Genomic DNA, 57,671 nt, shown 5'->3' on the forward strand with positions numbered 1-57,671 from the left:
CAAATTTCCCATGGCTTTATAATGTTTTTTTTCAGCAGCTTGGCGATACAGTGAAGCAATACGCGCAAAATCTTTGGGGCCTTTTTGTATTTGCAGTTTTCTTGCTTGCTGAAACCAGATATCAGCTTCTGGGTCGAGTGGCGGCAACAGGCTACTTTCGTGAACACAGCTAAATTGAAATTGTTTTAAGGTGTCATTCATTTTATTTTCTTCCTTTTGTTCACATCCAGCCAATAGAGAAAAAAAGACGGCCATTAAACACACAATTATTTTTTTTAATTTCATTATTAATCCATATTTTTCCATGTTTTATTTCCATCAAAAAATTCAATTAATGACGCAACTGGAGTGGTTGGAATATCACTGTCTTGCAGTCTTTTATTTTCATCAATTATATCTGACCAATTTTTGAATTCTTTATCAAAATTATCCCCCGCCTGTTTGGTATGCATATTCCATAAATGTTGGCGAATGGGCGGAATAATATTGGTCATATCGGTATCTTGAATGGCAATATTAAATTCACTATCAAATAACATGCTGCGTAAATTCACATTGCTAGAACCTAATGTCATAAAAGTATCATCAATCATCATTACTTTACTGTGGACATACACCGATCGCCACGGGGTGGTTGAATCAGGAGATATCAATGTACAGATGTGCGACTTGATCCCCGGTATTGCACCCGCTACAACGGCATCATCCTCACCTAGCTTATGTTCTTTTCGATGATAATTAGGCACCATATCAGGGCGTTGTAATGCTTCGAGCATCTTATAAGTTTGATAGCTGCCGGCATGAATAGCGGCATCACTAGAACTGTTTGTCACAACAAAAAGGTAAAGAGGATTTTGTTCAATATCATATCCTTCCTTTACTCGCTCATTGATAGCGTCTTGCAATAGGGCAACAAAAGGTGGATAGCGAAAATATTGATTTTCAATATAAATATATTTTCTTGCTCTAACTAACGTATGTTTATAAAGCCGCAAAACATCAAATTCATTATATTGAGGCTGTGTACGGCAAATTTGAGCCATAACTTTTTTTAACGGGATCATTCCATCCACAGTGACCGCATTAATTAATCGATTGTTGATTTTTTCCATACGGTGTTCAGTGAACTTATGGTCACTTTCAGTTAATGACATTCGTTGGCTCAGTTCTGCATCGTTCCCGACGTTTTTTTCCCAAGCCTCGACAAAATTATGGTTAATGTGGGCTAAGATAGCACCACAAACACAGGATGAATTATCTTGCCATGCAGTATTACCATCTCGTCCAAGATAAGCTGGGAGTTGAGTTTCAGAATGTGAATCTTTATCCCAATACGTGGATAGCGAATTATGACCCATGACAAATCCGACAGCATCATCTGGATCCTCATAATCAACTAAAATGACTTTTTGGTGATGTGTTGGATATAAAGCTAATAATCGTCCCTGTATATAATCAATATCGCCATATTCTTTAACATGGTGGCTGGTTTGACGCTCAGTAGCTTCTTGGGCATCATTGGTCCAATTTAACTCCCTATGTTTAATAATAATATTGCCGTTTCCCCTTTTCTTGATGGTGATTTCCCAGTGCCATTGGCAATCGTATTCATAATCTTCGGGAGTTTGATAAGGTAACTGGCTACCTGAAGCGCGGTAACCGTCTGATGCATGGGCGATCATGTTTGCATAACCAAAATCCCGAGGCGCAGCTTGCCAGCCCGGAAAATTAGGATCTGCTTTATTACCACCAAGGGTATACCATACTAAAATACGTACTTTGACACCGCGACCCGCAGCCTCTTCGAGTAAATCACCCACGCGTTTTGCTTGTCCTTTGCTTCCACGGGTAAAATACATCGATGCTTGAAATCCCCATGTAATGATATCAATGCTTTTTTGTGCCTGTTCAATCGCTTTTGCAATCGTTGCAAAAGCGCGTTCTCCGTTAATTAAGGGGGCATAACCTGCTGCTACGGGTGCATATTTTCCAGTGATAAACCACTGAGGGGTGAGTATTGCACTGTTATTTTCACCTAAAACTAAATTGATTGTTTGTTCCGTTGCATCAGCCATTATTTTTCTTCCTTCTGATTATCTTTCGGTGTTCCAATCTCTAATAGTTGTTTGAAAATATCTCTATGTGTCACACCGGATAACATTTTCCCTTCCATGCCTAGTGCTGGCTTAAGTACACGGAATCCTTCTCTTGAGGACTCGTCTGCTTTAGTATTTTCTGAATCTGATTTTAAAAGATTGATGGTGAATTTTTCACCATCCACAAGCTCAACGCGATATTTTTCGATGGTGACATCATGTTCAATATGGATGTTACCGTTTTCATCTGTCTGTCCTTTGGTGAGTAACGCCTCATTGGCATACAAGGTATACGGCTCAAAAGCACGACTTTTCATTGGGCTTTGCGGTGAGGAACTGAGTTGAAAGCGCAAGGTTTGCTTTGGCATGGATTGTGGAAATTGTGGATGGGTGATATCCATCGATTCAGGGCCAACCACCACCCAGTTGGTGGCTTTGACGGTTTGATTGCCGGGGCTGCCGTATTCAATTTGTCCGCCTTTTAATCGTATATAAGCGCCGCCACAGGTGAGTAATAGCTCATCTTTTGCGGCAACAATCGTTTTTCCACCAGTACTGGTGACGGTTAAATCTTTGAGTGAGGTTAAATGCATTTCATCACTTTGCGCTTGAACTTCGACTTTACCTTTTGCTGCAAACGCTTTGATACCCGTACTTTGAGCAAACAAGCTAATCGCTTTGCCTGCCGCTAAGGTGATTTTTTTACCGACAGAGATATCGGCCTGTTTTTGAGCGGTGAGGGTGATGTTTTCACCGCTATTGGCTTGCACTGTTTTTGGCGAGGTCAGCGCAATGCCTGCGGGGGCACTTAGCAGCATCGCCGCTTGCTGTAACTCGTTGATGGACTGCGTTAATAACGTTTGCTGTGCGTTTAAATCTGCCAGTTCAGCTTTTGCAACGTCAGCGGCTTCACATAACGCGCTGACTAAGTTTAGGGCGTCGTCTAATTGTTGACGTGCTTCGCGCATATCGAGCTGTTCAGAAGCGGCTTTCGAGCGTAAATCGGTACTGATAAACAACCCTTTACCCGCACGGATCGCGCCCCAGCTATCGGTACGCAACTCAAACCCATCACCGCGTTTTTCACGGCCTTGATTGACTAAGTGCCCTAAATTGAGTTGTGACTTACCACCATACTCGGTACTCAGTTTGATGTGCTCCTGATCGCGCTTATCTTCCATCCGCAATTTATTGTTAGTTGGAGTGCGAATGACATTGCGGGTGCTATTTCTATCGGTGACGTGATCAGGGCGATAGGAGTCATGTAAGGCATGCGCAATATACGGCCTATCCGGATCGCCCTCGTGAAAGGCTATTGCGACTTCAGTGCCTTGGATTAGCGGGAAGTGCATCCCGTAGTTATCCCCTGCGTATGGCTTGGCAAGGCGCACGGGCATGCTTTCGTACCCTTTTTCTTTATCATCGCGATCGGCATCGAATTTCACCCAATAGAAACCGTGTTGGTTTTGGTTGGCGTAAATATCGTGATCTTTGATACTGGTCACACGCGCCATTAAGGTGCCAACTACCACAGGACGAGGCTTGAGTACAGGCCGCCAGCACAGGCTTTCGGTGTAAGGGGCAGCATCAAAATGGATTATCAGCGCCGTAGCGCGGCTGCCTGAAAAACGTAAGCGAGTGATTAAAATCTCGGATTGAAAATCCGTCGGCAAGGTTGACGGCACATTGTTATCAACTATCCGCAACACCATTAACGGTGTTAATGCCACCGCATTGCTTTTTCCTCGCAGTTGAATTTGACGAGAGAGAAAACGTTCATGATCGAGGCGTGCCCAAAAATGACCCGATTCGACTTCGGGTTGGTACTTATTTCCCCGTTCGAGATGACGGGCGCGATAGTGATAAACCTCGCCGTAATTGATGTTGTCTCTATCCCCATGGGTGATATCGGTTTCAGCGGATAGCAAAATTTGCATGGCTTCACGGTGATTATAGTCCCCGGTGGTGACACTTTTCTCGACCACCTGATGACGCAAAGACAGCCCCCATACCGTCTCAACCCCATTATCATTCATGCCAGATGGGCTATTGAGTGGCAATCGCAGGTCATAGACATAGCCGCGTTGACTATCCGCGAAATAGATCACTTCCGTTTTGGTATCAGGCTGCAACCGGAAATAGTAAAAAATTCCTAACTCACTGAGCAGGCGTTCAATAAATTGCCAATCGCTTTCATTGATTTGGTTGATTTGCTCACGTTTGGGGTAATTCAGCTGCAATTTAAACTCGAATTCCCAACCGTGCAGTTTGTGCTCACGGAGAACATGTTCAATCACATCGGGCACAGACTGATTGATAAAAAAGCGGTGAGAGCGAATTTGATGACGCAACAATGCCACAAAGGGTTCAATCACCACGTGGTATTGGGCTTCATCCGCGGAGCCGGAAATGCGTTTAAAATCGGTGATGACGCCATGAATTTGTTTTTGGGGTTCAGGCAAAGAGGCTAGAGCGGCTAATGGGGTGGTCGGAGAGGAAAAGGAAAAATGGGCGTTGCGACGTAAAAACTGTTGAGGCTGTAAATTGCGTTGAGGTGAGGTGAAGGTGATTTGGTAACGATAAGTTTCGCTAACTGCCTCACGTCCGATGAAGTGTTCAACATCCAGCTCTTCGTGACAATCTTGTATTTTTAAATGGTAACGATTGTGAGAGTAAACGAATTGTTTCGCTGTATCCATCAGACTCATCGTGCCTTCCTTTTCGGGTTGCGTTATGGCAACCGTCTCATGAAAAACGCGTAGACCACTAACGCAAATGCAAAATATTTACCTTAGGCTAATGTAAGTCCATTGATAAAAGCAAATTAATAAGTGAATAAATTTGATTTGAATGAGGTAATAGAGAATTATCCTAATTTAGCTTAATATTGTTTTGTTGCAGGTTTAAAGAGTAAAAAACGGTGATTGTCTTTTTTGAGGGTTTATGGGTCGCAGATAGGTGTTCTACTTGGGTTTTAATGAATTTTATGTCGCGAAGGTAGATAGATAATATTTAATAAAGAAAAATCAAAAAATGCTTGAATTGATAAATCATCATCATGACTTTATGCTCTTTTGGTAAGTTCATGCATCAAACATAATTAATGGATCCCAGATCTATATACAATCGTCTATTTTTAAATATACTGCCTAGACGCACCATATTTAAAGCAGCTGGTTGTTGTATTCGCTCAGCGGCTCGGCTCATAAACGTTTACTTATACTTATTAGACTATCTTCTCTCCTTATCGATATGCAATTCGCATTTTTTAACGAATAAAGCCTATACAAAACAGGGCAAAGTGCCTATAATCCGCGGCGGAGTTGGCCAGACAACCGCTGCTTTATCGTAGTCCCTTCGGGAGACGGGTAGAGGGGAGGAAAGTCCGGGCTCCATAGGGCAGGGTGCCAGATAACGTCTGGGAGGCGCGAGCCTACGACAAGTGCAACAGAGAGCAAACCGCCGATGGCCTGTTTTACAGGCACAGGTAAGGGTGAAAGGGTGCGGTAAGAGCGCACCGCGCGACTGGCAACAGTTCGTGGCATGGTAAACTCCACCCGGAGCAAGACCAAATAGGGGTTCATATGGTGCGGCCCGCATTGAACTCGGGTAGGTTGCTGGAGCCAGTGCGCAAGTGCTGGCCTAGATGAATGGTTGTCCACGACAGAACCCGGCTTATCGGCCAACTCCAATTTTTTTCGTCATACTTCAAGTTGTGACCGCGTTGGCTTCACTCTGCCGCGCTAGTCACATACTTATTTTTTCGTCATACTTCAAGTTGTGTCCGCGTTGGCTTCACTCTGCCACCCTAGTCACATACTTATGTATGCTCCTAGGGATGTCCTCGCTTTGCCGCCTTGCCACAACTCGAATTATTTAGAAAAAATCCCAATTCAATGTAATATTTCATAACGCGAATTATTCAGAAAAAATACCAACGCAATGAAACATTTCACCACTCGAATTATTTAGAAAAAATCCCAATGCAATGAAATATTTTAAAGTTTTTTTGTACTGGACTCTTGGGTATTATTTCGATTGCCTGAATTTAATGGTTAACCGCTAATCATGTCTATTCCATGAGAAAAAACAGAAATAAATTAAAAATTTTTCATTTTCAAAAATGAAAAAATACTTCACTCACTCAGTTCGATTGATCAACTCTTCACAAAAACGCAAAAAGTTGCGTTCCTGTTCACCATTTTTATAAATTCGATTACATAATCATAGCCATCATTTTAGTTGTTATGTTCTAGATCTAACGGCTAATCAAATATTGTTAAGGATGAACCAGAAAGGAATTAAAACCCTTCTAAACTTTCAGATAGAGTGTGTTTGCTGCTTAAAATCGTTCTGAGACGTTCTTAATATATCTTACGGCTGTTTTGAAAAGTGACATTTCTAAATTACTAAAAAGTAACACCAATATAGTATTGTCACTCTTTTTATAAATATCCATAACGTTGTTAATTATTTAATTACTTAATTACTTAATTATTTAATTACTTAATTACTTAATTACTTAATTACTTAATTTTAAAGGTTAATTTTTTAATTGGTTTTTTTGACTTATTTATATGTTGGGTTTATATTTTTTTTGCGCTGTATTTTTATACAGCGCTGTTAAACGGAATTTTAATTAAAAAAAGGAATCTTTTATGGGAGTACATGCTTCAGATGGCTCAGGGTGGAGTTCAGAGAATGACCCGTTCGGTGGGAATGATAATAGTGGAAAAGGAACCGGTCCGGAAGGTAATGGGAATGGTGGTAACTCAGGAGGCGGTGGGAACAACTCACCGGTAAATTTTAGCAAAACGCCTGAAAAACAATCAGTAGCAGCAGTTTCATTGATGACAATACCTGCTCAAATAGCGATAATTGAGGGAACGTGGGGGATTACGATCAATACTACTGCGCTTACATCTCCTTTTGCTCGTTTGGCTGGATTATTGGAGAGTAGCTTACCTATTGCGGGTCGTTTAACTGCTGTCGGTGCTTTAATTTCACCTACCCCAATTGCTTTAGATACAATTGATCCCGCTTTTCGGGAGCACCAACAACAACTAGCTAACTTAGTCGCGAGTCAGAAGTTACAAAGCCAAACGTATTCATTAACGGCTCTTCCTGTCAGTATCGTGACAGATACGCCGATTAAAGATATTTCTCGCCAAAAATCAGTGTCGGCTAAGGTTGTGGTAGAACAAGTTGTTTCGCCTGAAAAGAATAAAGTTACGCCGGCAATGACTAAAAATCCTCAGCAAGTCAATGTGGTGCAAGCTAAAAAAACTGGGCGACCAGGCGTGTATTCTGTCGAAATTGCACCAGGCAAACCAGCATTACAGATTGGATTGAGTGATAAAAAACCGAGCACATCGTTTAAAACCCCGTCTTATGACAATGTTAAACCAGAATCAGTTATTCCGAGTACAACTTCTGAAACATATCAGGGGATTGTTGATTTCGGTGGTGACCATGCCCCTATTTATATTTCAATATCAAAAAATCTGACCGCAGAAGAGGAAAAAAAACAAGCTGAAACGGCGAAAATTGATTGGGAAATTCATAATCCAATTGAAGCGGCTCAACTGGAATTGGATGTTGCAAGGAAAGAGTTGGCCGAGGCTGAAAAAAATTACAATCTTGCAGATAGTGAACAAAAGAAAGCGGCTAAAGATTTTCAGGTGGCTTCTCAGATTGATTACCTGAAAGAGAAGAAGGAATTAATTAGTGTAACGGCTGAGCTAAAAAAATGGCAAAAAATAGTAGAGGATGCCGTAAACATAGGTGAGGGGATGAACCCTCAAGGGTCAGGACGAGGTGCCTTTTTAATAGGGCAGCAACAGCTTAGTAAATTGTACCTATTTATAATGAGAAAAAAGAAAAGGTTACTCGTTATGAGCAAACACAAAGTAAGTTAAATGAGACCAATAAAAAGCTTGGGATTGCGCTAGAGCAAAAGAAAAAAGCGGAAGGTAAAAAGAAAAAAGCTCAAGATAAGAAAGAAAAGGAAAATAAGCGTAAAAAGCCGGGAACAGCGACAGGTAAAGGTAAAAAGGTCGGCGATAAATGGCTTAATGATGCCGGCAAAGACAATGGTGTTCCGATCCCTGAACAGGTGGCGAATAAGTTACGGGGCAAGAAATTTAATAACTTTGATACATTTAGAAAATCTATCTGGAAAGAAATATCTAAATTTCCTGAGCTAATCAAAAATTTAAAACCAAATAATAGGACAAACGTATCTAAAGGTAACTCGCCTTTTGTTAGGAAAGAAGATCAAGTTGGAGGAAGAAAGGTAAATGAATTACATCATGACACCCCGATTAGTGAAGGTGGTGAAGTTTATGACATGGATAATTTGAGAATCACAACCCCTAAACGACACATTGACATTCATAGAGGTAAATAATAATGGAATTAAGAAATAATATTAGTGAGTATACAGAATCTGAATTTTTGGAGTTTTTAACAATTATTTGTAATGCAGATACAGAGAATGAGGCAGAACAAATAAAATTTGTATCTCATTTTGAAAAAATAACTGAGCATCCTAAAGGAAGTGATCTCATTTATTTCCCTAATGATGGAGATGATGATTCACCTGCAGGAATTTTAAAAATAGTAAAGGATTGGCGAGCTAAAAACGGTAAACCAGGATTTAAAAAGGGTTAAGTATTTTGTTAATGGATTAACATAGTCAGCGAATATCAATAACTCATGCATGAGTTATTGATATTCAACAGCACAAGGAGTTGTGCATGAAAAAAAGAAATTTAGTGTATTTGTTGCGTCTTATTTTGTCTGTTTTATTGGCTGCTTGTCAAAACCAATTAATGAGAGTGGTGAAGTATATCATATGGATAATATTCGAATTGTTACACCAAAACGACATATTGATATTCATAGAGGAAAATAAATATGAAGCTAAAAAATAGTATTAGTGATTATACAGAGTCAGAGTTTATTGATTTTATAAATAAAATAGATAAAGAAAATGTTGCTGAGACAGATGATAAATTAGATATCTTATTAAATCATTTTGAAAAAATAACAGAGCACCCTGCTGGTACAGATTTACTTTATTATGCGCAATCTGACGCTGATAGCACTCCTGACGCCATTACTAAAATTGTTAAAGAATGGCGAGCTAAAAACGGTAAGCCGGGATTTAAAAAGGGTTAAGTATCTTGTTAGTGGATTAACATAGTCAGCGAACATCAATAACTCATGGAAGCGTTGTTGATGTTCAACAGCACAAGGAGCGTGCATGAAAAAAAGCAATTTAGTGTATTTGTTATTAGGCCTTATGTTGTCAGTTTGCCAAGTTAGTTATGTGTGAGACGTCTCTGGCGGTAGTGTAAATACTAGTTCGCCAATGTTATCGGCAATCAAACAACAGTTAAATAATAACAAAATAGTACCATAGCGAAATAAATACGCTTGACCCAATATAGAGTTCAAGCGTATTTCATTGACTGAAAAAAACGTCTCAGCAAATGAAGTGCCCCATAAAGTTGGACACTTTTAATTAACCGCTTTCTTAACCATCGACAGCAATTGGCGTACATCTTCTGGGCGTGTATCACCGGTTTGTTTATCAATAATCGAGCTATAAATATGTGGGATGATTTTTTTAACCCCTGCATCGAGCGCTATTTGTAATATTTGCGGGAAGTTCTCTAAATCAATTCCGCCAGTAGGTTCAAGAGAGAAATCAAACTTAGCGCAAGCCTGTGCAACGGCTTTATATTCATCGAGATAAGTCAGCCCTTTCATATTAAAGAACTTAATCGAGCTCGCTCCCATATCTTTCAGCATCATGATCGCGGTTTCAACTGGGACAATGCCATCTGGTGATTGGGAACTTAAAGGCCCTGTGGATACTTTAACCATTCCTACAGTGCCACTTGGTGAAACAAGTGCATTAACAAATGTCTCGTTCTGACCCAATAGCGCACGGCTAATAGGGGCGCCAGTGAATACTTGGTTAACGTGCTGTGGTTGGATGACTTTAGAAATCAATGAAACCATCGTCGATTGATTTGGGTCACCAGCTCCAAGCCCAACAGATAATGCATTCTCTGTTTCTTGTGCATAGATGCGCATGTCGGCAATTGCGCTGTCTAAATCAGGATAATTTTTTGATAAAACGCCAACTACGATAAAGCTTTCAGCCGCTTTGTAGATATCTTTCGCATTTTGATGGCTACCCGCTAATACATTCAAACAAACACGCTCATGGTAAAAATTTGGTGATAATTTCATCTTAAATTCCTTTAACTAACAAACGGATATGTTCAGCAATCACATTCAGTTGTTCATTGCTGACACTGCGAATATCCGCTTCTACTTTGCCTTCATTTGCTTTGTATTCACGAAAATAAATGGCGGTATCCCCTTGCTTTAACTCATGCATGATTTGATACGTGGTTTTGCCAATCATTTTTTCATCAAAGCTAATTTCAGCACGTGCGATATCACGTCCAGCAGAATCCCAAACAACACGAGCAGAAATCGCAGGAATAGCGTTGAGCTCTTCAATAAAGCCGCTCATGCGATCCACCATTTCAGCACCTGTTTCTTTGGTTGCTGTTAAATATTGTTCGATAGCAAGCGCTAATCCTAAAATACCTTCTTTGCCCACTTTCATCGCACGGCCAATACCTTGGCTCTGGCGTTTAACCCACTCAACATAGGTTTTTTTACCGATAACTAATCCGCTGGTGGGACCTTCTATTGCTTTCGCACCACTATAAATAACCAAATCAGCGCCAGCTTGATAATAACTAGTCAAGTCTTCTTCTGCCGCAGCATCAACAATCAATGGCACATTATGTTGGCGAGCAACCGCTGCCGCTTCACTCACGCTCAGCATACTTTTTTGTACACTATGATGAGACTTAATATAGATAATTGCGGCAGTTTGTGATGTGATTTTTGCAGAAAGTTGCGCTGCAGAGCACTCGTTCGCAAAGCCCGCTTCAATAACCTTACCGCCACCGAGGGTCACCATGGTATCAACGGGGGCACCAAAGTTGACGTTATGACCTTTTGGTAGCACGATTTCACGTGGAATAACCTTGGATGATGAATGTAAATTCAGCAGTAAATCGTCATCGTCACGCACAATGACCGCTGCAACGGCTTGCGCAATACCGGCGGAAGCACAAGAAACTACAACGGCGTCTTCAACATTCAATAAATGGGCAATATAAGCACCCGTCTTATTCACTAAATCTTTAATTTCAAAGTAGTGATTTAGTCCGTATGTCACACGTTCAACCACTTCAGGTGTTGGTGTTGAAACACCAAGTGCAGTCATGCGCCCTGAAGCGTTAATTACATGTTTAAGCTGATATTTTTCATAAATCGATTGCATGTTCGGATTCGCCTTCTGCATGAATAATATGTTTTCCACCGATAATCGCTGCGATAGGAACGAAACGATGAGTCCCGGTACGCTGCTCGCCTTCCGCATCCGTCAGCTCAGTGCGCTCTTCTTTTAAATTAAATAACGTGATATCAGCATCAAAGCCGGGTTTCAGATAACCTTTAGCGGGAAGCGCTAATAAATCAGCCGCTTTCTCAGTCACGCAGCGTAAGATTTTTTCTGCACTAAATCCCATACAGAGGAATTTTGTCATTACAAATGCAAGGCTATACACAGGGCCATTGACGCGATTACGATGATAGATATCGGAGCTGATAATGTCAGGATAAGTGCCAATCCGCATGGCCTGTTCCGCGACGTTGAAACTAAAACTTTCACCACCATGTCCGACATCTAAGATCACACCGCGAGCCAGAGCGCGGGCAATTGACGGTTTTAAATTGCCATCGTTATCAAGAATTCGGTTTGGTTTACCATTGAAACAATGGGTAATAATATCACCACGAGTGAGAAGGTCGGCAATCTCATCAATGTTCGGTGGGTTATTGCCGATATGCACCATTAATGGCAGTCGGTGTTTTTTCTGCATCTGTTTCGCTTTTATCAGTGGCGCAATTCCATTATCACCCACCACACTCTTACTCATTCTTGCTTTCATGCCAACGATAAAACCTTCATGCCGCTCAATGGCCTGTTGGAAGCAAGTTTCGTCGATATTATTCATATCAGACAGCTCATTTTGCGCAATAATACCGATACGTGAGATATTCAATAATGAAAACACATTGGTTTGTGATTTTTGCGTTAATTGATAAAACTTGTCGATATCATCTGCACCGACGCTACCTGCATCAACCAGTGAGGTGACTCCGCCTGCAGCGCCTGCTAAGTCGGGGTCATCGAAGTAGATAGGTGATTCAACAAAACAGTGAGCGTGCGAATCAATCCATCCTGCACTTACGTAGACATCCCCTTTCAGGTCAATCCATTTTTCAGCTTGTTGGTTGCAGGCCAACTCCGGGCCTGCTGCTTCGATTTTTCCATCTTTGATAAGAATATCGATTAATGTGCCATCGATACGTTTACCCTGTTTGATGATTAAAGAGTACATAATTACCTTCTTTGTTATCTTGTGGTTAGGCGGCGAGAGGGAAGAAATATCCGAACAGCATCGCACCTAAAATTGCGCCACCAGCAACGGGTTTTTGCCACACATAGAAAATCAATGCACCAATCAGTGAACCAATACCAATTGGAATAGATGCAGCCATTGCAGCAAGAATAATTAACGGACCTAAGAAGCGACCGGATGTATTACCTGCGCCCATCATAACGTCCGCACCAAATGTTGAGTTGGCTTGAGCAATCGTAAATTTACGCGCAAATAGAATGATGAAGCCGATCATTAAGCCAAGGACTAACCCAGTGATTAGTGAGACCCAGAAGTTAGTGACTAAAATATCCCAGCCCGCAGCGAGAAATAGAGCAGGAACACCAAGGCCGACACCGGTTTGTAATGCACCACCAATATCTAAAATACCGACCAATGAGCCTTCAATAATTCGAGCAAACAAGAAGCTGGCACCGAATGCCGCAACTGCGCCATAAACACCGGTATCCAATCCGGCTTTTAGCATGGCAACGAAAGCAACTTCGTTAAATGCCCCGAATCCGTAGACCACATACATGTGGGTACCTGCGAAGATCCCCGATGAAAGCAGGCCAACAAAGATTGGGAAGGACCACTCTGCGTACCAAAAGTCTTCTTTATTGATTTCAGTTGTCATGATTATTTCCCGCTCAGCAGCCCGTGGACATATTCAAGCCACAAAGGTTTATCTAGATTGAAGGAGGTGATCATCTTCAGGTCGAATTCACGGAAGAAACCACTCAGAACAAACAGTAATACAACGGCAATCATCATTGTCCGTGTGATTCGGTTCCAGCCATTATCATCGACACCTTTACCGATCAGAATACCGAGAACGAGTCCTGGGATTGCGTTACCCATGATCAGCTGTGCACAGCCGCCGAAAAGTGTTGCCCAGAAGCCTGAGCGACGGCCGGCATCCATTGCAGCTAACCAGAAAATGACTGGCATGACAGTGTTAACCAACAGGTTTGCTGCGGGAACCAGCACGTTAATCGCGGTGGTTTGCAATGCTGGCGGTACCGCGGAAGCGGTGGTATTTAAGAATGCGACGACAGCAGCGCCAATAACGGTACATGCAATCGCCATTTTTTTCGGATTATGCAGCGTTTCTGCAACATTACGATTTCTAGACAGTAGTGCAGCCGCACCCCAGTTAGGAATAATGCGATGGTCAACATCTTGTGTGAATGCACCAGCAGCAACAGATGATGCCCATGCATTGAAGAAGAACCCTAAACCGAATGAAAAGTGAGATGCGGGATCCCCTTCACATGCATTAAGTTCGCCGAGTGTACGGAATGCTCCCATCCCTTGAACTGTAGGAGCGTGGAACATACGAGCAGCACCAGCACCAAGGCCAAAGCCACAAAGGCCGCCAATGATCAGGGACATGCCCAATATTTCTAAGAAAGATGCAGTTTCACTCATGGAAATGCCTCCAGACCTGAATTGTTTTTATTGTTCTGTGAATGGTATTTCGTTGACAGAAAGTAAGGTGACATCTAGCGAAACGTCGAGTACTACACGAAAATGTTCGCGTTTGCGGGGCAGAAAGACGAAAAGAAATTTTTCTGTTCGCGATTGCGAATGTGCACTCACAACGGCAACATCCTTAGGTTCGATTCGCAGGATAATGTCATTGCTCTCTTTCAACACAGTGCGTTGAATAGAATTCAGGGCATCAGCAATCGCTTTTTGTTTGCTATCGCCTTGACCGGAAACCCGCACAACCGTTTCGATAGATTTTTTCATTACGCGCCGCCGTATTTTTTGATGTAAGCTTTCACTAAACGCTCGCCTAATTCTTCTTTATCCATAAAGCCAAAACCTAATACAGTACAACCATCTGCAATTGCGGTCTCGCCTTCTTCGATAGAACGCATACCGTAACGTGCTTTGTAGCCGTATTTGGTTTGTGCGGTAATAGCGCCAGCACCGCCGCTACCACAAAAAGAGATACCCAAATTGGCTTGCTCTGCATTCATCACATCACCAAGCTTCATATCAGCGGCGACACCTGGAACAACAATGGCTTTACCTCCAGCAGTTTCAACACCGACTGCTACTTTTTGTCCTTTTCCTAAACGATCTCCGATAGCGACAACAACTTGTTTCATAGTGATATTCTCCAAAAATTAATCATTAGAACGGATAACTTCAAAGTGAACCGAGAGTAAAAATGTCTCTTCAGGAGCCAATCCTGGAAGGGTATCGACCACACGTTGTGACAATGCAATCGAATGTGTTGATATTTCATCAAACAAACTGATATCAACTTCCGGTAAAGCTTCCCCCGTTTTTGCTCTAGCAACCATGGCCCTAAGATGAGACTCCAACATCTGTTGTTGTACATCTGTGGTGTAGCAATTTTCTTGTTTAAGCCAACTACTAATGACTTCTAGTAGCTCCTGTGTGACTTCATTGATGTCGAGGTTATTTTCAGACATCTTGAAAATGACAACTGATTTACTCATAACTATTTAAAATCCAAGATAATAATGCAATTAAACTTCTTTGTTACGTCATGATGAATACCTTAATCGGTTCTGTAGTACTTGTGCAGACATTGAATTTCCACTTGGAAGTGGAAATAAATTGGAAGCCGGTAAGCGTATTTTTTGGTGGATATTTGCTCTAATTGGAAAATAAATGGAAAAGTAAGCATTTAAAGAGTATTGAAAATGAGCTGTCTGAAATAGATTATGTATAAAATTTATTTAAATTCAGTTCATTAAAGATTATTTGGCGATTGTGGAAATCACAAAAATTAAGTGGCAACGAAGTGGAAATTAAAAAATGTAAAATAACAACGAAGCACATTAATCATTTCCACTTATCGCGTTAGGAGTAACGATGAGCTGTTTTGTTTACAAATAAAATGATGAAATTGCGGTAATGATCACGCAAAAAAGTGTTATAACCGCTTTTCCAAAAGGAAGTGGAAATTGAGGAAACTTTAATCAAGAAACGATATCAAAAAAATACCCTCAGCATCTCTTCAATGAAGTACAGATACAGAGGGTTTGTATTTATTCTAAACTATAAAATTCGCGCTAAGCTATCTTTAGCGATCACTTGGAATTCATTGAAATTTTTGACAGTTACCAGCCTGCGAGTTGTTTTCTCTTTGACAAACGTGACAAACAAGTCATAGATAGCCATGGCTTCTTCATAGTCAGCTTTGCTAATGGCCAGTAAGAAAACTACGTAGGCATTTTCTTTTGTTTCTTTATTCCATTCAATGCCTTTAGGGGCAACTACAGTTACAACAACTGTTTTATTGGCGAGCAAGCCAAGTGAATGGGGGAGGGCAATTCCTTCCCCTAGTAAGGTGGAAACGATAGATTCTCGTTCTTGTAACGAGGGGTGAAAATCCCCAGTAACATAGCCGTCTTGCTGTAATTTTTGGCAAACAGTTTGAAATAGTTCCTCTTGGCTGATCTTTTCATTGATCACCATAAAATAGCGTTCATCAAAAAAGCGTTCAATAATATAGGGTCGAGTTTGATCTATCATCGCTAGCCGCCCTACTTGTTCTAATTGATAGGGGGTTGGGAAAGGTGCGATTTTAATCACTGGCTTATTTTTCTCAGAAATACGCACTGTGGTGATGACAAAGTCTTCTTCAATTTCATCTAAAGATTCATATTCTTGTAAGGTCAGCCCTCGACTAAATTTGAGTTGCGGAAATTCACGCATGATTTTCGATTCCACGACACGAAAGGTCGAGTTACCAGCATCAGTAACGACAAGCACTTCTGTTTGGCGAATTGAGCTAGCACCATAATTTCTTTCTAAGCTCACCCCAATATGCACAGCTAGATAGCCGAGCTCATCCTCATTGATTGGATGGGGAAGTAGCTGTTTACTGGCGCTGGTTAGTGCACTTAAGGTGACATCATAGGCAAAGGGATAGTATTGTTTAATGTCACTTAGCAATGGATTTGGCGTAATAATATGATATTGAAGCCGTGTGATAAGTGCGGCAATGTGTGTGTTGAGATCTTTTTTAAGCTTCTCATCATTACGTAAGTCATAATTATATAATTCGTTAATATAATTAAGAATATATTCAACAAGCTCGCCGTGATTGCCAATTCTTTGTTGGGCTGTATCAAGGTTACTGATGCGTTGTGCGATGATTTGATCGTGCAAATAGCTAAATTCAGCAGCTGAAAGATCACTGCCAAGGAAATAAATTAACCCTTTAGAGACTTCATCACAGGCTTTACGAAGTGTCTCTTCACTATCGTGATTCTTTACAATGGAGGTCAGCTCGTGACCGCGTGTAATCCGTAGAATAGTCACTGCACAATTAAATACTAGATACAGGTGCCCTTCGTTGCTTAGACGAACATCGAAGCGATTCATACTATTATGAAGAACTTTATCAATGTAAGTTAAGTCTAGATTATCTAAACAATCAGGTTGGAATGCCGATAGGTTATGGTTGATTTGTTGGGAAAAACGGCGCCACAATGTTTCGGTCATACAAGCTCGAATTGCCCACTCACTGCCATTTAGGCGGATCCCTTGGTGAGGTATACTTTCTAACAAGATTTGATATTTTTGTAGGTGCTCTCTGACGGTACCCATATCTTGCTGCAGTGTTCCACGACTAATAAACCACTCTTCTGCAATATCATCTAGTTTAACAGGTAAAGAGAGCATCAAGAGTTTCAATAGCAAAGCATCAATGCGATCTTTGCTAGTACGAGGAATACTATTTTCCTCTTCATTTTGTTGTGTGAATTTGGAAAATAGGGCCTCATCATCGATTTTTAAGCGATAACCACGGTTACGCTCATAAACGATATGAGCACTGAAATTTTGTATTAACTCATTAATCTCATTTATATCAGAACGTATAGTCCGTGTTGAAACGGAAAAACGTTTTGCGAGTTGTTCCTGAGGGACTACCTCATCGAGAATACTGGCAAAAATTTGATTGAGTCGCTGTTGAGTAAATAAAGCCACGGAAACACCTTTAAACTAAAAACAAAAAGCATGATGACCAATATATGAGCTAGACATAACATAATTCGAGTGATATTTCGGCAAGCAACGGCGCTGTCTCAGTGAGAAAAACTAGAGTCAGGAAAAACAGGCCAATTCGTAGCGTCGAGCATGGCACACTATTGATAATAGTCGAGATACAACTTGAAGTATGGCAAGTGTAACGGCATATTTTGGCTGATTAATGGCTGGACTCTATCACAAGCTTCTCAATGTATAGGGCATATCAAATCATAAATTTGAGAATCTCTTCGCAAAAATAGGCGTATTTTTGCGAAATAACTCAAAGCGTGAGTGAGCTAGCTCGAAAATAATTTGCAAGTCATAGAAAGAATAGCGAGGAATGCACCTAAACTTATTCAAATAACATGCAGCCGATAATGCAGCCACTCAATTAATTTAAGGCAAAAAGGGAGTTTATGACTCTAAATTCAACTAAATTTATCAAAACGCTACCTTCTGGTCAGTTTCAATCCGAGTTCCAGAAGGTGATCAATGATGTTGAAAACAGTTTAGTATTAGCACTAGGCAGTCAACTTCACAGCGTGTATTTGTACGGTAGTGTTGCAAAAGGTTGTGCCACTGCGGGTATTTCAGATTTAGATGTTTGTGTGATCTTAACGGAGAAACCAGATAGCCATTTAATTAATATTATTGCTGATATACGCAAAGTCATTATGTCCAGTCATAAAGTTGTCAGTAAGGTTGACTTTGATATTGGATCCCTATCAGAAGTATTAGATCCTGAAAAATTGTACAGTTGGGGGTATTGGTTAAAGCATCACTGTCGGTGTATTTTTGGTGATGATCTCGCTTGTCGATTCAATCTTTTTAAACCATCAAAAGCGATTGCTATCGCAGTTAATGGTGATTTTATCGAAGCGATCGATGGATATGTTCACTCATTAAGCAACATTAGTGATGAAATTGAGCGTAAGCAATTACAAAGATCTGCGGCTAGGAAACTGATCCGTTCGACTAATCTTTTAAGAGCAAATGAAGATGTGGATTGGCCTGAGGCTCTTGAGGAGTATGTTGTCAAGTTTTCTGCACAATATCCAATGCGAGAAAACGAAATCAGATATTTTTTATCACAAAGTCATATGCCTACAGACGGTTTAGAGGCTTTTATAAAGCGATTGAATAATTTTACCAAATGGTTAGTTACGGAGGTTAAATCTGACTCATATCATTAAATGGCTCTATTTTTGTTAGGAAATATTGATCATCTAGAGGCAATTTTTGTTCACAATAAAGGTCTTTGGGACGAGGTGAGCGGGTTGCAGCCTATAGATATAGGTAAAATACCTTTCAACGTAGGATAAAAACAAGTGTAACGCTTTCTAATTGAATCCGTATAGCAGCCTTTGTTTAGAATAAAATGGCGATAAGTTGAATTTAATTTCTTTTGATACTGATTTTTTCAGTAAAAATCAGCATCACAGATCAATCGCCACTAGCGATTAGGTCTGAGTTGCAAAGCAATTTATTTTGCCTTGTGTACTCACTCACCAATATCAATTAGCAAAGCACGTATTGCTTTTGCTGATGAGATGGTTAACTCGCTTTCATCTTGGATAAATACACCATCATTGCAGTCCATCTTTATAAGATTACCATTCTTGGTAGTAATGTCTGCTCCACCATGAATCGACTGTAAATAAGCATTTTTTCCTTTAAGCTTAATGTGTTGGGTGTTTTCTGGCGTGATATTTAGCTGCGTTATCCAAATTTGTTGACGCAGTTGGATGCTACTATTTTCCCCATTTGGTGAGGCAACCAGCATATTACTCTCTGCTGGCAACGCGATTTTTTGTGCTGGATAGTATTCTTGCTGCGGACAAGCATTTAACCATAATTGCAAACGGGTTAATGGCTTATCTGGGCAGAGATTGTGTTCGCTGTAACTTAAGTCAGGACGTGGTGAAAAACGAATACATTCGCCTTCACTAATATTGATTTTATTACCTAAGCTATCTCGATATTCAGCACTACCTTGCAATACAATATTAAGAATATCTACATGCGGATAAGTTTTTGGTTGAAAAGCATTTTCTGGTGCTATGATTTCTTGATTTAGCACTCGTAATGTTTTGTATCCCATAAAGTCAGGATCAAAATAATGGCCGAAGGAAAATGCGTAACGTGCTTGTAACCAACCATAATCGGCCTTACCGCAGTGGTTAACTTGTCTCAATGTCATCATAGTGGTGACTCCTTCTTAGAACAGAAAACATATACTTGCTTGATTTTTGGTTAGGGCTAGCTGCTTACCCTAATACAGCCTATTGTTAGCATTACTGTATTTACTTATGCTATTTAGCTTTTCTATAGAAATAGCTTCACTTGCCATCTACAGACACGTTAATTATTTTGGATATGTACAGCGATAGATAAATTTATCCCCTTATCATAAATAGCTGGACGTTGAATTGTTAGCCAGTTAATCTGTTTGCATTATTCAAATTTCCTGAAAGAGATACTTCATGAGTAAAGAGAGAGCATTAACACTTGAATCATTAAGGGTGATGGATGCAATCGACCGACGTGGTAGTTTTGCTGCGGCAGCTGATGAGCTAGGTCGAGTGCCATCGGCATTAAGCTATACCATGCAAAAATTAGAAGAAGAGTTAGATGTTATTCTGTTCGATCGTTCAGGACATAGAACCAAATTTACTAATGTCGGTAGGATGTTATTAGATAGAGGAAGAGTGCTGCTGGAAGCAGCTGATAAACTAACCTCTGATGCAGAGGCATTAGCCAAGGGTTGGGAAACTCATCTCACAATTGTTTGTGAAGCACTAATCCCAGCTTATAATTTGTTCCCTTTAGTCGAAAAATTAGCTACAAAATCAGAAACGCAGCTTTCAATATTAACGGAAGTTCTCGCTGGGGCTTGGGAACGATTAGAAAGTGGTAAAGCTGATATTGTTATCGCACCTGATATGCATTTTCGCACATCATCTGAAATTAATTCTAAATCTTTATACAGCATTAATCATATTTATGTGGCTAGTCCCAATCATCCCATTCATCAAGAGCCTGAACCGCTTTCAGATGTAACTCGAGTAAAGTATCGAGGTATTGCGGTGGCTGATACTGCTCGTGAGCGTCCGGTGATTACCGTGCAGCTATTAGATAAACAGCAAAGATTAACAGTTTCATCGATTGAAGATAAACGAAATGCTTTACTTGCAGGCCTTGGTGTTGCAACTATGCCATACCCATTAATAGAGAAAGATATTCGTGAAGGGCGTTTGCGTGTAGTGAGTGCCGAATATACTCATGAAACTAATATTATTATGGCTTGGCGTCGAGATAGTATGGGAGAAGCTAAATCTTGGTGTTTGAGAGAGATCCCTAAGCTATTTATGAATCGATAAATTCCCGTCATCCTTCGCACTATAGGCACGTTAGTTCCTCTTAGCTACCCAAGCCACATACTAATTTGTGTTCCTTGGGATAGCTTTGTTTGCCGACATTCCCGTCATCCTTCGCACTATAGGCACGTTAGTTCCTCTTAGCTACCCAAGCCACATACTAATTTGTGTTCCTTGGGATAGCTTTGTTTGCCGACATTCCCATCATCCTCCGCACTATAAGTGCGTTAGCTTCTCTTAGCGACCTTCCTCTAGTACGAATGATTTAGGGAATGTTATTTAGATGATTTTATTTTCATCTTAATTTTTTTTAATTAGTGCGGGGCTGTTGAGCGTTATAGAAAGAGAAGAAACGATACATTATGATCAATGTGACATGTCACGAAAACTCTCTCAGAGCGCACGGGTACGGATGTTGAAGGGATTTAATTTGAAATTGAATTATTTTTAGGTGATATCTTTGTGGTTTTCTGATGCCGTATTTCTGAGCTATCGAGTTAATTGAATCAAGCAAAAAAAACGAGTTACATACAACGGTATGTAACTCGGGATAGTTTTTGCAGGGAATAAAGAGTTCAAATAAACAATAAGTTCAAGGGTAATAATGAATACGCTTTGTTACCACTTTTTATTCAGCAGGTGGTCAAGGCTAAATTTACCTGGGCCTGTCACTGCTAATAATAAAAAGCCACCTGCAATTGATATATCTTTCATGAACATCAGGCTATTTTGTCCGACATTAAAGTCCGTATGAAAAATCAGTGCAGTTATAATCGAGAATCCAGCGGTAAAAATGGCTACCGTTCTTGTCAGAAAACCAAAAATAACCGCAATACCACCACCGAGTTCTAACAAAATAGTCAGAGGCAGTAAAAATCCGGGGACACCCATCGATTGCATATATTGTTGGGTGCCTGCATAGCCATCACCTAATTTGCCATAGCCAGCGACGATAAACAGAATTGGCATCAAAATACGGGCAACTAATATCACACTACTTTCTAAATTTTTCATTAAGATTCTCCTGCTAACAAGGTCAGCAAATATCAATAAATTGCGATATATATCGCCGTATAAAATAACTTATAGCACTAAATGGTTAGAAATCATTTGATGTGCCTATATTAGTAAGTTAGAGATTCAATAAAAAGTAAAGGTTATTAACAATGATAGACAAAAAAATTGAATAATAAAATTTTTAATAGAAAAAACCTGAAACGTCACCGCTTCAGGTTTTTAGTATGATCGGAATTATTTTTTACTCGTTTTAACAGCACCTTGGAAGGAGCGAATTATTCCCCAAGTCGTCAGTGCTTTTTCGCCTAATGACAAAATTCTCTTAGGTCGCCTCAGTATATAAACAGAAACAAGTCCCGCCGCCGCAATAAAAATAGGCTTAAAAGAAACGAAGACTTGCCATGAACGGTCGTAAGGTTCAGTAACTTGTAACCAGTCACGTGAAGTTGTAGTTAGATCAGCACGCTGTTGCTCAATTTGTGTGACTAACTGCTGTTTCTTTTCAGCTAACGACTGACGCTTATTTTTGCTCATTATCCGGCCCCGCTAAGGCTTTTGAGTCTTTCTTCAGCTGCTCTCGTGTTGCACCTAGTAAAGTAGACTGCCTTGCTCTTTTAAGCGTCCAAATAGCACCAATAATAGCGAGTAATATTAAAACGCCAGTAGTGATAGCAAGGGCTTGATAACGATAAATAGGGTCAACAGACCAAAAAATAAGGCCAATGAGACACATCAGACCAAATGCAGTAAATAATAGTGTGACACCAGCCATCAGAATGAGCTGAATAAGAGTGGTTTTTTCTTCCTCTAATTCAACGGCAATCAATTGGATGCGTGTTTCAACCATCTGCACAGCGATACTGGCAATTCGCTGTAAAGTGTTGAGAACCCCTTTACCGGGGCCCTGACGTTCTTGTTGTTCCATACTAATTAACGTTTAGCGAGGAGCACGCCGAGAACAACACCAACAGCAGCACCAATACCAATGCCTGTCCATGGATTTTCACGTACGTAGTTATCAGCTTGACCTGCAATTTCCTTGGTTTGCTGAGTAATCTTCTCACCAGCTTGGCTGAGTTTAGCTCGTGAAGAGTTTAGGGCATCTTTAGCTTTATGCTTTAAGCTCTCTATTTCTTCTTTCGATTTGTCTCCAGTATCATTTAGCACTGCCTCAAGAGAGTCTGCCAATGATTGCAGTTCAGCGCGTAGTTCTTCTGATGAATTGTTCGATGACATATTGGAACTCCTTATCAATAGAAAAAATATAATTAGCACTACTAACAATAGCTATTTTTGGGGTAAGTGCAATTAGGAACAACCTTAATATCGATTAAATTGATAAAAAAGGACGTGCAATGTTCATCTGTAGATGTAAAGTCTGACTAATCTTAAATTTTAAGAGCGTTAAAGCTGGAGATTAGATGATTTAAAATAGTTAGTGGATAGTGAGATGGATTATTAGAAATGAAATATTTTATAAGCGAGAGACTGTACTAGTCTCTCGCAAATTAATTAGTTGCTTTTTTTCGATGAAAGCTTTTTCTTAACAACAACAGCAATACTACCAATAAGACCGATGATAAGAAGCCCAACAGGGATAAGCATCAGAACGTTCATAATACGGTGTTCATACTGTTGAAATATAGGGCTTTTACCGAACCCATAACCAATAGTCGTGAGGATGAGTACCCAAAGCAGTCCGCTTAACCAGTTGAATACCTGAAAACGGCCATTTTTGAGGCCAGCTAAACCCGCGATAGTCGGTAGCAGTGTTCTGACGAAAGCGAGAAAACGACCTATTAATAAAGCAGCAAGCCCATGACGATGGAATAAGCTATAGGCGCGTTGGTGATAATGTTCGGGAAGATGGCTAAGCCAACCCTTGACTAATTTGGTATTTCCAAGCCATCGACCTTGAATATAACCAACCCAACAACCTAGGCTAGCTCCAGTGGTCAAAATGATGAGAGTCATTGGAAAGCTTAGTGTTCCTTTTGCAATCAAAACACCAACAAGGATCAACAAACTATCACCTGGTAAAAATGCGGCAGGAAGAACCCCATTCTCAAGAAAAAGAATAGCAAATAGCACAAGATAAATGGCCCACACCAATGATGGGTTGGATAAGGTTACGTAGTCTTGATGCCAAAGGGCAAAAAATAGTTCTTTAACTAATTCCATTAATGTTTCCTAAACGGCAATAACAGCAACAATCTTATTGTTGGGCAGGGAGAAATGGATTAAGTGAACACCTGAGTGAAAAGTAATGTTTCCTCAGGCAGTTAGTGTAAAGCACCTTCACTTTAACAAAACAGAAAATAACTAAACAGCAAATTCTCGTTCTATTTTTAGAATTCATTTAAGTTTTGTGGTGTAGATAGGCTTTTTACAAATTGGCTTTAGTTGTTAAAAGGCACTAAAATAGCGTTTTAAAGGGGTTTTTCTTATAAAAATGGTAAAAAACGTATTTTTATGAGTTAATTTTTTTTTGCAATTTTTATTTAAATTAGTTAGCTAATTATTGCTTTTTAGGACTGTTTAACCTATCTTACGGTGATGCAAAGGGGAGTAACTTCTTCTTGTCGGTTTATCGTCATTACGGCACACACATTGTGCCCGGTAGCCGAGCACCACAATTTCCTAACCTAGGATTATTTGTGTTGTAAGTGAGACCTTGCCAGAAGGCGAGGTTTGCTCATTGTTTACAACCAAAAGATAATAATTCTAGGTTAAAGCATTTTAAGCGGCTGACGTCTTCTGAGATGTCAGCCGTTTTTTGTTTTTTGAGGAAATATTATGAACTCTGTTGGTAACCCTATTTTATGGGGAAGTTTCGCAGTTATCATTCTTATCATGTTGCTCGTTGACCTGTTTTGGCAGGGAAAACATAAAGGGCAAGCTATGTCGATGAAACAAGCAGCAGCTTGGAGCATCATTTGGGTAACGCTATCACTGATTTTTGCTGGTGGATTATGGTGGTACTTCAATGACACTGTAAGCCGCCAGTTTGCTGATACTCAAACGTTGGCTTTCTTAACCGGCTATCTGCTAGAGAAAGCTTTAGCTGTTGATAACGTGTTTGTATGGCTCATGCTATTTAGCTATTTTTCTATTCCTGCAAACTTACAAAGGCGTGTTTTGGTTTATGGGATATTAGGTGCGATTGTTTTACGTACCATTATGATCTTCGCAGGCAGTTGGTTAGTTTCTCAGTTTAGTTGGATTTTATATGTTTTTGGGCTGTTCTTGCTTTTTACTGGCCTTAAGATGGCTTTTGCAAAAGAAGACGATTCACCTATCACTGAAAAATCTTTAGTTAAGTGGGTACGTTCTCACCTACGTATGACTGATGAGCTACATGGTGAAAAATTCTTTATTAAACGAGATGGTTTACTTTTCGCTACACCACTCATTTTAGTGCTGATATTGGTTGAGATTAGTGATGTTATTTTTGCAGTAGATAGTATTCCCGCTATTTTCGCAGTAACAACTGATCCGTTCATTGTACTGACCTCTAATTTATTTGCGATTTTAGGATTGCGTGCAATGTATTTCTTATTGGCAGGAGTAGCAGAAAAATTCAGTATGCTTAAGTATGGTTTAGCTGTGATCTTAAGCTTTATTGGTGTGAAGATGTTATTAATGGATATTTACCATATTCCAACCGCCATTTCCTTAGGGACTGTTGCGGCGATTCTCGTTCTTACTTTAGTGATAAATGTTATCGTAAATAAGCGAAACGAATCTAAAAATTAACATTTCATTAATCCGATTAAGGTACGCTGACGTAAAAATCAGGGTACCTTTTTTATTTTAACCATCTGAAAGTAATCATACATTTTGTATTTGTTAGCCTACTATAAGAAACAAAACATAGTTAAGATCACAGATATGTAAATATATTGTTAATAAATATAAATTATTGTCTATATTTAAAATAATCGCCTTTTCAGAAGGTATTTATTCCTTATACTGGCAGGGCAAACACATTTTATTCCTAATAAAGATAAATAATATATAGGTCGTCTATGGATACGAAAAGAGCAGGGTTATTGAGATTTATTTCTCAAGGAAGTTTGGTAAAACAAATATTGGTTGGTTTGATTGCAGGTATTTTACTGGCGTGGTTATGGCCATCTGCCGCTAAAAATGTCGGACTATTGGGCGATTTATTTGTTAGTGCGTTAAAAGCAGTCGCACCAATATTAGTTTGGGTATTGGTGATGGCGTCTATTGCCAATCACCGTAAAGGGCAAAAAACTAATATTCGGCCTATTTTAGTACTGTATATCCTCGGTACTTTCTTTGCGGCATTAGTTGCTGTTATCGGCTCGTTTATGTTTCCATCAAAATTAGCCTTAGCAATCGGTGATGCGCAACTCAATCCTCCGGGGAACATCGCGGAAGTATTGAGAGGGCTATTAGTCAATGTTTTTGCTAATCCCGTCGATGCACTGATTAAAGGTAACTATATTGGTATTCTCGCATGGTCGCTTGGCTTAGGCATTGCGCTACGCCATGCTAGCGAGACCACGAAGGTGATGGTTCAAGATTTCTCAGAAAGCGTCACGCAAATAGTGAGAGTCGTGATCCGCCTTGCGCCACTAGGGATTTTTGGTTTAGTCTCTTCAACTATTGCGACAACAGGTTTTGAAACGTTAAAAGGCTACTTCCATGTGTTAGCGGTACTGATTGGTTGTATGTTGATTGTGGCATTGGTTGTTAACCCTCTGATTGTTTATTGGAAACTCAGACGTAATCCATATCCATTAGTCTTTACTTGCTTGCGTGAAAGTGGGGTAACAGCATTCTTTACACGTAGCTCAGCAGCAAATATTCCTGTGAATATGGGTATGTGTCGTCGTATGAATCTTCATGAAGATACTTATTCGGTTTCAATTCCGCTTGGTGCGACGATCAACATGGCTGGAGCAGCAGTGACTATTACTGTATTGACACTAGCGGCCGTACATACCTTAGGTATTCCTGTTGATATTCCTACGGCGTTACTATTAAGTGTTGTTGCTTCAGTGTGTGCTTGTGGTGCTGCGGGTGTTGCGGGCGGTTCGTTACTACTTATCCCATTAGCTTGTAATATGTTTGGTATTTCGAATGAAATAGCCATGCAAGTGGTTGCAGTTGGTGTGATGATTGGTGTATTGCAAGATTCTGCGGAAACGGCATTGAATTCATCAACGGATGTCATCTTTACAGCTGCGGTATGCATTGCAGAGGATGAGCGATTGGCTAATGTAGAAGCACAACTATCGCAAAGAGATTAACTGATTTAATCATAAAAAATCCGCTCAAGCAGCGGATTTTTTTATGGAGAAAAATCAACAACAATAGATTTAAATCCCTGTAAAGCTCAAATCAATGCGGCTATATCTGATAGGCAACTTGCATTCCTTGTTCTATTGCTCTTCTGGCATCTAATTCAGCGGCAACATCGGCTCCACCTATTACATGAACTTGAATCCCTTGCTTCGCGAGAGACTCTTTTAGAGGATGGAAAGGGTCTTGCCCTGCACATAGAATGACATTATCAACAGATAGGCAGTATTGTTTATCTTGATGACGGATATGTAGCCCTTCATCATCAATTCGCATATATTCAACGCTATTAAGCATTTGAACGCCACGTTTCATTAATGAAAGCCGATGAACCCAACCTGTTGTTTTGCCAAGCCCAGCGCCAACTTTACTATTTTTTCGTTGCAGTAAATAGAGCTGGCGAGGTGATTGTATCGGTGGCTGTCGAGTCTTAAAGAGACCCCCTGTAGAATGAATGCTGGTATCAATGTTCCACTCTTCATTAAATAGATTGTTATTTATGCTACTACTTGGTCCTTTTTGGCTCAAAAATTCAGCAATATCAAAACCAATACCACCAGCTCCAATGATAGCAGCGGAATCACCGATGGTGCACTGACCCGTTAAAACATCAATATAAGATACAACTTTTTTATGATTATACCCTTCAAGATTGATAGTTCGAGGGACTACGCCTGTTGCAATGATCACCTCATCGAAACCAATCAAATCACGTATATTAGCTTGATGACTAAGACGGATATCAATATTTAATATTTCAAGTTGGCGACAAAAATAACGGATCGTTTCATAGAATTCTTCTTTTCCAGGGATCTGCTTAGCCATATTAAATTGGCCACCTATTTGGTCAGATTTTTCAAATAATGTGACTTTATGGCCTCGCTGGCGGGCATATATTGCACAAGATAACCCCGCAGGGCCAGCACCAACAATCGCGACAGATTTAAATTTTTTTGCCTTTTCGTTAGGGTAATCTAGCTCTCTCACGGCGCGAGGATTTACAAGGCAGGTTGCCAATTTTCCCTTAAAAACGTGGTCAAGACAGGCTTGATTACAACCAATACAAGTATTGATTTCATCAGCGTGATTCTCTTGTGCCTTGCGCACAAATGCTTCATCAGCAAGGAATGGGCGTGCCATTGAAACCATATCAGCTTGGCCTGCTTCGAGGATACGCTCTGCAACAAAAGGATCATTGATCCTATTCGTCGTAATGAGGGGGATGGCGACTTTTCCCATTAGTTTTTCAGTTACCCAACTGAATGCACTACGAGGTACTTGAGTGACAATTGTAGGAACTCTTGCTTCATGCCAACCAATACCTGTATTGATCATACTTGCCCCCGCCTGTTCGATGGCTTTGGCTAAATACTCGATCTCCTCCCAGTTAGATCCATCTTCAACCAAATCCAACATAGACAGTCTATAGATAATAATAAAGTGTTGCCCCACGGCTTGGCGAATTTGACGAATGATTTCGAGCGGAAATCGAATTCTATTATTGTAACTTCCTCCCCATTCATCAATTCTCTGATTGGTGCGTTTAGCAATAAACTGGTTAATCAGATAGCCTTCCGATCCCATAATCTCGACACCATCATAGCCAGCTTGTTGTGCCAGCTTTGCGCTATTAACGAAGTCATCAATGGTGTTATAGATCTGTTCCGAAGTCAGTTCTTTCGGGGCATAAGGCGTAATTTCCGATTGAATAGGGCTGGGAGCGACTAATTGAGGATGAAATGCATAACGGCCGGCATGTAAAATTTGCAGTGCTATTTTGCCATCAGCACTATGCACAGCTTGGGTTATTTCTTGATGAAAAGGTAATTGTTCAGGATTATTAAGCACAGCACTATGGGGAGTTAAGGCGCCTTCTTTATTGGGGGCAATCCCACCAGTAATGATTAGGCTAACCCCATTTTCTGCTCGTAAGCGATAAAAATTCGCGAGATGCTGACTACCTTGTGGATGTTCTTCAAGACCCGTATGCATTGAACCCATTAAAATACGGTTCTTTAATATTGTGTGCCCCAAGTCAAGTGGGGTGAAAATGTGTGGAAAATTGCTCATATTTTTCTCCCAAATGGGACTTTGACAACAGGTCGGATGAGTTAACTCTAACTTAATGAAGTCATAAATAGGAAAAAATGTTAAATAATTGTGATATTTATCATGTGTTTTATGCGAATTTAGCTAGTAACATGAATCAGTACAGACTATTTTATTTTTTTGTCACAATGTGAGTGTAAAAAATAGTGTTGATAGTGAATTGATTTAATAACAAAAATATCTTCCGTACATTACAAATAGAGGGGGAGTTATGAAAGAAATTTGTCACTCGATTGAACTTGAAGGGAAACATGTACGGCTAGAGTTGCTAACTCATCAACATGATTCTCACTTTTCTAATATTATCCAAAGAGATGATTTGCATAAGTTATGGTATACCTCAGTGCCAGAACCTGAAAATGTGGCAAAAGACGTGGACAGGCGCTTAGGGCTATATCAACAGCAAGAAATGCTGCCATTCGCAGTTATTGATAAAAGAACTGAAAAAGCGGTCGGTATGACAGCTTATAATAAAGTGGATAGGGAAACTCGTCGGGTTGAGATTGGTGCGACTTGGTATGGACGCGAAGCCCAAAGAACGGCAATTAATACCGAAGCAAAATTTTTGTTATTGCAGCATGCTTTTGAAACGTTATCCTGTGTTGCCGTAGAATTTAGGACTCACTTTTTAAATCATCAAAGCCGCAAAGCGATTGAAAGGCTGGGTGCTAAATTAGATGGTATTTTAAGAAGCCATATTTACACTCGGACAGGGGAATTACGTGATAGTTGTGTGTACAGTATTATTGCGTCAGAGTGGCCATCAGTAAAACGACATTTAGAATGGCAAATGATAAAGCCCCGTTAATAGTCATTTATTATAATTTAACTGATGGTGAGTAAAACCTGCGATAACCAATAGTTTCTCATGATGGTATCCATCTGAACCATAAGGAAGTAAGCTAATTGGACATAAAATCGCCATACAGTTTTGAAAGACTAGACCAGAGCTAAAACTGCACGTATAATCCCTCCCACTTTGGCCCCTTAGCTCAGTTGGTTAGAGCAGTCGACTCATAATCGATTGGTCGCTGGTTCAAGTCCAGCAGGGGCCACCAAATTTAAGCTGTTAAATCAGCACATTAAGCCACTTCGAAAGAAGTGGCTTTTTTGTGTCTAAAAGCCAATGGCGACAAAATGGCGACAGAGATTTTGAAGAAACTCAAATCTGTAAGAGGTGTCCGCCAAGCTATGGAGATATTTTTGACTAGCTGTGTATAAAATACAGTCTCATAATTAATTTTTTAGATAGGCTATGCCTGGGATTACACGCATAATTTTATTTATGAGGATAAACTTTTTTGTCGCTGGAAATGTGAGCTTTATAGTGATAAAGCCATATACTGTATTTATAATAAAAATTAATTTGCTATAACTTCATTTACTTAAAATTTTAATGGGTGGTTATATGCAATCTGAACTATCTTTTTCTACAAGGGATGAGTTTTCTAGAAAACCTATAGCAGAAAAGCTAATTAATTTACTAGAAAGTGATATTGACCTTTCACCGATAGTGATAAATGGTGATTGGGGGACAGGTAAAACTGAGTTCTGTCTTAAAACAATTCAAGAAATGAAAGGAAGTAATGAGAAATTAAAATGTGTTTATATTGATGCTTTTAATGCTGATAGTTCAGATGAGCCTATTTTAACATTAATTGCAGCTATAGTTTCATTGTTTCCAGATAAAAAAGATAAAAAGTCTATAATAAACAAGGCAATACCTGTTATTAAATATGCGTCAAAGGTTTTGCTTAATGCTAGTACCACTTTAATACTTAAAGAAAATGCAGAAAGACTAGGCGAAGATTTATCGGAGGCCTTAAAAAATCAAACCGTAGCAGCAATAGATGCGACTATTGATAACTTATTAGATACACACGAAAAATCTAATGAGAATATTTCTGCGTTAAGGAGTATTCTTGAATCATTATCTCTTGATAGCCCTGTTATTGTTTTTATTGATGAATTAGATAGATGTAGACCTAATTATGCTTTAAAAATGATAGAGTCAATAAAGCATATATTTAATATAAAAAATGTAAAGTTTGTACTAGTGACTAACATTAATCAATTATCATCGTCAATTAATAAATTATACGGAGAGTCAATAAATGCAAATAGATATATGGATAAATTTATTGGGTTTAAAATAGATCTCCCTGACTATTCTATTCAACGTGGCTTAAGTAAAGATTACAACTCAACAAGTTATTTTAATTTTTTAATTAGAGACAAAAAAGAGTTATCTGTTTTTCTAAATGAAGGCTATTTTGAATTTTCAGCTTACTTAATTGAAATAAATAACCTTTCATTACGTGATGTAGAGAAATTTGTAAAGTATTTACGTGTTTATCAACTGATTAATGAACAAGTAATTAATGATAGGTCAAACTATTTAATTTCATTATGTTATATAATTGGTATTTTTATATATTCAGTAGATAGTATTGCTAAAGATAAATTTTTAAATAAAAGTTATTCCTGTGAAGATTTGATTGAGTTTTTTTCAATCGATAAAAATTCTGATAAAAGTGACTCTGGTTACAACGGGTACTACGCTATAGAGAGAATAGCAATAAATTTTCTGAAGGAAGCAGAGGATTATGATGAATATAAAAAAGCTAATTCAGAACTAATTACTAAATTAGAAAAATTGTGGGAATATGCAGGCAATAGTTCTTTACGGTTAAACAGAAACTTTGGCGAATATACAACTAATGCTCTTTATAGGTTGATGCTGATTTAGTATAAGTTTTTCAATTTTATCCTCCTAATAATTAAGGAGTTTTATGAATTTTCTATTATTTTAAATCTATATTAATTTCACGTAAAATAGTTATTATTTATTTTTTTTCATATGGTTATGTTATTTTTCCATCTAGGATGAAACCTAAAAAACTGAAATCTAGTGAAATTCTTTTCACACATTTCAGTTTGATATGTTCGGCAACTCCCTAGTATTGGCGCGGCTTGGCGATAAGGTTTGTAGAATTTTAAAACTGAAATAATTTTATGATCCAAATTGTGCAGGCGGGTGCGGTGTAGTGCGTTTTACGTGGTGGAAACTTTTATTTCGTGGGTGCTGTGATTCGCCAGCGCAATGCCATGGGCGCGATTCATTTTATTTATGGTATGTCGAAGTTGGGAGATTGATTTAGGCTATATAGTACTGAGGTGGTTTTATGGGGTATAAACATTAAAGGCTACCGATGGTTAGTCGGTAGCCTTAATTACGTTTTCGTTATTACATGAATGAACGAATCAATTTTAGTACTGCTGTAGCAGCTTCTAAAACGATGATTAAAGTATCAAGTACTTGCTTCATCCGCATGACTCCTTAAATTAAGGAGTACGATTAACCTAGCATCACCCATACACTGCCTGTCAGACTAGGCCTCATCTATTGTTAGTTGAAGAGTGTCGCACAACTTGGCTAGGGTACTAAGACAGCACCACCTGTTACTTAACCAGGACTTTACTTTCCGTATAAATACGAAATGTAGAATTCCGTTTCCACTAATCAAAAGAATGACTTTTGATGTGTACAAAGACCATGTCTACGACACTCATCTAACAATGCATAATTATAGGGGGAATTTAGAATGGATCAATCGATTAAATTTGATAATGTTAAAAAACAAAAAAACCCAACTGGTGAGGTTGAGTTTCTTTGTTTTCAAGCCTAAGCTTGATGCGTTTTAACCCTTGTTGGTGCAAGGGGCGCATAATATAGCGCAACACTCTTCAACTAACAATAAAGAGTTTAATACTTTTGGGCTTAAATCTCAACCAATAACAGGGGAGTATTTTTCTCTCAAGTTGTCTGACTTGGTGCCAGTGCCATTGATAGCTTGCGCATTAAGTGGTTCGCCTGTGTTGTTATGGGTATGACTTGCTGTAAGTTCTGCTAGTTCTTTGACGATATCAAGCGTGTCTATCATTAGCTGGGCAACGTTAATTTCTTGGCTACCTATCCAGACCACAGGGGCTATGATTTGTTGTTGTGCACCTGAAACGCTTTGCTTTATCTGCCCGATTTTCTCTATCAGCTTTTGACCGATTTCAATTGTTGAGTCTTGCCCAATATTTAGGACCATATCTTTTTCAATACTCGCCACGAAATTTGCAGATGTAGCGATTGAATAATCACCCTCGGATAATTGCTGTATTGCACCCGCTAATAATTTCTTGGTACCCAAAACGGTTGATGTGTCATTGGCCTGTATTGTGGTTTCCCTTGCTACAAGTTCGCGTTGTTCTTTATCTACTTTAATCATGCGTAACATGGGTTATTTACTGATACTCTGGTCTGTCTCACGATTTCAACTACCATCCAGCGTTACGCGCTGAAAAACTTATTGCGTTGCTGCTGTAATTGATCCCTTGGTTGTATGGCAGGTAAGATATTATTTTGACTGAGTGTTTGCCTAATAAAGGGAAGTGGACAGCGGCTCTCTATTGAGTAAAAATTTTGTTCAATAGAGGGGGGCTAATTCATAGCTTCAAGAATGTTTTGTTATTTTAGTTATTTTTCACACAACGTTTTAACTGATAATTTACTGTTTTTCTAATTAGGAATGATATTTATAGGCCTATGGAATTTCATGGGGTGTTATCGAATGTTATTTTTTAGATCTTAATTAATAAACATATACTGGTTAGCATGTGTTTATAGTGGGTTATATAAAGTAATAATATGTACCATTATTAATTATATCTCTCACTTAATTTTTATGTTAATTACAGTTTATAAAAACAAATAAACAAATTTTGTGATTTAAAATGAAAATATGAATTTCAATTTTAATAAAGAATAAAATTATTAATTTGTTTTTATCTCAATATCGGAAATGTTAGTATTGACTTTATTTTTAGGGTTTAAGCTGTTTTTACCTGCATAAGGTGTATAGTTGTCGCTAAGTAATTAAACTTATTTGTTTTTATAATATGATTGATATTTGCTGTCAATTATCAACTTTCTTTCTAATATACCATATATATTCATTTTGAGTGTTTCTTTGAAGTTTTATCATATTTTTTGTGCGTAATATGAACCAAACAAATAATTAGTTTAGTTTATTATAAATCCATATATATTACCTTGAAGGCGTTAAGAATATTTTATGGATAAACAAATCATCGCAATGCTCATTGAGCTCACTTTTCGCGGGAATGATGATGTGAAAATTGCAGCAATTTCTGCACTCGGTGACTATCAAGCAACAATAGAGCAAGAGCAAGCTATTATTAGGCTAATTGAGTTATGTAAAGATCCTAATAAAGAAGTTGCTGTTTCTTCTATTCGGTCATTAAGTAAATTGTCAGGATATTTTACTTCGCTAAAATAAAATGAGTAAATAGGCACATTAATCTTTATTTCGTTGCTATACTTCAATTTGAATGAAGTATTGTATCAATTTTGCTCGATAGATAGAATTGCGTAAGTGTTTTTACTTATTCGTGTTTGGGCGATTTTTATACATTTAATGTGCATTATTTTTATAATGATTACGACATCATAAAAAGAACACTTCATTTGGCTAGGTTTTTACTCGTATATTTCAAATAAGACAAGTAAATATTGATATTATTTTCATGATCGAAATCAGTGCATATGAACTTTACTAAGTTTATTATGATAATAAATAGGTACGTAGTTATTCATACATATGAGAGGTTATAATGAAAAAGATTTTAATTTCTAGCATTCTGGCAGCTACAGCAGCATTCTCTTTTAATGTAATGGCTGGTGACTCTAAAATTGTCACGCCTGAAAAAATGACTTGTCATGAATACATTAACTTGAATCCACAAAGCTGGGCTCCTGTAGCATTATGGGTAACCAATCAAGAAACTCAATTTAAAGGGGGCGACTATGTTGCTTTAACTGAGCAAAGTGTTGCTGAAGCACCTCAAATTGTTGAATTCTGTAAGAAACACCCTGAAGGTACATTACAAGATTATTTAGCTGCAAAAAAATAAGTTGAACTCTGCTAATTAATGCAGTGTGAATTAGGTGTTTGCTTTGGTTGGTTCCTTCCTAATTAAAATTACATAGGCGTTGATTAGATTCAACAAAATGTAGTTTGAATTATCCTAGGTATTTAATCAAAGCAGGCACCACAACTAGAATACTTTATATTAATTAAAAGTCTAAGCCGTATAGTCAATAAATGATTTATCTAAGTATAAGTAACGTTTAATAAATATCCTTAAATCTCTCGAAGTTATTGCTGTTAATAACTCATCCTCAATTATCTTACGCGTAATTTACTTCATTCATTTTGCAGGAACATCGGCTTGGGGATTGATCTTAGTTTCAGTACCTTCGCGTCTAATCACTTCAGTGAGCGGGATCCAGAATTTCGGAGGTTTTATTGGGGGATCTTTCGCACCTATTGTGACAGGAATGATCGTAGATCAAACGCATTCTTTCACATTGGCATTGGTGGTCTGTGCCGTGGTGGCATTCTTGGCTTCACTCGTATACTTCTTCTTTGTAAATGAACCGATTAAAGATCCAGCAGAATTAACATAGCAAACAGCTTAATTAGTCTTTACCATCAAGGGTAGTAACTCGATAAGGGGTTATTGCCTTTTATTTAGACTCACCATGCTGCTTATTTAACCATCAGTTTCTCAACTAAAAAATCAATAAATGCACGCGTTTTGGCAGGTAAGGCAACGGTATTTGGGTAGAGTAATTGGATATTTTGCGAGGGAAGATTAAATTCTGGAAGTAATCGAACCAAGCGGCCTGTACGAATATCGTCATTGATTAGCCAAGCAGGGCAAATTGCTACGCCAAGTGATGCAAGTACCATTTGATGGATCACTGCCGCAGAATTTGATTCGTATTGGCTCTTTATCATGGGCAAAGTTAATTTGTCTCCTTGATTATTTTGCAAAATATATTGTGTGTCTTGCCAATTAAGTAGTGAATGGGTGATCCAAGGTGTTAAAGCTAAGTCTGCTATCGTGTTGACTTGATGAGTACCAACAAACTCAGGTGTTGCAACTAAATAGATTGGGTACTCTCCAATTTTTCGTGTTTTTAAGGAGGAGTCTTTAAGGTTACCTAAACGAATGGCGACATCGAGCTTCTCTGTTACAAGATCGTCTAAAGAAGAGTTGAAGGTATATTGCAGTCGTAGTTTGGGATAAAGACGACAAAACTCTGGCAGTAAAGGTAAAATATAATGCTGCCCAAATTCGTTTGTTGACGAAAAACGCAGTAAGCCTGTCACGCTGCTACCTATGTTTTGACTTCTTTCAAATGCTTCTTCGATTTGTAGTTGAATACGCTTAAAGTCGTCATAAAAAAATTTACCGGCTTCTGTCAGCGCAAGACTTCTCGTATTACGGGTCAGTAAACTGACATTCAATTGTGTTTCTAACTGCTTAATATCAATGCTAACCATCGAGCGGCTCAACCCTAAAATATCTGCTGCTTTGGTGAAAGTACCGGAATCAACCACTTGGAGAAAAGTGGTTATTTGCTTGAGATTTTTTTGCATAATAACGTTAATTGTTTGGCCATATTAAACAATGAGTTTAATCCTCTTGTATCGACAAAGGAAGTACGGACCTCTACTCTTCGTCACCGGAGGTAGGTATGTCTTATCGATACAAAATCGCGACTGTTTTTTTGATTGGTTTCTTCATTGATTGCATTAACATTTTTATGTCAGCAATTGCATTGCCAGATATTGCAGACACATTTTCAACCAACCAATCGATGGTGGCTTGGGTCACTAATAGCTATATTCTAGGCTTGGTACTCATTATGCCGGTTAGCCTGTGGTTAGCTGGCCGAATTGGTAATCAAAAGTTACTGTGCTTTTCTATGCTGTTATTCTCAGTCAGCGTTTTACTGTGTGGCTTAAGTAATTCTATTTACAGTTTAATCTTTTGGCGTTTTATTCAAGGAATGGCTGGTGGATTATTAATTCCGGTAGGTCAAGCGCTGGTATTTGCTTTATTTCCGGGAAAAGAACGTCATCATATTTCAACAATGATTATGGCGGTGGCATTGATAGCACCCGCATTTTCGCCAGCACTCGGTGGTATGATTATTGAGAGTTTGTCTTGGCGCTGGGTATTTTATTTGAATTTACCTTTCTCATTGCTCACCGCTGCTTTAGTGATATTGTGGATTAAAAATGGTGAGTATCAAAAAAGAGAAAAACCGGATGTACAAGGGTTATTAATGGTTAGTATTAGCTTACTGTTTTTATTGTTGTCATTTTCCTTTTATAACGATTATCACAGTATTATATTGTCGCTAGTCAGCTTTTTACTTTCTGCATTTATTCTGGCCTTTTATATCAAGTATGCTCGAAAATGCCCAGCACCAATTCTGAATTTGCAGTTATTAAAAAATAGTAATCTACGCAGAGCATTCATTGTTTATTATGCAGTGCCTGGTGTATTTACTGGTGTTAATTTACTTAACATTTTCAATTTGCAAATCAACCTTCACTTCAGTGCCACACAAACAGGCATGTTTATGCTGTTATATGCGATAGGGGCACTTATATCTATGCTGAGTGGTGGCTATTTATATCATCAGATTGGTAAAAAATATTTATTTATTATAGGAATTACCTTACACAGTATAGGAATAGGGTTATTGTTCTGGGTATCTAGCAGCTCAGATCTTGCAATATTAATTGCTGCTTACTTATTAATGGGGTCAGGTGGGGGGATTTCTGCCAATACAGCACAAATTAGTTCGCTAATTGATTTCTCCGGCAAAGATTTACTGCAGGGGAGCGTGTTGTGGAATATTAACCGACAAGTCGCATTTAGTGTTGGAACTGTAGTACTGATTTTTATTTTTAGCGTAGTTACGGCGCAAAGTGATTTACTTCGTTATCAATACACCTTCTTGATCGCAGCTATTATTGGCTTGCTATCGTTAATTTTAGTTATTATAGAGTAGAGATATGAATATAGCAGTACAGAGCGTGATTGATGTTCATACATTAATTGAGAATATATTTACGGGCAATAATCTTGAAAACGATCTCGGTGATCTATTAGCGCATTTTGATGATAACTTTGCGATGGTAACTATTAACGGGGATCGTATCGGTTTGGCTCAAGTTACATCATTGTTTACTCATAATATAGGAACTCGACCTTCTTTAAAGATCAAGTTGCATGACCTTAAGCTCGTTTTAGAATCCAGTAACTATTGTTGGGTACAGTATCAGGAGCAGCATCAAACTCAAGATGACGACACACTACGTATCTCAACGGCTTGCATTAGAATCGAAGAGGATCGTTGTTTTTGGGTTTATCTACATGAAACTCCAGTCAGAGTAAAATGATGTTTTAAAATAATATATTAATTAAGTAGTACCTTATCAACGGTAAGTAAGCCAACTCATTTATACTCGGCATACTTCAAATTATGGCTAGCCGGATAACGAGCAGCTTGAAGTATGGCGGGTATTTTATTATAAAAGGTTATAATCCGGTATTATTAGTAAGTGTTTGCGTATATGTTCGTAATGTAGATAGGAAATTCGTCGTGCTTGGTGAGATATATTTTTCTTTATGGTAAACGTAACGAATACCGCGATTGAAGCTAATATCATCGAGCGTTATTTCACATAAAAGACCCGCTTTTAATTCTTGAGTAATAGATAATCGAGAGACAATAGAGATACCCAACCCGTGAATAACGCCTTGCTTTATTCCTTCTAAACTTTTAATTTCCATCATATTCATTAGTTTTTTGTTATTTTCTTTAAATTTATCTAATAAGAAATCATGAGTTGCTGAATGTTCAGGTTTAATCAAAAATACTTCTGATTCAATATCAGAAAAACAACAATGTTTTTCCTTCGCTAACCAATGATCAGGCGAGCAAATCAGAACTAATGGATCAATAAGAAATGTATCAAGATGATATTGAGTGGGATCTAAAAAGATATGATCTGACATGATCAAAAATTCAAGTTCTTGTATGTCCAGCTTGTGGATAAGTTGTATTGAGGTTGAAATATCCATACTCAATTTTACGAGTGGTGATTGTCGTTTAAATTGAGCCATCACTTGGGGTAAAAGATAAACACCAACAAAGTGGCTTGCCCCAAATTTAATTTCTCCTTTTGAAGGATCATCAAATTGACGCATATGTTCTGATGATGCTTTCACCAGATTAACGATTTGTGTTGCGTATTGCTGGTATACTTTCCCTTGTGACGTCAAATATAGCCTGTTATTGATCCTCTCAAACAATCTTGTTTGCAACTCTTCTTCTAATTTACGGATTTTAATACTGACACTGGGTTGTGTACAAAACAGCCGTTCAGCCGTTTCAGTCACGTTGTAACCGTTAGCAAGTAACAAAAAAGCATCAAGCTGGCTAAGATTCATACGATTACCATAAATATTTATTATAATAATGATATATTAATACAATTATCTTTATGCCTCAACATTCCTATACTACGTATTCTCACTAGTTTTATCCCTATATACTAAAGAGGAAACGGTTATGGAAAAGACTGCTAAGCGAGATCATCTTGCTAAATCAGCCCCATCATCACCACAAAAAAATGGTAAAAAGATAACATTAAAAGCAGTCGGTATTCCTTTAGCCTTGATCGTGTTGTTGATTTTATTTTTTATGCCAACACCCGAAGGGCTAAGCATTCAAGGGCAAAAAGCTATTGCTATCTTTTGTACAGCATTAATTTTATGGGTATGCGGTTCTTTGCCTATTTATTTAACTTCAATGTTAGTGATTGTTTTATTGGCATTAACAGGTACCGTCGAGAAAGAAAAGACAGTTTTCGGTACTTTAGGTTATGACGTTATTTGGCTAATGGTATCGGCTTTTGTTTTAACTTCTGCGATGATTAAATCGAACATCGCGAGACGATTTGCTTTATGGATGATCACTAATTATGGTCAAACACCGAAAAAAGCATTATTTGTTCTCGTATTAATTAATTTTTGTCTTGTTTTCTTTGTTCCTTCTACCACTGCACGTGCAACATTAATGGTGCCAATTTGTATGATCTTATTAGAGATACATAAGGCAATACCGGGAAAAAGTAATTTCGGTAAATTAATGATGTTGCAAGGTGTTCAAGCTGATGCACTAGCCACTTCTGGGGTGATGACGGGCACGGCGGCTAATATTATTGCAGTCGGGTTTATTAATTCACAAGCAGGTGGATCAATTGGCTATATGGATTGGCTAATTGCCTCTTTTCCATTAGCTATAATGTCAATGACATTGTCCTTTTTAATTGGATTAAAATTATTTTCGTTTAAAGGTGAAGTCGATTTTGAAGGTTCATTGGATAAATTAAAGAAAGAGCGTTCTGAGTTAGGGGCTTTATCCAAAAATGAACAAAAAGCCATGTATATCTTCATCATGGCGGTTTTTCTCTGGGCAACGGAAAGTTATCACGAAGATATGTTCAGCTTTAGCATCAGTGTTTATATGACGGCTGTTATTGCAGCTATTTTATGCTTAATGCCTCGGGTTGGCCTATTAACTTGGAATGAAGCAAATATTAAATGGGATTTAATGATATTTGCAGCTGGCGCTTATGCCGCCGGAAATGCATTAGAATCTACGAAAGGTGCGCAATGGTTAATCGGTAAAATGGTATATGGACTTGGATTGGAAAATATGAATACAACACTGGTCTATATTATTGTTGTCTTTATCTGTATGTATAGTCATTTAATTTTTACCAGTAAAACGGTTAAAACAACAATATTAATACCCGCCATAATTGCATTAGCTAAAACATTAGATATGGATCCAGTAACCTTAGCATTGGCGGCATCATTTACGCTGACCTATACGATTACGTTACCACCACATTCTAAAGTTAATACCATTTATTTCTCGACGGGTTTCTTTAGCGTATTAGAACAAATGAAATATGGATTAATTACCTGCTTTATTGGGGCATCAATTATATCAATTGCCATATTTACTTGGTTCCAAATCCTTGGGTATGGTCTTTAAATCATTAAATTAAGGAATAATAATGAGACTTATTTTACTTCGACATGGTGAAACATTATGGAATATGGAATCTCGTTTACAAGGGCATGCTAATTCTTGTTTATCACCGAAAGGAATTAATCAAGCGATGGCAATAAAAGAAAGAATTCAATTATTATCACCAAGTCGGATAATCACCTCAGATTTAGGGCGTACAGTACAAACTGCTGAAATTGTTGGACACCCTGAGGCTGTCAGGGAACCTCTTTTACGTGAGTTAAATATGGGAGAATGGACCGGGCGACGTAAATCTGAACTAATCAAAAATTATGAAGAAAAATATAAGAATTGGCGTTCTGGAACTTATACACCACCCAAAGGTGAAAACTGGTTTGATTTTTGCGATCGCATAGGTTCGTCCTTACGAGAGTGGGTTTATAAAGAAGATAATGACCTTTTAGCGGTTGTTCATAGCGGTGTAATTCGAGCAGCGTGTAAAGTTTTCTTAAATTTATCACCTGAGTTTTTACTACCAGCGACGCCAGGAACAATTACAATTTTAAACTTTGATTTTCAATCTAATAAATCACCAAAGCTTGAAGCTTATAATATTAGTGCTCACATTCCAGATGAGAATGTAGCTGATTAATGTGATTATATTAATTTAATAAATATATCTAAATTTAATTTTCTATGTGGATTTTATTAATGAAAAATACTGAACAGTCTGAAATTAAAGGAAATTTTATCTTGTTTTTTACTTAAAAGTTTACGTTTAGTCAGTTACAATATTAAAGGTATATATTTAGCGGATAGTTTATGAAGGTGAATTTATCCGCTTAATATACTCGATTATTAGACTTTTTTCTGTTTGTTAATTTATATGAATTTAATTAAGAGGATGTAACAATCTATTGATTTGTGTGTTTAATTATAAATTAAATATCATGATCATCGCTAGAATATTTCTCTCATCTGACCTTTTTCTTCAAGTTTAAAATTTACACAGGTTTAACTCAACGGCTCATATCTTATAAATCATCCATATCTATCTGGATAATTTTTATTATTAGTACATATATTTAAAATTATTTGTTTATATATTCTAATGATTTCATTTTTCCTATTTGACTATGTTAGTCGGGGAAATAAAGTATAAAACTCACTTTTTATACAGTTATTATCAATTTTAATCCTAAATCAATCAATTTAATCCCATAAAGTATCATTATTAGCTTTTCTCATTCTTTGAAGACTTAATGCGTATATTTACTTTATTTTGAATTAAATGGTTAATACAACTACTCTAATTTGGAAAATCAGAAAAAGACTAATTGATTTAACATTTATATAAAAAATAAACTTAGTCATATTAAGGTTATTTTGTGGAAAATACTCTTTTTAGAGTGGGGGAGTTTTATGAAGAAAGTGATATCCGTCTTAATGTGTTCCGGATTGTTAACGTTAACTAGTCATGCATTTGCCACAACAGACAGTTGTGAAGATCAGAAAAAAGATATTGAAGCGAAATTAGCAATTGCTACGCAGTATAGCAATACGAGTGAACAAGTTCGGCTTCAGAAAGCATTGGATAATGTCAATACATACTGTACGGAAAGTCGGCAATTAAATCGAGCTGAGCAAAATTTAAAGAAAAAAGAGAGGAAAGTGAAACAGAAAGAGCTAAATCTCGAGGATGCAAAAGATGAGTTAGCAGAAGCCAAGCTCGATGGAAGACAGGATAGAGTCAGTAAAAAAGAGCGTAAAGTCAAAGAGAAGACGTTGGATCTTGAAGAGGCTCAAGATGAGCTGAAACAAGCTCAAGAAGATTATAAAAAGTTAAATAATTAAATTCAAAAATAAGAGTGGGAGACGATTATTTTGTCTAAATCTACTAATAATGAGCTAGCAAAAAATAGACTGACGTTGACCAGAAGGGATATGCTACTTGGTTCACTAGCGGTATCTCTTGGATTTACAATCCTAGGTAAAATGAGCAATGCAGCGACTATTTTGAGCACACCTGCACCAGAAGGAATGGCACGATTTATGAAGATCTCAGCTTCATTAACCGGCGTTCCTGATCCAGCCGCTGATCTCGGTCAAATAATCTATCAGGGATTGATCTCACTAAATACCAAAACCCCCGATCTTGTTACTCAACTAGAAGGCCAGCTCGTCAATGGTAAAGTCAATGCCGATGCGCCTGCAGAAATCAGAACTCTGGCAACGTTAATCAATAAAGCGTGGTATCTCGGCATTGTCGGAGACGGTGAACAAGCACACTGCGTTGCCTACGAGCATGCATTGAATTATGCACCTATCGCTGATGTTTGCGTACTGCCTACTTATGCTCGTGGTGAACCTCACTATTGGGCGAAGCCGCCTTTTGCCGATAGTAACAACAATCAATCAAGCACGGATAAAGAAAAAAATGTCTGAGAATAACTCTGCAACAGTGATCATCGTCGGTTCGGGAATTGCCGCCTGTCAAATTGCCCAAAAACTTGCTAAGCAGGGAATTGATACGCTGATGCTAGAAGCTGGGCCAAGAGTTAAACGTTGGCGAGTGGTTGAAGATTATCGTAATTCGCCATTCAAAGGGGATTTTCAGGCACCTTATAAGCCAACCGAATATGCCCCTCATCCACAATATTCACCGAAAGATAGCGGCTATTTGGTTCAGTATGGGCCAGAGCCTTACAAAGCGGGTTATTTACGTATTGCAGGAGGGACAACTTGGCATTGGTCGGCACAAGCTTGGCGACTGCTTCCTAATGATATGAAATTGCAAACATTATATGGAGTAGGGCGTGATTGGCCTATCGGCTATGATGATCTTGAACCCTACTACTATGAAGCAGAAGTTGAGATGGGCGTAGGTGGCCCAGTAGACACCGGCTCACCACGTTCAAAACCTTATCCACAACCTGAATTACCGCTATCTCACTTTGATATGCATTTCAAAAAAGTAGTTGAGCCAGCGGGTTATTATCATATAACTGAACCAGCTGCACGTAATACTGTGGCTTTTGACGGTAGGCCCGCTTGCTGTGGAAACAGTAACTGTATGCCTATCTGCCCAATTGAAGCACAATACACAGGCGAAACAGCGCTACGTAAAGCTGAGGCTGCTGGCGCTCGTTTAAAAACTGAAGCCGTGGTCTATCAGATTGAGCATGACGAAACGGGAAAAATATCTGCGGTGCATTATAAAGATCCTAATGGTAATAGCTCTCGTGTTACAGGTAAGATATTTGTACTAGCAGCGAATGCCATTGAAACACCGAAATTAATGTTGATCTCTAAAAGTGAAAAATTCAAAAATGGCATTGGTAATGAATATGACAATGTTGGTCGGAATTTGATGGATCATCCGGGTACCAGTTGTACGTTTCTATCCGCTGAGCCTGTCTGGCCAGGACGAGGTCCAATGCGTCTAAGTTGTATCAATAATCTACGCGACGGTGAATTCCGCACCACACACTCCGCAATAAAAATTAATGTTGGCAATTATTCACCCGTGCAGGCGGTATCTACCAAACTGTTGAATATGGGGGTGAGTGGTTCTGAATTGCCAGAAATGATCCGTGATTGGGCATCACGCTGGGTTGTGATCAATAGCTTCTTTGATATTCTACCTAATCGCGAAAATCGTATTGTTGCGACAGGTAAGAAAGATAAGCTCGGAATTCCTCAGCCGGGTGTGCATTACCAAATCGATGATTATATCCATAAAGCGCGTGATGTGGCTCACGAACACTATAGTCGGATTGCTAACCTATTTAACGCTAAACCCAATGAAATTTGGCACGATGATAACTATTTCAACAATAACCACATAATGGGTACGTTGATGATGGGAAATGATCCGCGTGACTCAGTTGTCGATGCTGATTTGCGTACATTTGATCATGAAAATCTATTTGTGGCGTCCAGTGGTGTGATGGCAAGTGCAGGAACAGTAAACTGTACTTTGACGCTGAGTGCACTTGCGATGCGCCTTGCCGATAAATTAGTAGAAGAAGCGAGGCATGTATGAAGTATAAAATTTTATTAAGCCTTGGTTTTAGCGTGTCTTTGGGGATGAGTTTTTCTTTAGCGGCACAAACCTCATCTACTGCTATCAATACTGATTCTACAGGAATTCCGTTTGGCACTATGGCGAGTCAGTCTGGAAGCCCAGCTAAACAAGCTTCTGAGTTCACTTCTCCTTCATCGACCTTGTATGTTCCTACAAAGGTTAATGGGCAGACGATAACGCCTCAAACAAGTTCTGGCAGTGAGCAAGTATCATCTAAAATGGCGTTAACACCTATCCCCGTTTCGGGAGGGGAGGTTAGCAGTGTTCCTCCAATGGATGCTCACATATCTCAAGGGAAATACCTGACTGAAGCTGCTGACTGTAGTGTTTGTCATACTGCTTCAGGTGGTAAGCCCTATGCGGGGGGGTTACCGTTCAAGACTCCTTTTGGCACGATGTATTCTTCTAATATTACGCCAGATAAAGAGTTTGGTATCGGTAATTGGAGTGCTGAAGAGTTTATTGATGCTGTTAAGCATGGGAAACGCAACGATGGAGAGAATCTCTACCCATCAATGCCTTATACCTCCTACGTGAAGCTGACAGATGATGATGCTCGTTCGATCTATGACTATTTGATGACATTACCTGCTGAGCATCATGCCCCACCAGCCAATGAAATGGAATTTCCATATAACCAACGTTGGGCATTAACTTTCTGGAATATACTCAATTTTAAAGACGAAGATTTTACGCGAGTAACCGAAAAAAGCACCGAATGGAATCGCGGTGCTTATGTTGCTGATGCACTAGGTCACTGTCAGGAGTGCCACACTCCTCGTGATATTTCGATGGGATTGAAATCCGATGAAAGTTACGCTGGTACATCGATTGATGGCTGGAAAGCATTTAATATTTCACCAAGTATCGCGGATGGAATTGGGTCTTGGTCTACGTCAGAGATAGTACAGTATCTGCGAAGTGGTTCTGTGCCGGGTAAAGCCACCGCTGCTGGGCCAATGGCTGAAGTGATATCTCATAGTACCCGTTATATGACCGATACAGATTTAAATGCACTGGCAGTTTATCTAAAAGATCAGCCTGCTCGCGGTTCAGATAAAGGCAGTGATCGCTTTTCACAGGGGAATGCAGTAGACAACATTACTCTACAAGTGAGAGGGCAAGCACTCAGTGATAGCCCAAATGGTGCGACACTGTATAACGCTAATTGTGCTTCCTGCCACGGTATCGATGGGGCAGGGATCGGTAAAAAGCTTTATTATCCAAGTCTCTTCCATAACAGTACGACGGGAGCTGACGATGCAAGTAATCTGGTCATGGTGATACTGAATGGCGTTGATCGTACAGATGCTCAGGGCCGTCATATCGTTATGCCTGCTTTTTCCAATGAGCTTTCTTCAGATGAAATCGCGACTCTTGCTACCTATGTCACTAAAAACTTTGGCAACCCGAATGCTGAGGTTACAGCGGATCAGGTAGAGAAATTGCGACTGAATGAGGTTACGGTCATCCCTGGATGGTTACTCATTTCTGGTGGTGGTATTGGTGTGCTCATTGTATTGGCAATTATTGCTATCTTTATAAAAAAACGTCGGAAGATATAAAGAGATAGAGTAGGGAGTACTTATGAACTCAGGCTTGCATTATTTCTTTCTTATATTTTTAAGATACAATTGACTTAATAAACCCATGCTAAACATCCTCTTAGCGATGTATGTAAAGAGGAAATAACATGGGGTTATCTCTCTTTCCCTTCAGATTGTCGCTTGCTACACAAGCAGCTCAATTTTGTCATCCAACTCATTATGTTATCTGAGAATAGTTTAAAAATTGATAGGCAGGAAATATTCAAATTATTTTGGATATTCCTAATAGATCCTCAAAGCATTATGTCCAGGGCAAAGGGATTATGTCGATAACTCAACAGACGCGATGTATGGCATCAAGATGGCTTCTTTTAGAATGATGTAATAGGAATAGAAATGATGTTATGAGGGGCCTAATAACGAATATAGCCCCAATAAGGGGCTATATTTAATACCAGCTCTTTTTGAGGCGGTATTTATTTATTCATCAAGGAAGCTACGTAGTACTTCTGAACGGCTAGGGTGACGCAATTTACGCAGTGCTTTAGCTTCGATCTGACGAATACGCTCACGCGTAACATCGAACTGTTTACCCACTTCTTCTAATGTGTGGTCTGTGTTCATGTCGATACCAAAACGCATACGCAGTACTTTTGCTTCACGAGCAGTCAGACCCGCTAACACTTCGTGAGTCGCTGAACGCAGGCTCTCTGAAGTTGCTGAATCTAAAGGCAGCTCTAAAGTAGTATCTTCAATGAAATCGCCCAGATGTGAATCTTCATCATCACCGATTGGCGTCTCCATAGAGATAGGTTCTTTAGCAATTTTCAGTACTTTACGGATTTTATCTTCCGGCATCAGCATACGTTCCGCTAACTCTTCAGGCGAAGGTTCACGCCCCATTTCTTGCAACATCTGGCGAGAAATACGGTTCAGTTTGTTGATAGTTTCAATCATATGAACCGGAATACGGATTGTACGAGCCTGATCCGCGATAGAACGCGTAATCGCCTGACGGATCCACCAAGTTGCATAAGTTGAGAATTTATAACCACGGCGATATTCGAACTTATCAACCGCTTTCATCAAACCAATGTTACCTTCTTGGATTAGGTCAAGGAATTGCAAGCCACGGTTGGTATATTTCTTGGCAATCGAAATAACCAGACGTAAGTTTGCTTCAACCATTTCTTTTTTCGCACGGCGAGCTTTCGCTTCACCGATAGACATACGACGGTTGATATCTTTAACCTGTTCAATTGTCAGGCCAGTCTCTTCTTCAATTTGACGTAATCTTTGCAGACAACGTAGAATTTCTTCTTCAACTTCTAACAGCTTTTCTGACCAAGGCTTGTTCATTGCTTTGGCTGCGGTTAACCAAGTTTCGCTGGTTTCATTGCCACTGAATAACGTGATGAAGTTTTTCTTCGGCATTTTGCACTGTTCAACACACAGTTTCATGATAGTACGTTCTTGAAGACGAACGCGATCCATCATTTCACGCATGTTATTGACTAGATAGTCAAATTGCTTTGGTACTAAACGGAACTGTTTGAAGACTTCAGAAAGTTCTTCGATAGCAATTGCAGTTTGGGCATTGCTGCGACCAAATTGTTTAATGTGCTGACGAGTTTTTTCATACTGCTCACGCAGTTCACCGAATTTTTCACGGGCTAATTCTGGATCGATGCTGTTATCGTCATCGCTATCGCTGTCATCGCCGTCTTCATCTTCTTCGTCTTCATCTTCGTCTTTATTTAACTCTTCCTGTGGAAGCTCAGAGCCTACATGTGTTGCTGTAGGTGCTAAATCTTCTTCAGCGTTAGGGTCGACGAAACCAGTAATTAGGTCGGATAGGCGGCTTTCACCAGCTTCGACACGGTCATACTGTTCAAGGAGATAAGTAATAGCTTCAGGATACTCTGCAACAGAGCACTGAACTTGGTTGATGCCATCTTCGATACGTTTTGCTATGTCGATCTCACCTTCACGGGTTAAGAGTTCGACAGTACCCATTTCACGCATATACATGCGCACAGGGTCAGTAGTACGGCCAATTTCACTTTCAACACTAGATAGAACTTGTGCTGCAGCTTCTGCTGCATCTTCGTCTGTGTCGGAAGTTGTTTCAGCTAGTATCAAATCATCGGCATCAGGTGCTTCTTCCATGACCTGGATGCCCATGTCATTAATCATCTGGATGATATCTTCAATCTGATCTGAATCGACGATATCTTCCGGCAGATGGTCGTTGACCTCAGCATAGGTTAAATAACCTTGCTCTTTACCCTTGGTTACGAGTAGCTTAAGCTGCGACTGCGGGTTTTGCTCCATAAGACGGTATCCACACTTCTGAGTATTTAGATTGGTGTCGGTCGGCGAAACAAACGGCCAACAAGAACATTCAAAGGGGGATTTTATTATTATGCTACGCCCCTTTAATTTCGTAGCAGTTTACAGGCATTCGCCTTAGGTAAATCGGCACTTAAGCCGTGTTGTATTCTTTATCTGGATTCTCGCTACGTTTTCACACGTGAAAGCGTAATTAGGCGGACTTCTGCGCGCTCCTCGGGGGTCAGCCCTTCAGTTCGTTCTTTCGCTATCAAATAGTCGAAACGCTCGTCGAGCGCGCTATTAAATAGATGGTTTAAAGCATCTTTAAATGTTTTTTCCGCTATCTCTTCTATCTCTATATCGTTCCAAGTTGCTAACTTTTCAAGCTGATTCGCAAATTTATTATCACGATATAACTCAAGCAACTGCCCAGTGGTCATTCCGGGGGTAGAACGGCAAACGCTAACCAATTCTTGAAATAGAGAAAGCCCCGGCATTTGGATGTGGGCGATCCCCTCTAATGAGGGGACGAATTCCGAAAGATTCGGATTTTGTACCAACAATGCAATCAATATACGCATTGTTGTCGGTTTTAATTTTGGTGCTTGGTAGCCAACCGATTCAGTGCTCTCTCTATCAATCATAGCAAGAACTTGAGAAATATCCGGTATGCCAATAAAATTTCCTAGTTCTTGAGCCATATAAAGGCGCAATGTTTCACCTGGTATTTGTTTTATCAAAGGGATAGCGAGTTTACTAAATTTCGCACGCCCTTCTTGAGTTTTTAAATCAACCTGAGGGACGAGAGAGTCAAATAGAAATGATGATAATGTCTTGGCATCATTCATTCTCTCTTCAAATACTTCTTTGCCTTCTTTGCGGACTAAAGAGTCAGGATCTTCCCCATCAGGTAAAAACATAAAACGTAACTGGCGACCATCGGTTAAATAGGGTAGTGCGTTTTCAAGCGCTCGCCATGCAGCTTCCCTTCCAGCTCTGTCACCGTCATAGCAGCAAACGACTGTATCTGTTGAGCGATAGAGCAATTGAATGTGCTCAGCGGTTGTCGAGGTGCCGAGTGAGGCAACCGCATAGCGGATACCATACTGAGCCAGTGCAACGACATCCATATAACCTTCAACGACAAGTAGCTTTGCGAGTTCACTGCTATTTTGTGTTGCTTCATAGAGGCCAAATAGCTGGCGGCCTTTATGAAAAATATCTGTTTCGGGAGAGTTTAAGTATTTAGGTATTGCATCACCTAATACTCGTCCACCAAACGCGATAACACGACCCCGGCGATCTCGAATTGGGAACATAATGCGTTCTCTAAACCGATCGTACATATGGCCTTTATCGTTAGTCACTAGCATGCCTGCTTCATCAAGCTGTTTGCGACTATCTGGAGCGACAGCAAATTTTTTGAGCAAATTATCCCACCCCGGAGGGGCGAAACCAATCGAAAAATGCTCAATAACTTCTACACTTAAACCACGTTGGCTTAAATAATCCTTGGCTTTATTCGCCGATGGATGACTTAAGGCAGAATGGTAAAAAAGATTTATTTTTTCCATCAACTGGTACAAATTTTGTCGTTGATGAAGTTCAATTTGGCTTGTGCCTGTTCCTGTTTCATAAGGAACATCAAGGCCATGTGAGGCTGAAAGTTCTTCGATAGCTTCGACAAAATCGAGTTTATCGTAATTCATCAAGAAATCGATGGCATTACCATGCGCACCACAGCCAAAACAATAATAAAATTGCCTTTCACTGTTTACTGTAAAAGAGGGGGTTTTTTCGTTATGGAACGGACAGCACGCGTGATGATTTTTACCCTGCTTTTTTAGCGGTACTTTTGCATCGACTAAATCGACGATATCTGTTCTCGCTAATAAATCATTGATAAATGAACGCGGAATTCGCCCTGCCATAAGCCCCTTTTCGCCTTTTAATGAACGATAATAAGCCGCGCTTCCCTCAGGAAAGCACGGCCTTTAACTGCTTACTAGTACTGTCTGCGATGGTTACGGTAGTTACCGCGACCAATTAGTACAGACGAGTACGGCGTGCGTTTTCGCGAGCTAGTTTCTTAGCGTGACGCTTAACAGCAGATGCTTTAGCGCGTTTACGCTCAGTCGTTGGTTTTTCATAGAATTCACGACGACGAACTTCTGCTAAGACTCCTGCTTTTTCACAAGAACGTTTGAAACGACGTAGTGCAACGTCGAATGGCTCGTTTTCACGTACTTTAATTACCGGCATGTGCCTCTCACCTCAATAGAAATCGGGTTGTTGCTGGCTTTATTCAACCAGCCGTCATTTAAAATGGTGCGGAATTTTACTTCAATGAGTACGGGTTTGTAAAGTGCCGTATAAAATTGAAACACACAAGATCACCTATTTCGTTGATTCGACAGGCGAAAAAACGAGCTAAATTAGGTAATAATGAAATTAGCCACACGAAATTTATTACAGGGTGCTGATTATAGACTACACAGCAGGAAAAGTCAGCCTTTTGGCATCATAAATTACACGATGGGCTGAATTTAATGATAGACTTTGCCTCATGCAACAAACAAGGGTAGTGCAATGCGCGTTTTAGGTATCGAAACATCCTGCGATGAAACCGGGATCGCAATCTATGATGATAAGGCCGGTCTATTAGCCAATCAATTATACAGCCAAATAAAAGTTCATGCGGACTACGGCGGTGTAGTTCCTGAATTGGCATCTCGCGATCATATTCGCAAAACTGTCCCGTTAATTCAAGCGGCGCTCAAAGAAGCCAATTTAACGAGTGCGGACATTGATGCTGTAGCCTATACAGCAGGCCCCGGACTAGTCGGTGCACTAATGGTTGGTGCAACCGTGGGGCGCTCGTTAGCCTTTGCTTGGGGTGTACCTGCTGTAGCGGTTCATCATATGGAAGGGCATTTACTTGCTCCGATGCTCGAAGAGAAAAGCCCTGAGTTTCCTTTCGTTGCATTGCTCGTTTCGGGTGGTCATACTCAATTAATTAGCGTAACCGCGATAGGTGAATATCAATTACTTGGTGAATCTATTGATGATGCGGCGGGTGAAGCATTTGATAAAACGGCTAAACTTTTGGGGCTCGATTATCCGGGAGGGCCATTGTTGTCACGTATGGCACAACAAGGTACCGAAGGGCGTTTTGTTTTTCCTCGTCCAATGACCGATCGTCCAGGGCTCGATTTTAGCTTTTCGGGTTTAAAAACGTTCGCAGCAAATACGATCCGTGAAAATGCGAATGATGATCAAACTCGTGCTGATATCGCTCGTGCATTTGAAGATGCGGTCGTGGATACATTAGCTATAAAATGTAAGCGGGCTCTCGAACAAACAGGGTTTAAACGCTTAGTCATGGCGGGTGGAGTGAGTGCTAATAGAGCACTTAGAGTTAAGATGGAAGAAGTGCTAAAACAACGAGGTGGAGAGGTGTTTTACGCTCGCCCTGAGTTTTGTACTGATAATGGTGCAATGATTGCACTTGCTGGATTGATCCGTTTGAAAGGTGGCTCAACTACAGGATTAGGTGTGACGGTTCGCCCACGTTGGCCGTTAGCTGAATTGCCACCGCTAGTCGACTCACAATCGGCTAAATAAAATATATCAGTTATGCCTCAAGCTGCCGCAAATTTGCTGTTACGGCAGGTAGCTACCCAAGTTTTCATACTGATGTATGTTACTTGGGATAGCCTTCCACCCTGTTGATATCTATCATAATTCATGAATCATCATCGTTAATGTCCATAGCAATCCAAATCAGATTTCTTTTATTTTAAATTAGTTACTGTACGAATTTTTTCATCGTTAGTTATGATGTGTGATGAATGTAGTTTTGAAAAATGCGTTACTTAGCAGGGTTATTATTCAGATATATTTAATATAAAATTTAATTGTTATTTTTATTTTATTGATTTTTATTTGAAATAAATTATTTTGTGACATGTCACAAAATAATTTATGGCTAAGTTTAGGTCAATTTTTGGTCGTTAATGTAATATCGTCACTGCATTATCTAGCCGAGTTGAATTATTTTTAACTACTTCTGAAGCATTTGCACTTTGCTCTACTAATATGGAGTTTTTTTGTGCAATAGACTCTAGTTCAAATAAGGCTTGAGTGATGTCAGATAGCCCTGTAGCTTGCTCAGAAGTGGCATGGCTGATATGACAAATCAATTGTGTGACATTTTGTACCTGATTAACTACATCTTTAAGAGCATTACCAGTTGTGTACACATGCCGTTTTCCTGAATGCACTTTATTTTCGCAATCATCGATAAGATCACGAATATCATTAACCGCACTGGCACTGCGATTCGCAAGACTGCGAACTTCGTCTGCGACCACAGCAAATCCTTTTCCTTGATCTCCTGCACGAGCTGCTTCAACAGCTGCATTTAGCGCCAATATATTGGTTTGAAAAGCAATCGTTTTAATAACGTCGGTAATTGCATTGATTTTACTGGTGCTATGCACAATTTGCTCCATCGTCTGGATAACATTTTGCATTGCCTCTGCTGCATTTAAAGCGGTTAGACTCGTTTCGTTAGAAAGCTTATTTGCTCGAAGTGTATTTTTTGCATTCATTTGTACAGATACCGACATCTGATTCATTGTTGCTACTGTCTGTTGAACGTAACCCACGGTTTTTTGTGTATGTTGTTCAAGTTCATTACAATCTTTCACCAGTAACTGACTCTCTTTGTGTACATTACCAATTTGGTAAGAAACATCATTGGTAAGCCATCGACAGATTAGCCCAAGTTGCCCAACGGAGCGCAATATGCAGCCTATTTCATCGACACGATTGAGATGGGTAATACTATGCTTCTCACCCCTAGCGACATCGAGAGTTTGTCTCGCGATATTTGCGATAGGTTTAGCAATGAGCAATTCAAGTAAAATATTGCCTATTATTAGGATGATAAAGGAGAATAGGCTTATTGCAGTGACTGATAAACCTTGCTGACCCGACAGAGTTGCGATACTCACCCAACTGATGAACAGTAAGGCCATTAGCAAACGAATGCGCCAACGAATAGGAAGTGCCGGATGTTGACCAAACCAATATTTTGATAGGACTAATCCTTTGTATAGTTTGCGGTTACTTCGTGTTTCATTAAATGCTTGGTAAAGTGGTTCAACTGTGGCAATTTCTGTTTGTGAAGCTTTCGTTCTGATCGACATATAGCCTGTTGTTACACCTTTCCTCATCATCGGGCAAATATTAGCGCGAACCCAATAAAAATCACCATTTTTACGGCGATTTTTGACAATGCCGGTCCACGGTTCTCCTTTTTTTAAGGTATTCCACATATCGACAAAAGCTGCTTTCGGCATCTCTGGATGGCGAATAATGTTGTGAGGTTGGCCTATAAGCTCAGAGAGTGAATAGCCACTTACTTGAATAAAAGAATCATTAACATGGGTGATATTGCCATCTAAGTCGCTAGTGGTCATTAGAGTGGTATCGTCATTTAGCAGGTATTGATTGTGTGTCGTAGGAGAGATATAGCGCATAATATACCATTATTATTGTTAAGTTTCTTAATGATATATTTCGACTTATTTTACACATTCCTTAACGGTAAATTTGAATTGTTTGATTGCTTCCACGGTTTTGTTGTCTTATTCGTTAAAAGTGGAATCGGCTATTAAGAAATAAAGAGGGTCAAAGGAAAATTGATGATTTAGTGAAATAGAGGCTGAAGTGCGAATAAAAATGAAAAAGGCTGTTTACGCAGCCTCTTCAGGATTAGTCGTCTTGTTCTTGCTCTTTGGCTTCTTGGGCGATTTCTTTTAAAGTTTTTTTCTTTTTATTTTTAAGTTTTTGCCAAATTCGGCTTTCTTGGCCGCGCCATAAGCGTTGGATATTACCGTGATGGCGGACAAGGATAAGGCAAGAAAGCATAGCGACGGGAAAGGTGAATTCAGGTTTAAACCACCAGACATAAAAAGGAGCGAGTAGGGCGCCGACAATTGCGCCTAGAGATGAATAACCGCTAAGTAATACAGTTAGTAGCCATGTTCCAGCGATTAACCCAGACAGATCCCAACCAATAGCGGCAATTGAACCAAATGCAGTTGCTACGCCTTTTCCGCCTTTAAATCGAAAGAAAACAGGGTAAATATGCCCAAGACAGGCTGCAATTGCGACAAAGCCAAGATAGAATGGTGGGACTTTTAGATAGTAAGCCAACCAAACAGGGATCATACCCTTTAAGACGTCGCAAATGAGTACTGCGCCAGCAGCGGCTTTACCTCCGACACGTAATACGTTAGTTGCACCCGGGTTACCAGAGCCGTGTTGACGAGGATCGGGCAGCCTAGCCAAGCGACAGATCAGTATCGCACTGGAAACTGAGCCACAAAGGTAGGCAAAGATTATCATGCCAAGCGCGGTTGCACTCATAACTAACTCCAAAACAGTTAAGGCGACATATTTATAATTCACTTCTATCTTGGATAATACGCATATTTTCCTTGAAGTGGTATCAATTCAGCACATAAACGAGAAAATGACGTGATGGATATCGTATTTATTGAACAATTATCAGTCATCACCACGATTGGTGTATATGACTGGGAGCAAGAAATTGAGCAAAAGTTAGTGCTCGATATCGAAATGGGATGGGATAACAAACGCGCATCAATGAGCGATAATGTTACTGATTGTCTCGATTACGCGCAAATTAGCCAGGCGATCGTTGCACATATTAGCTACAATAAATTTGGTTTAGTTGAGCGTGTTGCAGAAGAGGTTGCTCAATTGCTATTAAATAATTTTGGTTGCCCTTGGGTACGAATTAAAGTCGCTAAGCCAGGTGCAGTTGCGCGAGCACGGCAAGTGGGAGTGATCATTGAAAGAGGCTCTAAACCAGTATAAATGAGAATGCTGGCGGCATTTAACCGCCAGCATTCATTCGGTTAGGCTAAAAGGCTTGTTGAAGCCGCCACTTCTCTACATTTTCAACCCGCTGACGAGTGAGTTCTTCTCGTATTTGTGGGCCTTGAAATCCTTGTTCAACAATCGGTTTTACACTAACAGCTTGTGCGATTGAAAAGGCTTGGCGTAAAAATTCACCTTGAGGATAAGCTTGTTGTTCTAAGCCACCTCGACCCCTAGCATCAGCTTCACTAATCAAGCTTAACTGTGTAACCCGTTCAGGCTTGCGCCAGCTATCAAGCCCATCAAATAATTGAATCAGCTCTATTGCACTGAGCCTATTGATAACATGCACTTTGTCATGATAACGGGCAGTGAGACGAGCAAGATCTCGAGCATTATTAGGAATTTTTAACCGATCACATAAGTTATCAATCAATGCAATTCCCACCTCACCATGATTGGGATGGCTAGGCCAGACTTCTTTCGGCGTTAGCCCTTTACCGACATCATGACATAATGCAGCAAAGCGAATATTGATATCTTGTGACAGCTGTGCAGCCATACGTAATACCATCAAAGTATGAATGCCAGTATCAATTTCTGGGTGCCACTTTGCTGGTGCAGGCACACCGAACAAGTTATCAATTTCAGGAAATAATACCGCAAGAGCGCCACATTGGCGTAGTACTTCTAAATAGACTTGTGGTGCATTTGACGTTAAGGCTTTTTCTGTTTCAGCCCAAACACGCTCGGCGGTAAGATGTTCTAATTCGCCTGAGGTAGTCATCGATTGCATTAACGACAATGTTTCTGGTGCAATTTGAAAGCCTTGTGCTGCATAACGAGCTGCAAAACGCGCAACGCGCAAGACGCGTAGTGGGTCTTCAGCAAATGCATCAGAGACATGCCGAAGAATACGCTGATTCAAATCATCAACCCCATGATAAGGATCAGTTAATTGACCTTGGGAGTCTTTAGCAATGGCATTAATTGTCAGATCACGACGAAGAAGATCATCCTCAATGGTGACATCTGGCGCAGAATAGCAGCTAAAACCCGTATAGCCAGAACCTGTTTTACGTTCAGTTCGTGCTAAAGCATATTCTTCATGGGTTTTTGGATGAAGGAATACGGGAAAATCTTTACCGACCTGCTGGTAGCCCTGCGCCAACATGGCCTCAGGTGTTGAGCCGACCACGACATAGTCTCTATCAGAAATAGGAAGACCAAGAAGTTCGTCACGCACTGCGCCGCCAACGAGATATATTTTCATTATCGTAACCTTAACTCATCCAACGGTCATTACGCT

General features: G+C 39.4%; 51 protein-coding genes, 1 tRNA gene, 1 other RNA gene and 1 pseudogene (1 of these 54 cut by a window edge). 25 read left to right on the forward strand and 29 right to left on the reverse strand.

From position 1 onward, the window contains the following. From OOA_RS13240 to OOA_RS13250, 3 genes and pseudogenes are all read right to left on the reverse strand, one after another. Window positions 1-285 (reverse strand): annotated as a pseudogene (locus OOA_RS13240) (SEL1-like repeat protein); the annotation flags it as partial. Window positions 286-287: 2 nt separating this feature from the next. Next, window positions 288-2,075 (reverse strand): phospholipase D-like domain-containing protein, encoded by a 1,788-nt coding sequence (locus OOA_RS13245; RefSeq protein ID WP_008912665.1) that lies wholly within the window; start codon window positions 2,073-2,075, stop codon window positions 288-290. Further along, the gene (locus OOA_RS13250) at window positions 2,075-4,804 is read right to left on the reverse strand and encodes a DUF2345 domain-containing protein (RefSeq protein WP_008912666.1); all 2,730 of its coding nucleotides are present in this window, start codon (window positions 4,802-4,804) and stop codon (window positions 2,075-2,077) included. Before OOA_RS13250 ends, OOA_RS13245 begins: the two co-directional genes overlap by 1 nt. A gap of 611 nt (window positions 4,805-5,415) precedes the next feature. Here OOA_RS13250 and rnpB point away from each other — a divergent pair. From rnpB to OOA_RS13275, 6 genes are all read left to right on the forward strand, one after another. Continuing rightward, window positions 5,416-5,790, forward strand: an RNA gene (rnpB, locus tag OOA_RS19800) — RNase P RNA component class A. Between the two features lie 964 nt (window positions 5,791-6,754). After that, window positions 6,755-8,014 carry a colicin-like bacteriocin tRNase domain-containing protein gene (locus tag OOA_RS13260; RefSeq protein WP_040691471.1) on the forward strand — a complete coding sequence of 420 codons (1,260 nt, stop codon included), beginning with the start codon at window positions 6,755-6,757 and terminating at the stop codon, window positions 8,012-8,014. 23 nt (window positions 8,015-8,037) lie between these two features. After that, the gene (locus OOA_RS21290) at window positions 8,038-8,505 is read left to right on the forward strand and encodes an HNH endonuclease signature motif containing protein (protein WP_336431277.1); all 468 of its coding nucleotides are present in this window, start codon (window positions 8,038-8,040) and stop codon (window positions 8,503-8,505) included. A gap of 2 nt (window positions 8,506-8,507) precedes the next feature. Next, window positions 8,508-8,768, forward strand: a complete 261-nt coding sequence (locus OOA_RS13270) for a bacteriocin immunity protein (RefSeq protein ID WP_008912668.1) — start codon at window positions 8,508-8,510, stop codon at window positions 8,766-8,768. An 82-nt stretch (window positions 8,769-8,850) separates the two neighbouring features. Continuing rightward, window positions 8,851-9,012, forward strand: a complete 162-nt coding sequence (locus OOA_RS21295) for a hypothetical protein (protein ID WP_336431276.1) — start codon at window positions 8,851-8,853, stop codon at window positions 9,010-9,012. 2 nt (window positions 9,013-9,014) lie between these two features. Further along, window positions 9,015-9,278, forward strand: a complete 264-nt coding sequence (locus OOA_RS13275; RefSeq protein WP_008912669.1) for a bacteriocin immunity protein — start codon at window positions 9,015-9,017, stop codon at window positions 9,276-9,278. A gap of 342 nt (window positions 9,279-9,620) precedes the next feature. Here OOA_RS13275 and dagF read toward each other — a convergent pair whose 3' ends face one another. The 9 genes from dagF to OOA_RS13320 form a co-directional block, all read right to left on the reverse strand. Then, entirely contained in the window at window positions 9,621-10,361 is a 741-nt protein-coding gene (dagF, locus tag OOA_RS13280) for a 2-dehydro-3-deoxy-phosphogluconate aldolase (protein ID WP_008912670.1), read from the reverse strand. 1 nt (window position 10,362) lies between these two features. Then, complete coding sequence (locus OOA_RS13285) at window positions 10,363-11,475, reverse strand: DgaE family pyridoxal phosphate-dependent ammonia lyase (protein WP_008912671.1); 1,113 nt, start codon at window positions 11,473-11,475, stop codon at window positions 10,363-10,365. Next, window positions 11,459-12,598, reverse strand: coding sequence for an amidohydrolase/deacetylase family metallohydrolase (locus tag OOA_RS13290; protein WP_008912672.1), 1,140 nt, complete (start codon window positions 12,596-12,598; stop codon window positions 11,459-11,461). Before OOA_RS13290 ends, OOA_RS13285 begins: the two co-directional genes overlap by 17 nt. 25 nt (window positions 12,599-12,623) lie before the next feature. Continuing rightward, on the reverse strand, window positions 12,624-13,274 hold the full coding sequence (locus tag OOA_RS13295; protein ID WP_008912673.1) for a DUF4310 family protein: 651 nt from the start codon (window positions 13,272-13,274) through the stop codon (window positions 12,624-12,626). Window positions 13,275-13,276: 2 nt separating this feature from the next. Then, a complete protein-coding gene (locus tag OOA_RS13300) occupies window positions 13,277-14,068 on the reverse strand; it encodes a DUF4311 domain-containing protein (RefSeq protein WP_008912674.1) in 792 nt (263 codons plus the stop codon). 27 nt (window positions 14,069-14,095) lie between these two features. Then, window positions 14,096-14,392, reverse strand: a complete 297-nt coding sequence (locus OOA_RS13305) for a DUF4312 family protein (protein ID WP_008912675.1) — start codon at window positions 14,390-14,392, stop codon at window positions 14,096-14,098. Then, a complete protein-coding gene (locus OOA_RS13310; RefSeq protein ID WP_008912676.1) occupies window positions 14,392-14,757 on the reverse strand; it encodes an SFCGS family glycine-rich protein in 366 nt (121 codons plus the stop codon). The genes OOA_RS13305 and OOA_RS13310 overlap by 1 nt, the downstream gene beginning before the upstream one ends. An 18-nt stretch (window positions 14,758-14,775) precedes the next feature. Then, window positions 14,776-15,114 (reverse strand): hypothetical protein, encoded by a 339-nt coding sequence (locus OOA_RS13315; RefSeq protein ID WP_008912677.1) that lies wholly within the window; start codon window positions 15,112-15,114, stop codon window positions 14,776-14,778. A gap of 565 nt (window positions 15,115-15,679) precedes the next feature. Next, window positions 15,680-17,617 (reverse strand): BglG family transcription antiterminator, encoded by a 1,938-nt coding sequence (locus OOA_RS13320; RefSeq protein ID WP_008912678.1) that lies wholly within the window; start codon window positions 17,615-17,617, stop codon window positions 15,680-15,682. A 458-nt stretch (window positions 17,618-18,075) separates the two neighbouring features. Here OOA_RS13320 and OOA_RS13325 point away from each other — a divergent pair, with 458 nt between their 5' ends. Continuing rightward, window positions 18,076-18,852: a nucleotidyltransferase domain-containing protein gene (locus tag OOA_RS13325; protein WP_008912679.1), complete on the forward strand. Its 777-nt coding sequence runs from the start codon at window positions 18,076-18,078 to the stop codon at window positions 18,850-18,852. A 308-nt stretch (window positions 18,853-19,160) separates the two neighbouring features. Here OOA_RS13325 and OOA_RS13330 read toward each other — a convergent pair whose 3' ends face one another. Beyond that, on the reverse strand, window positions 19,161-19,862 hold the full coding sequence (locus OOA_RS13330) for a pirin family protein (RefSeq protein WP_008912680.1): 702 nt from the start codon (window positions 19,860-19,862) through the stop codon (window positions 19,161-19,163). Between the two features lie 280 nt (window positions 19,863-20,142). On the opposite strand from OOA_RS13330, the gene OOA_RS13335 reads away from it, so the two are divergent. Continuing rightward, window positions 20,143-21,039 (forward strand): LysR family transcriptional regulator, encoded by an 897-nt coding sequence (locus tag OOA_RS13335; RefSeq protein ID WP_008912681.1) that lies wholly within the window; start codon window positions 20,143-20,145, stop codon window positions 21,037-21,039. A gap of 615 nt (window positions 21,040-21,654) precedes the next feature. Here the strand turns inward: OOA_RS13335 and OOA_RS13340 are convergent. The 5 genes from OOA_RS13340 to OOA_RS13360 all read right to left on the reverse strand — a co-directional run bounded on the left by OOA_RS13340 (window position 21,655) and on the right by OOA_RS13360 (window position 24,234). Further along, window positions 21,655-22,050, reverse strand: a complete 396-nt coding sequence (locus OOA_RS13340; RefSeq protein ID WP_008912682.1) for a DoxX family protein — start codon at window positions 22,048-22,050, stop codon at window positions 21,655-21,657. Window positions 22,051-22,287: 237 nt separating this feature from the next. Further along, window positions 22,288-22,587, reverse strand: a complete 300-nt coding sequence (locus OOA_RS13345; RefSeq protein WP_008912683.1) for a YqjK-like family protein — start codon at window positions 22,585-22,587, stop codon at window positions 22,288-22,290. Then, window positions 22,574-22,978 (reverse strand): phage holin family protein, encoded by a 405-nt coding sequence (locus tag OOA_RS13350; RefSeq protein WP_008912684.1) that lies wholly within the window; start codon window positions 22,976-22,978, stop codon window positions 22,574-22,576. Before OOA_RS13350 ends, OOA_RS13345 begins: the two co-directional genes overlap by 14 nt. A 5-nt stretch (window positions 22,979-22,983) precedes the next feature. After that, the gene (locus tag OOA_RS13355; RefSeq protein ID WP_008912685.1) at window positions 22,984-23,289 is read right to left on the reverse strand and encodes an ElaB/YgaM/YqjD family protein; all 306 of its coding nucleotides are present in this window, start codon (window positions 23,287-23,289) and stop codon (window positions 22,984-22,986) included. A 276-nt stretch (window positions 23,290-23,565) separates the two neighbouring features. Continuing rightward, entirely contained in the window at window positions 23,566-24,234 is a 669-nt protein-coding gene (locus tag OOA_RS13360; protein ID WP_008912686.1) for a DedA family protein, read from the reverse strand. Window positions 24,235-24,849: 615 nt separating this feature from the next. Here OOA_RS13360 and OOA_RS13365 point away from each other — a divergent pair. Together OOA_RS13365 and sstT are read left to right on the forward strand one after the other, a co-directional pair. Further along, window positions 24,850-25,809 carry a TerC family protein gene (locus tag OOA_RS13365; RefSeq protein WP_008912687.1) on the forward strand — a complete coding sequence of 320 codons (960 nt, stop codon included), beginning with the start codon at window positions 24,850-24,852 and terminating at the stop codon, window positions 25,807-25,809. A 272-nt stretch (window positions 25,810-26,081) separates the two neighbouring features. Continuing rightward, complete coding sequence (gene sstT / locus OOA_RS13370; RefSeq protein WP_008912688.1) at window positions 26,082-27,335, forward strand: serine/threonine transporter SstT; 1,254 nt, start codon at window positions 26,082-26,084, stop codon at window positions 27,333-27,335. Window positions 27,336-27,435: 100 nt separating this feature from the next. On the opposite strand, the gene OOA_RS13375 is transcribed toward sstT, so the two are convergent. Next, entirely contained in the window at window positions 27,436-29,457 is a 2,022-nt protein-coding gene (locus OOA_RS13375) for an NADPH-dependent 2,4-dienoyl-CoA reductase (RefSeq protein WP_008912689.1), read from the reverse strand. A gap of 250 nt (window positions 29,458-29,707) precedes the next feature. Here OOA_RS13375 and OOA_RS13380 point away from each other — a divergent pair, with 250 nt between their 5' ends. From OOA_RS13380 to OOA_RS13390, 3 genes are all read left to right on the forward strand, one after another. Continuing rightward, window positions 29,708-30,304 carry a GNAT family N-acetyltransferase gene (locus tag OOA_RS13380; protein ID WP_008912690.1) on the forward strand — a complete coding sequence of 199 codons (597 nt, stop codon included), beginning with the start codon at window positions 29,708-29,710 and terminating at the stop codon, window positions 30,302-30,304. A 173-nt stretch (window positions 30,305-30,477) separates the two neighbouring features. Then, window positions 30,478-30,554, forward strand: a tRNA-Ile gene (locus OOA_RS13385). A 350-nt stretch (window positions 30,555-30,904) separates the two neighbouring features. Further along, entirely contained in the window at window positions 30,905-32,245 is a 1,341-nt protein-coding gene (locus OOA_RS13390; RefSeq protein ID WP_008912691.1) for a KAP family P-loop NTPase fold protein, read from the forward strand. 1,039 nt (window positions 32,246-33,284) lie between these two features. On the opposite strand, the gene OOA_RS13395 is transcribed toward OOA_RS13390, so the two are convergent. Continuing rightward, complete coding sequence (locus tag OOA_RS13395; protein ID WP_008912692.1) at window positions 33,285-33,785, reverse strand: hypothetical protein; 501 nt, start codon at window positions 33,783-33,785, stop codon at window positions 33,285-33,287. 837 nt (window positions 33,786-34,622) lie between these two features. Between OOA_RS13395 and OOA_RS13400 the strand changes: the two genes are divergently transcribed. Beyond that, on the forward strand, window positions 34,623-34,847 hold the full coding sequence (locus OOA_RS13400; protein ID WP_008912693.1) for a HEAT repeat domain-containing protein: 225 nt from the start codon (window positions 34,623-34,625) through the stop codon (window positions 34,845-34,847). Between the two features lie 334 nt (window positions 34,848-35,181). Continuing rightward, the gene (locus OOA_RS13405) at window positions 35,182-35,481 is read left to right on the forward strand and encodes an HdeA/HdeB family chaperone (protein WP_008912694.1); all 300 of its coding nucleotides are present in this window, start codon (window positions 35,182-35,184) and stop codon (window positions 35,479-35,481) included. A gap of 638 nt (window positions 35,482-36,119) precedes the next feature. On the opposite strand, the gene OOA_RS13410 is transcribed toward OOA_RS13405, so the two are convergent. Then, window positions 36,120-37,016: a LysR family transcriptional regulator gene (locus OOA_RS13410; protein WP_008912696.1), complete on the reverse strand. Its 897-nt coding sequence runs from the start codon at window positions 37,014-37,016 to the stop codon at window positions 36,120-36,122. A 98-nt stretch (window positions 37,017-37,114) separates the two neighbouring features. Here OOA_RS13410 and OOA_RS13415 point away from each other — a divergent pair, with 98 nt between their 5' ends. Together OOA_RS13415 and OOA_RS13420 are read left to right on the forward strand one after the other, a co-directional pair. Further along, the gene (locus OOA_RS13415) at window positions 37,115-38,443 is read left to right on the forward strand and encodes an MFS transporter (RefSeq protein ID WP_008912697.1); all 1,329 of its coding nucleotides are present in this window, start codon (window positions 37,115-37,117) and stop codon (window positions 38,441-38,443) included. Between the two features lie 4 nt (window positions 38,444-38,447). Further along, window positions 38,448-38,834 carry a hypothetical protein gene (locus tag OOA_RS13420; protein WP_008912698.1) on the forward strand — a complete coding sequence of 129 codons (387 nt, stop codon included), beginning with the start codon at window positions 38,448-38,450 and terminating at the stop codon, window positions 38,832-38,834. 139 nt (window positions 38,835-38,973) lie between these two features. Here OOA_RS13420 and OOA_RS13425 read toward each other — a convergent pair whose 3' ends face one another. Beyond that, window positions 38,974-39,888, reverse strand: coding sequence for a LysR family transcriptional regulator (locus tag OOA_RS13425; protein WP_008912699.1), 915 nt, complete (start codon window positions 39,886-39,888; stop codon window positions 38,974-38,976). A 121-nt stretch (window positions 39,889-40,009) separates the two neighbouring features. Between OOA_RS13425 and OOA_RS13430 the strand changes: the two genes are divergently transcribed. The 6 genes from OOA_RS13430 to OOA_RS13455 all read left to right on the forward strand — a co-directional run bounded on the left by OOA_RS13430 (window position 40,010) and on the right by OOA_RS13455 (window position 47,131). Further along, window positions 40,010-41,503: an SLC13 family permease gene (locus tag OOA_RS13430; RefSeq protein ID WP_008912700.1), complete on the forward strand. Its 1,494-nt coding sequence runs from the start codon at window positions 40,010-40,012 to the stop codon at window positions 41,501-41,503. Between the two features lie 22 nt (window positions 41,504-41,525). Further along, the gene (locus tag OOA_RS13435; protein ID WP_008912701.1) at window positions 41,526-42,131 is read left to right on the forward strand and encodes a histidine phosphatase family protein; all 606 of its coding nucleotides are present in this window, start codon (window positions 41,526-41,528) and stop codon (window positions 42,129-42,131) included. Between the two features lie 770 nt (window positions 42,132-42,901). Beyond that, window positions 42,902-43,333, forward strand: a complete 432-nt coding sequence (locus tag OOA_RS13440; protein ID WP_008912702.1) for a DUF1090 family protein — start codon at window positions 42,902-42,904, stop codon at window positions 43,331-43,333. Between the two features lie 30 nt (window positions 43,334-43,363). After that, window positions 43,364-43,924 carry a sugar dehydrogenase complex small subunit gene (locus tag OOA_RS13445; protein ID WP_148284542.1) on the forward strand — a complete coding sequence of 187 codons (561 nt, stop codon included), beginning with the start codon at window positions 43,364-43,366 and terminating at the stop codon, window positions 43,922-43,924. Beyond that, window positions 43,917-45,524, forward strand: coding sequence for a GMC family oxidoreductase (locus OOA_RS13450; protein ID WP_008912704.1), 1,608 nt, complete (start codon window positions 43,917-43,919; stop codon window positions 45,522-45,524). Before OOA_RS13445 ends, OOA_RS13450 begins: the two co-directional genes overlap by 8 nt. Continuing rightward, a complete protein-coding gene (locus OOA_RS13455) occupies window positions 45,521-47,131 on the forward strand; it encodes a cytochrome c (RefSeq protein ID WP_008912705.1) in 1,611 nt (536 codons plus the stop codon). Before OOA_RS13450 ends, OOA_RS13455 begins: the two co-directional genes overlap by 4 nt. A gap of 462 nt (window positions 47,132-47,593) precedes the next feature. Here OOA_RS13455 and rpoD read toward each other — a convergent pair whose 3' ends face one another. The 3 genes from rpoD to rpsU form a co-directional block, all read right to left on the reverse strand. Further along, on the reverse strand, window positions 47,594-49,540 hold the full coding sequence (rpoD, locus tag OOA_RS13460) for an RNA polymerase sigma factor RpoD (protein WP_148284543.1): 1,947 nt from the start codon (window positions 49,538-49,540) through the stop codon (window positions 47,594-47,596). Window positions 49,541-49,632: 92 nt separating this feature from the next. Continuing rightward, window positions 49,633-51,378: a DNA primase gene (gene dnaG / locus OOA_RS13465; RefSeq protein ID WP_008912707.1), complete on the reverse strand. Its 1,746-nt coding sequence runs from the start codon at window positions 51,376-51,378 to the stop codon at window positions 49,633-49,635. 115 nt (window positions 51,379-51,493) lie between these two features. Beyond that, on the reverse strand, window positions 51,494-51,709 hold the full coding sequence (rpsU, locus tag OOA_RS13470) for a 30S ribosomal protein S21 (protein ID WP_001144069.1): 216 nt from the start codon (window positions 51,707-51,709) through the stop codon (window positions 51,494-51,496). Window positions 51,710-52,036: 327 nt separating this feature from the next. On the opposite strand from rpsU, the gene tsaD reads away from it, so the two are divergent. Next, entirely contained in the window at window positions 52,037-53,071 is a 1,035-nt protein-coding gene (gene tsaD / locus OOA_RS13475) for a tRNA (adenosine(37)-N6)-threonylcarbamoyltransferase complex transferase subunit TsaD (protein WP_008912708.1), read from the forward strand. Between the two features lie 389 nt (window positions 53,072-53,460). Here the strand turns inward: tsaD and OOA_RS13480 are convergent, their stop codons facing one another. Next, complete coding sequence (locus OOA_RS13480) at window positions 53,461-54,993, reverse strand: methyl-accepting chemotaxis protein (RefSeq protein WP_040691488.1); 1,533 nt, start codon at window positions 54,991-54,993, stop codon at window positions 53,461-53,463. A gap of 235 nt (window positions 54,994-55,228) precedes the next feature. Then, window positions 55,229-55,885 carry a glycerol-3-phosphate 1-O-acyltransferase PlsY gene (gene plsY, locus OOA_RS13485; protein WP_008912710.1) on the reverse strand — a complete coding sequence of 219 codons (657 nt, stop codon included), beginning with the start codon at window positions 55,883-55,885 and terminating at the stop codon, window positions 55,229-55,231. A 114-nt stretch (window positions 55,886-55,999) separates the two neighbouring features. Here plsY and folB point away from each other — a divergent pair, with 114 nt between their 5' ends. Then, window positions 56,000-56,359 (forward strand): bifunctional dihydroneopterin aldolase/7,8-dihydroneopterin epimerase, encoded by a 360-nt coding sequence (gene folB / locus OOA_RS13490; RefSeq protein WP_008912711.1) that lies wholly within the window; start codon window positions 56,000-56,002, stop codon window positions 56,357-56,359. 46 nt (window positions 56,360-56,405) lie between these two features. On the opposite strand, the gene OOA_RS13495 is transcribed toward folB, so the two are convergent. Together OOA_RS13495 and OOA_RS13500 are read right to left on the reverse strand one after the other, a co-directional pair. Next, window positions 56,406-57,635 (reverse strand): multifunctional CCA addition/repair protein, encoded by a 1,230-nt coding sequence (locus tag OOA_RS13495; protein ID WP_008912712.1) that lies wholly within the window; start codon window positions 57,633-57,635, stop codon window positions 56,406-56,408. 10 nt (window positions 57,636-57,645) lie between these two features. Beyond that, on the reverse strand, window positions 57,646-57,671 hold the 3' portion of the coding sequence (locus tag OOA_RS13500; RefSeq protein ID WP_008912713.1) for a TIGR04211 family SH3 domain-containing protein. The gene runs 592 nt beyond the window's last position; only the last 26 of its 618 coding nucleotides appear in the window; its start codon lies beyond the right edge, outside the window; its stop codon occupies window positions 57,646-57,648.

The sequence above is a fragment of the Providencia burhodogranariea DSM 19968 genome (assembly GCF_000314855.2).
In the GTDB taxonomy this organism is placed as follows: Bacteria; Pseudomonadota; Gammaproteobacteria; order Enterobacterales; family Enterobacteriaceae; genus Providencia; species Providencia burhodogranariea.

What these genes read in the sequence shown, in the direction of transcription:
- OOA_RS13245 (WP_008912665.1), bottom strand. Translation starts at nt 2,075, where the DNA reads ATGGCTGATGCAACGGAACAAACAATCAATTTAGTTTTAGGTGAAAAT.
- OOA_RS13250 (WP_008912666.1), bottom strand. Translation starts at nt 4,804, where the DNA reads ATGAGTCTGATGGATACAGCGAAACAATTCGTTTACTCTCACAATCGT.
- OOA_RS13260 (WP_040691471.1), top strand. Translation starts at nt 6,755, where the DNA reads ATGGGAGTACATGCTTCAGATGGCTCAGGGTGGAGTTCAGAGAATGAC.
- OOA_RS13270 (WP_008912668.1), top strand. Translation starts at nt 8,508, where the DNA reads ATGGAATTAAGAAATAATATTAGTGAGTATACAGAATCTGAATTTTTG.
- OOA_RS13275 (WP_008912669.1), top strand. Translation starts at nt 9,015, where the DNA reads ATGAAGCTAAAAAATAGTATTAGTGATTATACAGAGTCAGAGTTTATT.
- dagF (WP_008912670.1), bottom strand. Translation starts at nt 10,361, where the DNA reads ATGAAATTATCACCAAATTTTTACCATGAGCGTGTTTGTTTGAATGTA.
- OOA_RS13285 (WP_008912671.1), bottom strand. Translation starts at nt 11,475, where the DNA reads ATGCAATCGATTTATGAAAAATATCAGCTTAAACATGTAATTAACGCT.
- OOA_RS13290 (WP_008912672.1), bottom strand. Translation starts at nt 12,598, where the DNA reads ATGTACTCTTTAATCATCAAACAGGGTAAACGTATCGATGGCACATTA.
- OOA_RS13295 (WP_008912673.1), bottom strand. Translation starts at nt 13,274, where the DNA reads ATGACAACTGAAATCAATAAAGAAGACTTTTGGTACGCAGAGTGGTCC.
- OOA_RS13300 (WP_008912674.1), bottom strand. Translation starts at nt 14,068, where the DNA reads ATGAGTGAAACTGCATCTTTCTTAGAAATATTGGGCATGTCCCTGATC.
- OOA_RS13305 (WP_008912675.1), bottom strand. Translation starts at nt 14,392, where the DNA reads ATGAAAAAATCTATCGAAACGGTTGTGCGGGTTTCCGGTCAAGGCGAT.
- OOA_RS13310 (WP_008912676.1), bottom strand. Translation starts at nt 14,757, where the DNA reads ATGAAACAAGTTGTTGTCGCTATCGGAGATCGTTTAGGAAAAGGACAA.
- OOA_RS13315 (WP_008912677.1), bottom strand. Translation starts at nt 15,114, where the DNA reads ATGAGTAAATCAGTTGTCATTTTCAAGATGTCTGAAAATAACCTCGAC.
- OOA_RS13325 (WP_008912679.1), top strand. Translation starts at nt 18,076, where the DNA reads ATGACTCTAAATTCAACTAAATTTATCAAAACGCTACCTTCTGGTCAG.
- OOA_RS13330 (WP_008912680.1), bottom strand. Translation starts at nt 19,862, where the DNA reads ATGATGACATTGAGACAAGTTAACCACTGCGGTAAGGCCGATTATGGT.
- OOA_RS13335 (WP_008912681.1), top strand. Translation starts at nt 20,143, where the DNA reads ATGAGTAAAGAGAGAGCATTAACACTTGAATCATTAAGGGTGATGGAT.
- OOA_RS13340 (WP_008912682.1), bottom strand. Translation starts at nt 22,050, where the DNA reads ATGAAAAATTTAGAAAGTAGTGTGATATTAGTTGCCCGTATTTTGATG.
- OOA_RS13345 (WP_008912683.1), bottom strand. Translation starts at nt 22,587, where the DNA reads ATGAGCAAAAATAAGCGTCAGTCGTTAGCTGAAAAGAAACAGCAGTTA.
- OOA_RS13350 (WP_008912684.1), bottom strand. Translation starts at nt 22,978, where the DNA reads ATGGAACAACAAGAACGTCAGGGCCCCGGTAAAGGGGTTCTCAACACT.
- OOA_RS13355 (WP_008912685.1), bottom strand. Translation starts at nt 23,289, where the DNA reads ATGTCATCGAACAATTCATCAGAAGAACTACGCGCTGAACTGCAATCA.
- OOA_RS13360 (WP_008912686.1), bottom strand. Translation starts at nt 24,234, where the DNA reads ATGGAATTAGTTAAAGAACTATTTTTTGCCCTTTGGCATCAAGACTAC.
- OOA_RS13365 (WP_008912687.1), top strand. Translation starts at nt 24,850, where the DNA reads ATGAACTCTGTTGGTAACCCTATTTTATGGGGAAGTTTCGCAGTTATC.
- sstT (WP_008912688.1), top strand. Translation starts at nt 26,082, where the DNA reads ATGGATACGAAAAGAGCAGGGTTATTGAGATTTATTTCTCAAGGAAGT.
- OOA_RS13375 (WP_008912689.1), bottom strand. Translation starts at nt 29,457, where the DNA reads ATGAGCAATTTTCCACACATTTTCACCCCACTTGACTTGGGGCACACA.
- OOA_RS13380 (WP_008912690.1), top strand. Translation starts at nt 29,708, where the DNA reads ATGAAAGAAATTTGTCACTCGATTGAACTTGAAGGGAAACATGTACGG.
- OOA_RS13390 (WP_008912691.1), top strand. Translation starts at nt 30,905, where the DNA reads ATGCAATCTGAACTATCTTTTTCTACAAGGGATGAGTTTTCTAGAAAA.
- OOA_RS13395 (WP_008912692.1), bottom strand. Translation starts at nt 33,785, where the DNA reads ATGTTACGCATGATTAAAGTAGATAAAGAACAACGCGAACTTGTAGCA.
- OOA_RS13400 (WP_008912693.1), top strand. Translation starts at nt 34,623, where the DNA reads ATGGATAAACAAATCATCGCAATGCTCATTGAGCTCACTTTTCGCGGG.
- OOA_RS13405 (WP_008912694.1), top strand. Translation starts at nt 35,182, where the DNA reads ATGAAAAAGATTTTAATTTCTAGCATTCTGGCAGCTACAGCAGCATTC.
- OOA_RS13410 (WP_008912696.1), bottom strand. Translation starts at nt 37,016, where the DNA reads ATGCAAAAAAATCTCAAGCAAATAACCACTTTTCTCCAAGTGGTTGAT.
- OOA_RS13415 (WP_008912697.1), top strand. Translation starts at nt 37,115, where the DNA reads ATGTCTTATCGATACAAAATCGCGACTGTTTTTTTGATTGGTTTCTTC.
- OOA_RS13420 (WP_008912698.1), top strand. Translation starts at nt 38,448, where the DNA reads ATGAATATAGCAGTACAGAGCGTGATTGATGTTCATACATTAATTGAG.
- OOA_RS13425 (WP_008912699.1), bottom strand. Translation starts at nt 39,888, where the DNA reads ATGAATCTTAGCCAGCTTGATGCTTTTTTGTTACTTGCTAACGGTTAC.
- OOA_RS13430 (WP_008912700.1), top strand. Translation starts at nt 40,010, where the DNA reads ATGGAAAAGACTGCTAAGCGAGATCATCTTGCTAAATCAGCCCCATCA.
- OOA_RS13435 (WP_008912701.1), top strand. Translation starts at nt 41,526, where the DNA reads ATGAGACTTATTTTACTTCGACATGGTGAAACATTATGGAATATGGAA.
- OOA_RS13440 (WP_008912702.1), top strand. Translation starts at nt 42,902, where the DNA reads ATGAAGAAAGTGATATCCGTCTTAATGTGTTCCGGATTGTTAACGTTA.
- OOA_RS13450 (WP_008912704.1), top strand. Translation starts at nt 43,917, where the DNA reads ATGTCTGAGAATAACTCTGCAACAGTGATCATCGTCGGTTCGGGAATT.
- OOA_RS13455 (WP_008912705.1), top strand. Translation starts at nt 45,521, where the DNA reads ATGAAGTATAAAATTTTATTAAGCCTTGGTTTTAGCGTGTCTTTGGGG.
- dnaG (WP_008912707.1), bottom strand. Translation starts at nt 51,378, where the DNA reads ATGGCAGGGCGAATTCCGCGTTCATTTATCAATGATTTATTAGCGAGA.
- rpsU (WP_001144069.1), bottom strand. Translation starts at nt 51,709, where the DNA reads ATGCCGGTAATTAAAGTACGTGAAAACGAGCCATTCGACGTTGCACTA.
- tsaD (WP_008912708.1), top strand. Translation starts at nt 52,037, where the DNA reads ATGCGCGTTTTAGGTATCGAAACATCCTGCGATGAAACCGGGATCGCA.
- OOA_RS13480 (WP_040691488.1), bottom strand. Translation starts at nt 54,993, where the DNA reads ATGCGCTATATCTCTCCTACGACACACAATCAATACCTGCTAAATGAC.
- plsY (WP_008912710.1), bottom strand. Translation starts at nt 55,885, where the DNA reads ATGAGTGCAACCGCGCTTGGCATGATAATCTTTGCCTACCTTTGTGGC.
- folB (WP_008912711.1), top strand. Translation starts at nt 56,000, where the DNA reads ATGGATATCGTATTTATTGAACAATTATCAGTCATCACCACGATTGGT.
- OOA_RS13495 (WP_008912712.1), bottom strand. Translation starts at nt 57,635, where the DNA reads ATGAAAATATATCTCGTTGGCGGCGCAGTGCGTGACGAACTTCTTGGT.